Below are 55,088 nucleotides of genomic sequence, written 5' to 3'. Positions count from 1 at the left end.
TGGACCGCGTACCTCAAGGCCCACTATCCCGCCGAGTACATGGCCGCGCTGCTGACGAGCGTCGGCGACTCGAAGGACAAGATGGCGATCTACCTCAACGAGTGCCGTCGCATGGGCATCCGGGTGCTGCCGCCGGACGTCAGCGAGTCGATCCGGTACTTCGCCGCCGTCGGCGAGGACATCCGCTTCGGTCTCGGCGCGGTGCGCAACGTGGGCTCCAACGTCGTCGACGGCATCGTCGCCGCGCGTCAGGACGCGGCGTTCGCCTCGTTCCACGACTTCCTCGCGAAGGTCCCCCCGCACGTCGCGAACAAGCGCACGGTCGAGTCGCTCATCAAGGCGGGCGCCTTCGACTCGCTGGGGGACACGCGTCGGGCGCTGCTGGAGATCCACGAGGATGCGGTCGAGCAGGCCGTGCTCGACAAGCGTCGCGAGGCGAACGGCGAGGTCGGATTCGACTTCGACAGCCTGTGGGGCGACGACGAGCCGCAGCAGGCGCAGAAGGTGCCCGTCCGTCCCGAGTGGACCAAGAAGGACAAGCTCGCCTTCGAACGCGAGATGCTCGGGCTCTACGTGTCCGACCATCCGCTCGCCGGCCTCGAGATCCCGCTCGCCAAACACGCCTCGATCGGCATCCACGACCTGCTCGCCTCCGAGGACATCGCCGATGGTGAGCAGGTGACCATCGCGGGGCTGGTCACGAGCGTGCAGCACCGGGTGGCGAAGTCCAGCGGCAACCCCTACGGCATGATCACGGTCGAGGACTTCAACGGCGAGATCACGGTCATGTTCATGGGCAAGACCTACACGGAGTTCGCCTCCCTGCTGCAGGCCGACTCGATCCTCGCGGTCCGAGGGCGGGTGTCACGCCGCGACGACGGGATGAACCTGCACGCCCAGAGCGCCTTCGCGCCCGATCTCGGAGCGATGGATGCGTCCGGGCCGCTGACCCTCGTCATCCCCGAGCAGCGGGCGAGCGAGACCGTCATCGCGGATCTCGCCGCCGTCCTCGCCCGTCACCGGGGCGACACCGAGGTGACCCTGAAGCTGCACCGCGGCGGAGTGGCGAAGGTCTTCGAAGTGCCGCATGCGGTGTCGGTCTCGGCCGATCTGTACGGCGAGCTGAAGGGCCTGCTCGGTCCGTCGTGCCTCGGGTGACAAACCGGGGGACGCACACGGCCGGGATGGTTAGGATCGGTAGGTCTTCGGGGCCCCCGGCCCCCTCCCCGGAAGGATCGACATGACCGACGATGCGCGCGGCGAGTACGCCGCCGAGTTCGACCCCGACGACGTGATCGCCGAGGACGAGGTGACCGCAGCGGACGAGACGCCCGTGCCGCCGCAGTACGGCGTCGGGCCGTTCTCCGTGCGTGAGGCGGTCCTCGGCGGCATCTGGCTCGTCGCGTTCGCGCTCTCCTTCGTGCCGCTCTACATCGCGGGCGGCGGTGTCGCCGGGCCCTCGGTCTGGACCGGCGGACTCGACTGGATCCTGACCGTCGGCGTGCCGACCGCGGCGGTGTTCCTCCTCGCCCTCCGGCGGCTGTCTCCCGAAGGCATCCGCCGCGTCGGCTCCCTCGGCATCGACCAGTTCGCCTCCGTCGCGTTCTCGGTCGCCGCGGTCTTCTGGCTCGCCATGCTCTGGCGTCTGGTGGCGGGCCTCCCGCCTCACCTGGTGGCGACGACCTGGGCGGTCTGGGTCGAGCTGATCCTCATGCTCGGCGGCGTCTTCTTCACGGTCGTCGCTCCGCACATCCCCGTTCTCGGCGAGGACTTCCGCCACCGTGCCGAGGTGCTCGCGCACCCGAACGCCCGCCCACTGCGCCCGATCGCCGCGCGTCCGCCCCGGCCCGCCGAGCCGGTCACCCACCCCGGTGCCGTCCCGGGCGTTCAGCCCGCCGACGTGCCCACGCAGCCCTACGGCGCCCCGACGCAGGCCCATGGCGTTCCCGTGCCCCCCGTCGGCGAGCCGGCGCCCGTCGTCGACGCCGACCGCGCCGCGGTCGACTCCACCGCCGAGACGGCGGTCTTCGAGCCGGTCGTGATCGAGGACGCCGCCCCCGCGCAGGCGCCCCAGGCGTTCTGGGCGCTCGCCCCCGAGGAGCGCGACGTGCTCGACGAGCGCGGCGCGCCGCTGTTCCGCATCGGACCCGGCGCCTGGGCGCTCGTGATCGAGGACCGCGGCGAGGTGTTCGTCATCCGTCATGAGGACGGCCGGCTGGGATACCTGCACGAGGTCAGCGGCGTGACCCGCGGCTGAACCGCTCGCGACCGCCCGATAGCCTGGAACGATGCTGCGCACACTCGACCTCCGCGGCCGCACCTTCTCCGCGGCCGAGCTGCTGGCTGCCGTCCCCCGCGCCGAGACCGCGCGTTCAGCCGCGCTGACGGCGGCCGCCGACATCGTCCACGACGTCGCCGAGCGCGGCGAGGCGGCGCTGCGCGAGCAGGCGGAGCGCTTCGATCGCGTGAGCGGACACGACATCCGTGTGCCCGACGAGCACCTCGCCGAGGCGCTCGAGAGCCTCGACCCCCGGGTGCGCGCAGCTCTCGAGGAGGCGATCGTCCGGGTGCGGGCGGCCTCGGCCGCGCAGGTGCCCCCCGCCGTGACGACCGAGCTGGCGCCCGGGGCCCGCGTCGTGCAGCGGTGGCAGCCGGTGCGGCGCGTCGGGGTCTACGTGCCCGGCGGCAAGGCGGTCTATCCCTCGAGCGTCGTCATGAACGTCGTTCCCGCGCAGGTCGCGGGCGTCGAGGTCGTCGCGCTCGCGTCGCCGCCGCAGGCCGACAAGGGCGGTCGCGTGCACCCCGTGATCCTGGCAGCGGCTCGGCTGCTGGGGGTCACCGAGGTCTATGCCATGGGCGGCGCGGGCGCGATCGCCGCGTTCGCGCACGGCGTGACGGAGCTGGGCCTCGACCCCGTGGACGTCGTGACCGGCCCCGGAAACAACTTCGTCGCCGCCGCCAAGCGCGCCGTCGCGGGACTCGTGGGGACGGATGCCGAGGCCGGCGCGACCGAGATCCTCATCGTCGCCGACGACTCGGCCGACCCTCGCCTGGTCGCGGCCGACCTCATCAGCCAGGCCGAGCACGACGAGCAGGCCTCCGCGGTGCTCGTGACCGACTCCGAGGGGCTGGCCGCGGCCGTCGTCGCCGAGACGGTCGATCTCGCCGCGCGTACCCGGCACGCGGAGCGGGTGGCCGCGGCGCTGGCCGGACCGCAGTCCGCGGTCGTGCTCGTCGACGACCTCGCCCAGGCGACGGCGTTCAGCAACGCCTACGCGCCCGAGCACCTCGAGCTCCACCTCGCGGACCCCCGTCCCGAGGAGTTCGTCAACGCCGGCGCCGTGTTCGTCGGCGAGAACTCGCCCGTGAGCCTGGGCGACTACCTCGCCGGCAGCAATCACGTTCTTCCGACGGGGGGTCAGGCACGGTACGCCTCGGGCCTGTCTGCGGCGACGTTCCTCCGGCCGCAGCAGGTCATCGCCTACGACCGCGCCGCTCTCGCCGAGGTGCGCGAGCGCATCGTCCTGCTGGCCGACACGGAGGCGCTCCCGGCGCACGGGGAGGCCGTCGAGGCCCGGTTCGAGGAGCGCGCGGGGCGGGACGCGTAGACCATGCACTGCCCCTTCTGCCGGCATCCCGACTCGCGTGTGATCGACTCGCGCACGAGCGACGACGGCCTCAGCATCCGTCGGCGTCGCCAGTGCCCGGAGTGCGGCGGACGGTTCTCGACGATCGAGACCGCGAGCCTCAACGTCATCAAGCGTTCCGGCGTCATCGAGCCGTTCAGCCGCGAGAAGGTCATGTCGGGGGTGCGGAAGGCCTGCCAGGGCCGTCCGGTCACCGAGGCCGACCTCGCCGTCCTCGCCCAGCGCGTCGAGGAGGCGGTGCGACAGACCGGTGCCTCCCAGATCGACACGAACGAGATCGGGCTCGCGATCCTGGGGCCGCTGCGTGACCTGGACGAGGTCGCCTACCTCCGCTTCGCGAGCGTCTACCAGGCGTTCGACTCGCTCGAGGACTTCGAGGCGTCCATCGCGCAGCTGCGGCTCGACCACGCCGCGCGCGACGCGACGGCCTCGGCCTCCGACGACCGATAGCCTGTCACCGATGTATCCGCTGCTGTTCCGCACCGTTCTCACGCGCATGGACCCCGAGACCGCGCACCATGCGGCCGTGGTCGTCATCCGGGCGATCGGGGTGCCGCCGTTCTCGTGGCTCGCTCGTGCGCTCTGCCGCCCCGACCCGGCGCTGCGCACGCGAGCACTCGGGCTGACGTTCGAGTCCCCCTTCGGCGTCGCCGCCGGCTTCGACAAGGACGTCCGTGCCGCCGCCGGGCTCCATGCGCTCGGCTTCGGGCATGTGGAGGTCGGGACCGTCACCGCCATCCCGCAGGACGGCAACCCGCGTCCGCGCCTGTTCCGGCTCGTGCCGGACCGTGCGGTCGTCAACCGCATGGGCTTCAACAATCGCGGCGCCCAGGCGGCCGCCCGCCGACTCGAGCGGTTGCGGCGTCGTCGCCATCGGCCGGTCATCGGTGTCAACATCGGCAAGAGCCGCGTCGTCGACGTGGCCGATGCGACCGCAGACTACGTGCGCAGCGCCGAGCTGCTGGCACCGCTCGCGGACTATCTCGTGGTCAACGTCTCCTCGCCGAACACCCCGGGACTGCGGGGACTGCAGGCGGTCGAGACGCTCCGTCCGCTCCTGCAGGAGGTGCGCGACGCCTCGGGCGCCACCCCGCTGCTCGTGAAGTTCGCTCCCGACCTGCCCGACGACGAGATCGCCGCCGTCGCGACGCTCGCCGTGGAGCTGGGACTCGCGGGTGTCATCGCGACCAACACGACGATCTCGCGCGAGGGCCTGCGGACGGATCCTGCCGTGGTGGCCGCGGCGGGGGAGGGCGGGCTCTCCGGAGCGCCGCTGCGTGCGCGCTCGCTCGAGGCACTGCGCATCGTGCGCGAGGTCGTGCCCGAGGACTTCTGCGTGATCTCGGCCGGCGGGGTCGAGACCGGCGCGGACGTCGCGGAGCGGCTCGAGGCCGGGGCGACCCTCGTGCAGGGCTACACCGCTTTCCTCTACCGCGGCCCGCTCTGGGCGCGCCAGGTCAGCCGCGGCCTCGTGGCGCGCCGCCGGGGCTGAGACGCCGCGTCCCGCGAGACGTGACGCGTGCGAAGAGCGTCAGGCGGGGTGCTCGCCCCGGCGCACCTGGGGCTTGGGCACCCGCATGAACCTCATCTGCACGATGCGCATGGCCCCGTACAGGCCGAGAACCCCGCTCGATGCGGTCCGCGCCGAACTTCGCGCGCGCGGCCCGCTTGACGCGGAACGACGTGATCACCATGTCGACCACCGAGATGGCCACGAACACCCAGAGCGCCGCGTACGAGTAGAACTGCACGATCGGGACGTTCACGAACATCATGAGCAGCACGAGGACCATGAACGGCATCACGAGCTCGGCGAAGTGCCAGCCCGAGTCGACGACGTCGCGCACGAACCGGCGCTGCGGGCCCCGGTCGCGCGCAGTCAGGTAGCGGTCGTCGCCCGCCGCCATCCCGATCCGCGCCTTCTCGCGCTGCGCGGCCATCTCCTCACGCGCCCGCTTCTTGGCCTCTTTCGTGTCGGGGACCAGCGGGCGCTTGCGCGCGGCCTCGCGCTCGGCGCGGGTCGGCGTGGGCCGGCCCTTGCCCGTGGGCGCGCCCGCGTCGGCGTCGTGCGGGGCGGAATCGGCGGAGGTCTTGGCCACGGGGTTCCTCGGAGTCTGGAGAAGGGTGCCTCTTAAGATTACCCGCATGACATCCGAGAACACCCGGAGGGCTGCCGTCCGCGACGCCGCAGCCGCCGGCATCCCCGCCGCCCTCGCAGATCTGGGCTCCCTCGTGCGCATCCCGTCGGTCGCGTGGCCCGCGTTCGACCAGACGCAGGTGCAGCGAAGCGCCGAGGCGGTCGCCGACCTGGCGCGCGAGACCGGCGTGTTCGACCACGTCGAGGTCGCCCGGTCGCTGGTGGTCGACGGTGACGAGCTCGGCCAGCCCGCCGTCCTCGCCACCCGCGCGGCGCGGCGGGGCGCGCCGACCGTGCTGCTGTATGCGCACCACGATGTGCAGCCTGCGGGCGACGAGGCGCTCTGGGACACGCCTCCGTTCGAGCCGACCGTGCGCGACGGCCGCCTGTACGCCCGCGGAGCCGCCGACGACAAGGCCGGCGTCATGGTGCACATCGCCGCCCTGCGCGCCCTGCGCGCCGCTCTCGGCGACGACTTCGATCTCGGCGTCTCGCTCTTCGTCGAGGGGGAGGAGGAGTACGGCTCCCGCTCGTTCGGCCCGTTCCTCGCGGACCACGCCGATGCCCTGCGCAGCGACGTCATCGTCGTGGCCGACTCGGGCAACTGGGATGCGGCGACCCCGGCGCTGACGGTGTCGCTGCGCGGCAACGCCCGATTCACGATGACCGTGCGCACGCTGGAGCACGCCTCGCACTCGGGCATGTTCGGCGGAGCGGTGCCCGACGCCATGATGGCGACCGTGCGGCTGCTCGACACGCTCTGGGACGCGGACGGCGCGGTCGCGGTCTCCGGCCTGCGGGAGCGGGACGCCCCGACGCCCGCCTACGAGGAGAGCACGCTGCGGGACGAGGCGGGACTGGCCGACGGCGTCTCGACGATCGGGGCCGGCTCGATCCTCGGACGCATCTGGAACAAGCCCTCGATCACCGTGACGGGCATCGACTTCACCCCGGTCGCGGCGGCCTCCAACACGCTCTCCCCGGAGGGTGTCGGTCGTCGTGAGCGCCCGCGTCGCGCCCGGGCAGGATGCGCGCGAGGCCTATGACGCGATCGAGGCGCACCTGCGCGCGCACGCGCCCTTCGGTGCGCAGCTCGCCTTCTCCGACGTCGACTGCGGCGACGGCTTCCTCGTCGACACGGCGGGGTGGGCGGTCGGCGCGGCACGCGACAGCCTGGCCGAGGGATACGGTGTCGCGCCCGTGGACATCGGCGTCGGGGGATCCATCCCCTTCATCGCCGATCTCGTCGAGGTCTTCCCGGGGGCGCAGATCCTCGTGACCGGGATCGAGGACCCGCACACGCGGGCGCACAGCCCGAACGAGTCGCTCCATCTCGACACGTTCCGCAACGCCGTGGCGAGCGAGGCGCTCCTGCTGGAGAAAATCGACGCCTTCCGGCCGTCGGGCGACGGCGCGGCGTAGAATCGAGCCACTGGACCGCTGCATGAGGTCCCCGCGCCCGTGACGGGCCGTCCCGGAGGAGAGTCATGACCGACACCGCACTCAGCGTCGACCAGACCGCGCGCGAGCACGGCGTGCTGCTGACGGATGCCGCCGCCGACAAGGTGCGCAGCCTGCTCGACCAGGAAGGCCGCGACGATCTGCGGCTGCGCGTGGCCGTTCAGCCCGGTGGCTGCAGCGGCCTGATCTACCAGCTCTACTTCGACGAGCGCTACCTCGACGGCGACAAGGTCGCCGATTTCGAGGGCGTCGAGGTCATCGTCGACGACATGAGCGTGCCGTACCTCGACGGCGCCACGATCGACTTCAAGGACACGATCTCGGAGCAGGGCTTCACGATCGACAACCCGAACGCGCAGGGCTCCTGCGCCTGCGGCGACAGCTTCCACTGAGCCTTTCGCGCGCTCTTCTTCGGCGCGGTCGAACCCCGTGATGGCGGGGATCGACCGCGCCGACGCGTTGGTCGAAGCTGGACGCATGGCCTGAACCGGGTGTGAGCTTGCTCTAGACTGAAGGAGCTTCATTCGTGACCCGGAAAGGTGCACCGTGCCTTCGAAACGTCGACTGCGCCTCGCTGTCCTCCCCATCGGGGTCGTGACCGCGATCATCCTCGCCGGTTGCACCCCCTCGCAGTTGCACGGGTTCCTCCCGGGATTCACCGAGGACGGCCAGGCGGCGACCAACCACACCGACATGGTGTCCGGTCTGTGGGTCAACTCCTGGATCGTGCTCCTCGTGGTCGGCATCGTCACCTGGGGCCTGATGCTCTGGGCGATGGTCGTCTACCGCCGCCGCAAGGGCCAGACCGGCCTGCCGGTGCAGCTGCGCTACAACATGCCGATCGAGATCTTCTACACGGTCGTGCCGCTCATCCTCGTCCTCGGCTTCTTCGCCTTCACGGCGCGCGACCAGACGATCCTGCAGGCGGAGGACCCGAACCCGGACGTCTCGATCACCGCGATCGGCAAGCAGTGGGCCTGGGACTTCCAGTACACGGGCGACACGAACTCCGACACCGTGTGGACCATGGGCACCCAGGCGCAGACGGATGCGGCGGGCAACGTCGACCAGGCCGCCCTGCCGACCCTGTACCTGCCCGTGGACAAGTCGGTCAAGATCTCGCTGAAGTCCCGCGACGTCATCCACTCGTTCTGGATCATCGACTTCCTCTACAAGAAGGACATGTTCATCGGCAAGGACAACTCGTGGTCGTTCACCCCGACCCGCGAGGGAACCTACGCCGGAAAGTGTGCGGAGCTCTGTGGCGAGTACCACTCGATGATGCTCTTCAACGTCAAGGTCGTCAGCGACGAGGACTACAAGCTCTACCTCGACAGCCTGCGCAGCAAGGGTCAGACCGGGCCGATCGAGGACGCCTACGACCGGCTGGCCAACCTGCCCGGCACCGGGGCCACGAACAACAAGGACGGTGAGTGATCATGGCGACGACACTTCCGCTGCAGGAGCACGGTCAGGCCCGTACCCTGCCGCCGCGCCAGGCAGCTCTGCTGACCACCTCCCGGGTGGAGCAGAAGGGCAACATCATCGTCAAGTGGATCACCTCCACTGACCACAAGACCATCGGGTACATGTACCTGATCGCCTCGTTCCTGTTCTTCCTGCTCGGCGGCGTGATGGCGCTCCTGATCCGCGCGGAGCTCTTCGAGCCCGGCATGCAGATCATCCCGACGAAGGAGCAGTACAACCAGCTGTTCACGATGCACGGCACGATCATGCTGCTGATGTTCGCGACGCCGCTGTTCGCGGGCTTCGCGAACGCGATCCTGCCGCTGCAGCTGGGTGCCCCCGACGTCGCCTTCCCGCGTCTGAACGCTTTCGCCTTCTGGCTGTTCCTCTTCGGCTCGATCATCGCGGTCGCGGGCTTCCTCACCCCGGCCGGCGCGGCGTCCTTCGGATGGTTCGCGTATCAGCCGCTCGCGAGCTCCTCGTTCACGCCCGGGGTCGGCGGGAACCTCTGGATGGTCGGCCTGGGCATCAGCGGCTTCGGAACGATCTTCGGTGCCGTGAACTTCATCACGACGATCATCACGATGCGCGCTCCCGGCATGACCATGTGGCGGATGCCGATCTTCTCCTGGAACACGCTGATCACCAGCATCCTGGTGCTCATCGCGTTCCCCGTTCTGGCCGCCGCCATGCTGGCCGCCGCGGCGGACCGCATCCTCGGCGCGCACATCTACGACCCGCACAACGGCGGTGTCCTCCTCTGGCAGCACCTGTTCTGGTTCTTCGGCCACCCCGAGGTGTACATCATCGCCCTGCCCTTCTTCGGCATCGTGTCGGAGATCTTCCCGGTCTTCAGCCGCAAGCCGATCTTCGGCTACAAGACGCTCGTGTACGCGACGATCTCGATCGCGGTCCTGTCGGTGGCCGTCTGGGCGCACCACATGTACGTCACGGGATCGGTGCTGCTGCCGTTCTTCGCCTTCATGACGATGCTGATCGCGGTGCCCACGGGCGTGAAGATCTTCAACTGGATCGGAACCATGTGGCGGGGCTCGGTGACGTTCGAGACGCCGATCGTGTTCTCGCTCGGGTTCCTCGTCTCGTTCGTCTTCGGCGGCCTGACCGGTGTCATCCTGGCTTCGCCGGCGCTCGACTTCGCTCTGTCGGACTCGTACTTCGTGGTCGCGCACTTCCACTACGTGGTCTTCGGAACCGTCGTGTTCGCGATGTTCGCCGGCTTCTACTTCTGGTGGCCGAAGTGGACCGGCAAGATGCTCAACGAGCGTCTGGGCTACGTGCACTTCTGGCTGCTGTTCATCGGCTTCCACATGACGTTCCTGATCCAGCACTGGCTGGGTGTCGACGGCATGCCCCGCCGGTACGCCGACTACTCGACGTTCGACAACTGGACCTGGGAGAACCAGGTGTCCACGATCGGCTCGATGGTCCTCGCGGTCTCGATGATCCCGTTCATGCTGAACGTCTGGATCACCGCGCGCAAGGCGCCCAAGGTCACGGTCAACGACCCCTGGGGCTACGGCGGCTCGCTCGAGTGGGCGACCAGCTGCCCGCCGCCGCGTCACAACTTCACGTCCATCCCGCGCATCCGCAGCGAGCGCCCCGCGTTCGATCTGAACCACCCCGAGGCCGCCCTCACTGTGGGGGTGGGTCCGGCCAAGGACGCCCCCGATGCCCCGGTCGCCGACGTCGCCGACGGAGAGGTCAAGTAAGACATGCGGAGCAACATCGTCCTGTGGTGGATCCTGGTCGGGTTCTTCCTCTTCATCGACGTCGTCTACACGGGCTGGAACATCCTCGCCCACCCCGACGTCCCGTGGCAGCAGGCCATCGAATGGGTGGGCTCCGTCGCCTTGCTCTTCGGCGCCTTCATGTCGCTCATGATCGGGTTCTACGTCTCCCGCGTGCACAAGGCCCAGGGCGGTGAGCTGCCCGAGGACCGCCTCACGGCGGACATCGACGACGGCGACCCCGAGGTGGGCGAGTTCAGCCCGTGGTCGTGGTGGCCGCTCGTGCTCGCGTTCTCGGTCGCGATCGGTGCGATCGGGCTGGCGGTGGGCACCTGGATGATGCCGATCGGTCTCGGCGTCTTCGCGGTGGCCATCGTCGGCTGGGTGTTCGAGTACTACCGCGGGTACTTCGCGCGCTGAGCTCCATGACCCTACGGCTGACTGCGGCCGCGTCCTCTGAGACGGGCTCTTATCGAGCCTCGAACCAGGACGCGGCCTTCACCGCGGGCTGGGGAGCCGCGGTGGCGGACGGCGTCGGGGGCGGTCCCTCTGGTGACCTGGCCTCCGCGACGCTGGTGCACCGGCTGGTCGCGGGCGGTCTCCGCCTCGCGGATCGCGACGACCTGATCGAACGCATCCGCGAGGCCAACTGGGACATCGGCGCGCAGGTGCGCCGCGACCCCGCTCTGCAGGGCATGGCGACGACCTTCACGGGACTGTTCACCACGATCCGCGGCAGCATGCTGCTTGCGCACTCCGGCGACTCTCGCGCATACCGGCTGCGTCACGCCGAGCTCCAGCGCCAGACCCGCGACGACTCGTACGTGCAGGCGCTCGTGGACCGAGGGCTTCTCGCCCCCGCCGCTGCGGCGTCGCACCCTCGGCGCAACATCATCACCGCGTCCTTGGGCGGCGGGGAGAGCGATGTGGTGTCGGTCTTCGAGCCCGACGCGCAGCCGGGCGACCGCTGGATGCTCTGCAGCGACGGCGTGAGCGACTATCTGGACGACGAGGAGATCGGTCTGCAGCTGCTGCGCCACCGCAGCCCGCGCGATGCCGCCGCGGCGCTCGTGCGCGAGGCGCTCGAGGCCGGCTCTCGCGACAACGTCACCGCGATCGTGTGCGACGTGCGCGAGGGTGAGGCGGATGTCGCCGAGTCGCCCTCGTTCTGGGGCTCGGCCCGCGAGCGTTTCCAGGAGGACCTGGAGATCGGCGCCTCCTGAGGCCGCCGCTCAGACGAGGAGCCCGCCCCCGAGGTTGACCGGGCTGTCGACGATGTTGCCGACGATGCCGCGGATGACGTTCTCGCCCGTCTCGTGGCGGAGCCCCTCGTACCACTGCGCCGTGACGTCCGGGTCGAAGCCGTGCGTCTCGTGGGAGCGCTTACGGGCGCGCAGCACCAGGTCGCCGGCCCGGTCGGCGCGGGCGCGCTGGTAGCGGAGCAGGGCGTCCTCGGGACCGAGATCGTTCAGCGCGAACGTCAGTCCCAGCACGAAGCTGTCCTCCAGCGCGGAGCAGGCGCCCTGACCGATGTCGGGCGCGGTGTTGTGCGCGGCGTCGCCCAGGATGGCTACGCGGCCGCGCACCCATGTGTCGAGGGGATCGAGGTCCCAGATCTCGACGCGGTTCAGCGAGGTCTTCGGGTCGATCGCGTCGAGGAGGCGCTGCACGCCCTCCGTCCAGCCCGCGAACGCCTCGCGCAGCGGAGCGGCTCCGTCGGCGCGGTCGTAGGGGAGTCCGGCCGGCTGCGGCACGTCGAAGAAGAAGTAGAACCGACCGCCCGCGACGGGCATGACGGACACGCGCTTGCCGTCCGCGACGTAGGTCGTCCACTGGTCGGCGGGGCCGACGCGTTCGTCGATCGGCACGAGACCGTTGAAGTTGGTGTACCCCGAGTAGGTGCGCTCGACCTGCTGGCCGAGCACGTGCGCGCGCGTGAGCGACCGTGCGCCGTCGGCGCCGATCAGGACGTCGCCGGTGTCCGTCTCGCCGTTCTCGAAGGTGACACGCACGCTCTCGTCGTCCTGGTCGACGGCGACGACACGCATCCCGAGACGGATGTCGTCGAGCCCGAAGCGTTCCATCAGCAGCGCCTGGAGGTCGGCACGGGCGACGGGGTAGGGGCGCTGACCGGTCTGGGTGGTCACCGGCTCGAGGCTGAAGCGGCAGAGCGTCTCGCCCGTGTGACCGTCGGTGTAGGCCATCGTCTCCATGCGGCCGCCGAGCTCGGCGACCTCGTCGCGCAGGCCGAGCCAGTTGAGCACCTTGACGCCGTTGGGCCATAACGAGAGAGCGGCGCCGACGGGCTTGTTCTCGCGGATCTGGTCGTAGATGACGACCTCGTGTCCGAGTCGCTGGAGCGCGATGCCCGCGCTCGTGCCGCCGATGCCTGCTCCGATGATGATGAAACGCACGTGATCACGCTATCCGGCCGCTGTCACGGGAGTGTTACAGGCGGGCAGACGACGAAGCGGGGCGGCGTCCCGGAGGATGCCGCCCCGCTTCGAGGAGGGGATCAGGCCGACGGCGAGCCGTCGTCCTTGGGCTTGTTGACCTCGTCCAACGGCGCGGGCGAGGGGAAGTCGGCCGCGATGCGTCCACCCACCTCGTTGACGGGCTCGCCGTCCTCGATCGCACGCTGCTCGGCTGCGGAGATCTCGGCCGACTCCTCGGCATCCATGTGATCCAGCGTGTGGTGCTGGTGCGCCACGGCCTCGTCGATCTCGGCCTGGGTGAGCGGGGTCAGCCGGTCCTCGAAGAACCAGCGCGACAGCGAGGAACGGAAGTTCTCGTGCCACGGGATTCGCCCCTGCGCGTTCGGGCGCACGACGAGCGGCTCGTTCGTCTCGTAGTCCACGAGCTTCCAGCGCTCGTACTCGTCGACGGGCTGGTGCACCTCGATGTACTCGCCACCCGGAAGGCGGACGATGCGGCCCGACTCGTAGCCGTGCAGGGCGATCTCACGGTCCTTCTTCTGCAGGGCGATGCAGATGCGCTTCGTCACGAAGTAGGAGAGCACCGGCCCCAGGATGAGCGAGATCTGGAGGAAGTGGATGACACCCTCCATCGACAGCATGAAGTGGGTGGCGATGATGTCCGACGAGGCCGCCGCCCACAGGACCGCGTAGAACGTGACGCCCGCGGCGCCGATGGCCGTGCGGGTCGCCGCGTTGCGCGGGCGCTGGGCGATGTGGTGCTCGCGCTTGTCGCCGGTGATCCACGCCTCGATGAAGGGGTAGACGGCGACGAGCAGGATGAAGAGCACCAGCACGCCGAGGGGCAGGATGATGTTCCACGACCAGGTGTGGTCCCAGAAGACCGACTCCAGGTGCGGCGGGACGAGGCGGAGAGCACCGTCGGCGAACCCGATGTACCAGTCCGGCTGGGTGCCGGCGGACACGGGGGAGGGGTCGTACGGGCCGTAGTTCCAGATCGGGTTGATCGTCACGAGCGAGGCGATCAGGACGATCACGCCGAAGGTGATGAAGAAGAACCCGCCCATCTTGGAGGCGTACACCGGCAGCATCGGGTAGCCCACCACGTTGCTGTTCGTGCGGGCGGGCCCGGCGAACTGGGTGTGCTTGTTGATGATCATGAGCACGAGGTGCAGCGCCAGCAGGGCGACCAGGATCGCGGGCAGCAGCAGGATGTGCAGCGTGTACAGGCGGCCCACGATGGAGTGCCCGGGGAACTCCCCGCCGAACAGCAGGAACGAGGTCCACGTTCCGATCAGGGGGATGCCCTTGATCATGCCGTCGATGATGCGCAGACCGTTGCCGGAGAGAAGGTCGTCGGGCAGCGAGTATCCGGTGAAGCCCTCGCCCATCGCCAGCACGAACAGCACGAAGCCGATGACCCAGTTGAGCTCTCGCGGCTTGCGGAACGCGCCGGTGAAGAAGACGCGCAGCATGTGCACGCCGATGCCGGCGACGAACGTCAGCGCCGCCCAGTGGTGGATCTGACGGACGAGCAGGCCGCCACGCAGGTCGAACGAGATGTGCAGCGTCGAGTCGAGCGCGGCCGACATCGCGACACCGCGCATGAGCGGGTACGAGCCGTTGTAGTGGGTCTCGACCATCGACGCCTGGAAGAAGAACGTCAGGAAGGTGCCCGACAGGAGCACGACCACGAAGCTCCACAGAGCGATCTCGCCGAGCATGAACGACCAGTGGTCGGGGAAGATCTTGCGGCCGAGCTCCTTGACGAGACCGGAGACGCTCGTGCGCTCATCGATGTAGTTCGCCGCAGCGCCGACGAACCGACCGCCCAGAGGCTTTTCCTTGGCGGCAGCCCGGGGCTCGGAGGTGACGGTGGCGGTGCTCAATGACGCTCCCAGAAGCTCGGGCCGACGGGTTCGGTGAAGTCGCTCCGGGCCACGAGGTAGCCCTCGGAGTCGACCGTGATGGGCAGCTGCGGCAGCGGCCGTGCGGCCGGGCCGAAGATGACCTTGGCGCCGTCGGCCACGTCGAACTGCGACTGGTGGCAGGGGCACAGCAGGTGGTGGGTGAGCTGCTCGTACAGTGCGACGGGGCAGCCGACGTGCGTGCAGACCTTCGAGTAGGCGACGATCCCGTCGTAGGACCACGACTTGCGGTCCTCCGCCTCGATGAGCTGCTCCTCCGGGAGGCGCATCAGCAGGACGATGGCCTTGGCCTTCTGATCGAGGTAGCCCTCGTCGTGCGAGAGCTTCGAGAGCTCCTCCGGGATGACGTGGAAGGCGGATCCGAGCGTGACCTCGGACGCCTTGATCGGGCGGCCGCTCGGGTCGTGGGCGAGCCGCATCCCCTGCTTCCACATGGTGTGGCTGAGCAGCTCGACGGGGTTCTCGTCCTGCGGCGCGAGCCCGCGGAAGAGGACGACGCCGGGGACGACGGAGGCGAGGACGGCGGCGAACAGCGAGTTGCGGATCATCGTGCGCCGTCCGAAGCCGGACTCCTCGTTCGCGGCGGCGAACGCGGCGACGGCACCCTCGCGGGTCGTGTCGCGGCCGCGCGTGGCGTGACGGGGCTCGATGTGCTCCTTGTCGGCCATGATCGCCTTCGACCAGTGGATCGCGCCGATGCCGATCGCGAGGAGCGCGAAGGCGATCCCGAGCCCCACGAACATGTTGTTGTGGTGGATCGAGACCAGCTGGCCGTCCTCGATCGGGAAGACCATGTAGGCGACGACGGCCCAGATGGAGCCCGCGACCGAGAGGTAGAACAGCGTGTAGACGGTGCGCACCGCCCGCGCCATGATGGCCGGATCCTTGTCGGTCATCCGCTCACGGTGCGGGGGAAGGCCGGGGCCTTGCACCGGGTCGGGCGTCGACACGGCAAGACCGCTGGACGGCTTCCAGGAAGCCCTGTCGTGCTGCAGCGCGTCTTCCTCGTGTGCCATGGTGCTCCTCGTGCGTTCCGTTACGTGCGTCGGGTATCGGTCAGTTCGACTTCGCGGTGATCCACACCGTGATGGCGATCAGCGTTCCGATACCGAAGATCCAGATGAACAGGCCCTCCGACACGGGACCCAGGGAGCCGAGCGAGTACCCGCCGGGCGACTCGTTCTGCTGCATCCACAGCAGCGCCGAGATGATGTCGCGCTTGTCCTCCGGCGTCAGGTTCATGTTGTTGAACACCGGCATGTTCTGCGGGCCCGTGACCATGGCGGCGTACATGTTCAGCGCCGTCGTGGTGTGCAGGTTCGGGGCGTACTTGCCCTCCGTGAGCGCACCGCCCGCGCCGGCGACGTTGTGGCACATGGCGCAGTTGATGCGGAAGAGCTCGGCGCCCGCGGCCACATCGCCCTTGCCGTCGGTGATCTCGGCGTCCGGGTAGGTCGGGCCGGGGGCCACGGACTGGACGTAGGCGGCGATGGCCTGGATCTGGTCGTCCGTGAACTGGACCGGCTTCTGCGGGGCCTGCGGCGACTGGGCCTGCAGCGGCATCCGGCCGGTCGAGACCTGGAAGTGGACCGAGAGCTCGCCGACGCCATACAGCGAGGGGCCGTTCTGGGTTCCCTGGAGGTCGAGGCCGTGACAGGTGGCGCAGTTGGCCTGGAAGAGCTTCTGGCCGTCCTCGACCGTGAGGGTCGAGGCGGTCGGGGTCTCGTTGGTCGCGGCCATCGCGGCCGTGGCGCCGGCGTAGATGCCGCCCGTGATGAGCAGACCGATGCCGATGAGGGCGGCGGCGGCGAGCGGGCTGCGGCGACCGGATCGCGTACGCGAGGAATGACGTGCCATGGGGAATCCGGTCCTAACGCAGGAAGTAGATGACGAGGAACAGGGCGATCCAGACGACGTCGACGAAGTGCCAGTAGTACGACACCACGATCGAGGTCGTCATCTCCTTGCGGCCGAAGTTCTTGACCGCGAAGGCGCGCCCGATGACGAGGGTGAAGGCGACGAGTCCGCCCGTGACGTGGAGGGCGTGGAAGCCGGTGGTCAGGTAGAACGCGGAGGCGTACGAGTTCGCGCTGATGGGCATGCCCTCGGCGACGAGCGAGGCGTACTCCCAGACCTGGCCGGTGACGAAGACGGCTCCGAGAGCGAAGGTGAGGAAGAACCAGCCGGTCATGCCCCACTTCAGCGGGCTGCGCCCGGTGCGGTACGGCTGGAAGCGCTCGGCGGCGAACACACCCATCTGGCAGGTGATGCTCGAGAGCACGAGGATGATCGTGTTCACCGTCGCGAACGGCACGTTGAGCTTGGCCGACTGCTCGGCCCACAACTCCGGCGAGGTGCTGCGCAGCGTGAAGTAGATCGCGAACAGGCCGGCGAAGAACATGACTTCACTGCCGAGCCAGACGATCGTGCCGACCGCGACCGGATCCGGTCGCTTCACCGTGCGCATGGCTTGGGGATACGTCGCTGGGCTCGTCACACATTCATTATGGCTGATAGTTGCCTGTGCTTCTTGCATCCGGGAACCGTGCGAGGTCTGCGGAGCGCCCGTGAGGGCCGGATCGATAGGATCGTGCTCATGGTGGATCTGCACAGCTGGCCGTCGATTCTCACCGATCTGCTGGGCGGAGACGACCTCAGCGTGTCGGCGTCGACGTGGGCGATGCGTCAGGTCATGGCGGGCGACGCGACGCCCTCCCAGCTGGCCGGCTTCCTGGTGGCCCTGCGCGCGAAGGGGGAGACCGTCGACGAGATCGTCGGCTTCCGCGACGCGATCCTCGAGGCGGCGCTGCCGCTGCCGGTCACGGCGGACGTGCTCGACATCGTGGGAACCGGTGGCGACCGCTTCGGGACCGTCAACATCTCGTCGATGTCGGCCATCGTGGCCGCGTCCGCCGGCGTCCCGGTCGTCAAGCACGGCAACAAGGCCGCGAGCTCGTCCTCCGGGTCCTCGGACGTCCTGCGGGAGCTGGGCATCGAGCTGGCGCTGTCGCCCGACGCCGTCGCCGAGACGCTCGCCCGCACCGGCATCACCTTCGCGTTCGCATCGGCGTTCCACCCGGGGTTCCGTCACGCCGCGGCGACCCGGGCCGAGCTCGGGGTGCCGACCGTGTTCAACTTCCTCGGTCCGCTGTGCAACCCGGCGCGCGCCGAGGCCAACGCCGTCGGCGTCGCGCAGCTCGACCGCGTGCCGCTCATCACGGGCGTCTTCCGCACGCGGGGCGCGACCGCGCTCGTGTTCCGCGGCGACGACGGTCTGGACGAGATGACGACGACCGGCCACAGCCGTGTCTGGGAGGTCTCGCTCGGCGACATCCACGAGCACGACATCGACCCGCGCGATCTGGGCCTCCCGCTCGCCCGCATCGACGACCTGATCGGGGGCGAGCCCGCGCACAACGCCGGGGTCGTGCGTCGGGTCCTCGCGGGCGAGCCGGGACCGGTGCGGGACATCGTGCTGTTGAACACGGCCGCCGGGATCGTCTCCTACCGGCTGTTCCGCGATCCGGCGCAGGCCCAGCGTCCGATCCTGGAGCGCCTGGCGGAGGGGATGGATGCCGCCGCGGCCGCGATCGATTCGGGAAGCGCCGCCGCGAAGCTCGAGCAGTGGGTCACGACGACGCAGGAGCTCTCCGCCTGAGCCGTGTCCTCAGTGCTCGGTCGCGGCATCGATCGCGGCGGTCGCGCGGGCGAACGAGGTCGCGACGCCCCACCGCTCGGTGAAGGCGTGCGACGAGGCCGGGTCCACCGGGCGGAGCCCGTCGGCCGGGACGTGGACGGGCAGATCACGGGCGACGCGCACGACCCGGGGTGCGACGGCGAGGTAGTCGGCGGCCGCGAGGACCTTCGCGCGCACGCCGGCCGACATCCCCTCGCCCGCGGACGCCGCGCGCTGGACGCCGGCGAGGTCCCCGTGCGCGGCCAGCAGCGTCGCCGCGGTCTTCTCGCCGACCCCGGGCACACCGGGCAGGCCGTCGGAGGGGTCGCCGCGCAGGGCGGCGAAGTCGGCGTACTGATCGGCGCGGACGCCGTACTTCGCGAGGACGGTGCCGGCGGTGACGACCTCGAGGTTGCTCATGCCCCGGGCCGTGTAGACGACGCGGACGGCCGCCTCGTCGTCGACGAGCTGGAACAGGTCGCGGTCGCCCGTCACGACGTCCACCGGCATGCCGGCATCGGTCGCGAGCGTTCCGATCACGTCGTCCGCCTCGTGCTCCGCGACGCCCACGACGGGGATGCCGAGCAGTCCCAGCGACTCGCGGATCAGCGGCACCTGGCGTTCGAGCGGGTCGGGCACCTCCTCGACGTCGGGGCCGGAGGCGACGACCTCGACGACGCGGTGCGTCTTGTAGGAGGGGATGAGGTCCACGCGCCACTGCGGACGCCAGTCGTCGTCCCAGCAGGCGACGACATGCGTGGGCCGATAGGTCGACACCAGCTTGGCGACGAAGTCCAGCATTCCGCGCACGGCGTTGACGGGGGTGCCGTCCGGTGCCGTGACGGACTCCGGCACGCCGTAGAAGGCGCGGAAGTACAGGGACGCGGTGTCGAGCAGCATGAGGCGTTGCGTCACGCGCTCATCCTCGCACGGTGCTGCCGGCGGTCAGAGGGTCGCTGCCGCCATGAGCAGGATCGACGCGCCCATGGCCGCGTACTGGGCACGTTCCAGAGTCGCCCTGGTGCGCAGGGCGCTCACGGCCGACCACACGGCGTAGCCGGCGCATGCCGCCAGGACGGCCGCGGCCAGCGTCGCGACCGACACCCCGTGCACGTGGCCGCCCGCGCCCGGGTGGTGTCCGCCCACGAGCATGAGCGCCGCTGTCGTCACCAGCCCGGTCGTGGTGTGCAGCGTCATCGTGCGCTCTCCGGGGTGGCGCTCGAGCCCGCGGCGGTCGCGGCGCAGCGCCGCGAGCGTCATGGCAGCCAGCAGCAGCATCCCCGCCCAGTAGACGGCGGCGACGAGGCCCGTCAGCGCCGCGTCCGCCATCGCGAGCAGCATGAGGGCGGATGCGGCGAGCTCGGGTGCCCGCACCCGCCGCCGGTCGGCCGCCAGACAGCAGGCGCCGGCCGCGGCGGGCGCGAGCGCCCACGCATGGAGGATCTCGGTCATCGTCTCAGTGGTGGTGCCCGTGCGCACCGTGCCCGTGCCCGTGCCCGTGCCCGTGCCCGTGCTCGTGCTCGTGTGCAGCGTGGTCGTGCGCACCGCGCGCATGCCCCGGGGCGCAGTGGTCCGCGGCGGGCGGCGGCACGTTCAGCGTGGGATTGCGCTCGAAGAAGTTGTACGGCTTGAGCGTGAACTTCGCGTAGTCCATCGGCATGACCGGCCAGTCCTCGTTGCGCGGGAAGTGGGTGAGCCCGAAGGTGTGCCACAGCACGACGTCCTCGCCCACGAGCGGCTCGTCGCCCGCGATGAAGGCCGGGATGCCGGCTCCGCCCGGGTGCTGGTTGACGAAGTCGCCCGCGGCGTAGCGCTCGGCCGGGTCGTACTTCGTGACGAAGAGGTTCTTCGTGGCGAACGCCGCTCGGCTCGCGATCGACGAGTCGTCGTCCGCGAGGAGCACCGGGTGGCCCTCGGGGAAGAGCACGTAGGAGGTCGGCTGCCCCATCGAGGTCGTCTTCTCCGTCGATGCGATCTGCCACACGCGGTTCACGCTGCCGTCGGCGAGGCGGCCGGAGACGGCCTCGCTCTCGATGGGCGTGACCTGCTTCGTGAACGCGTTCCCATAGGGATTGCCGGCCGAGACCGGGACCCGGACGGCGTCGATCTCGTTCACGACGTTCGCCGTGCCGTCGACGGTCATGTCCAGACGCGCCGAGAACAGGTGCTGGTGATACGGCGCGCCCAGGCCCGGCGCCACCTCGGAGGCGAACGGATACGGTGCGCCGTCGGCATCCGTCCCCGGGTACGCCGAGGTGAACAGGATGCCGGTGAGCTTGGCCTCGCACTCGATCGTGCCGTCCAGGTACAGGTACCAGAAGAAGCCGTAGTCGTAGTTGCCGACCGTCGTGAAGAAGGAGATGACGAGCCGCCGCTGGCGACGCACCTCGCTCGATCCCGTGAAGATGTCGGAGTGCTTCCACAGCGAGCCGAAGTCCTCCTCGTGCATGCACACGCCGTTGCGGACCGTGCGGGGCATGCCCAGCTCGTCGGCGAGCACCACGTCGAGGTAGGTGATCTCGCCCACGCAGTCGCAGCCCAGCTCGAGCTCGTTGGTGTAGCGGCCGAAGAGGTACTCGCCCGTGTCGAAGTAGTTCTGCCAGAACCGGTTGGGCTGCGGATCGGCGTAGGGCACGACCATCTCGCTGATCGAGCCGCGGTACATGACCGGACGCCCGGCGAAGGACAGCTGGCGCAGGATCAAGCCCTCACGGGTGTCGAAGCCGATCCGCAGATCCCACTCGCCCCATCGCACGTGCTCGTCCTCGACCGTGAAGCTCGCGCCCTCCGGCTGGGTGATCACGATCGGCTTGAGCCCCTCGAGCGGCGGGCCCTGCAGCTCGGGGTCGTCGAAGTTGCCGCTCGTGGCCGGGATGTCGAACCCGGGGGTGTCGATGATCTCGATCACGCGACGGTCGGCGACGTCGATGTAGGCCGTGAGGCCGTCGATCGGGTGCGCCCACGGGTGGTCCTTCGGGTGGTCCTGACGGAAGGCGAACGTGCGGAGGATGCGACGTCCCGACTCTGCCGGGAACCCGTAGTGGCCCGCCGAGAGCGGAACCAGCACGACATCGGCGACCGTGAGCCCGCGCGCGGCGAGCGCCGCGACCCACTCCGGGCTCGCGTTGGCGATCACGGCGACCTCCTCGAACTCGGCGTCGAGGATCGGCAGCTGACCCGCTGTGCCGTCGAGCACGGCGGCCGACACGACCGCGCCGGTCGTGATCGAGACGACGAGATCGGTCGAGGCGGTGGTGCGCATGTCGAGCAGCTGCACGCGGGCCCGCCGCTCCGGGAGCGGGCCCCCGGCCTGCCAGGCGCGCACCTCGTCCTTCGTCGGCTCCTCCAGCCCGACGTAGGCGAACCGCACGGTCTCGGTCGTCTCGGGCAGGGCGAGGACGACGGCGCGCACGGCGCGGATCTCGTCGGCCGTTAGGCTCGAGAGCGGGTGGGACGGGGCGGGCGGAGCCGAGAAGGCGGCGGGAACGGTCTCGGTGATGCTCATTCGTGTCTCTCTTTCAGGGTCCTGCGGGGGAAGGGGGTCAGCCGGCGATGGCGTCGGTGAGCTTGGCGTAGGCCGCCGGACGCCGTGCGCGGATCCATGCGGCCTGGGCGTATCCGATGAGCGGGAACACCACGACGAGGCCCAGGAGGAACCAGCTCACGCCGCCGAACGCCGGGGCGCCCGTCGCATCCGTGTCGCCCACGAGCACCGGGAAGTAGCCGACGATCAGGGCCGACGAGAGCACGAGGCCGATCGCGCCCAGCAGCGGGGCGATCACGGTGTTCCACACCCGGCGGTCCTTCTTCGTCCGGGCGAAGTACAGGATCACGGCCACGGAGGTGGCGGCCATCAGCAACGCGATCGCGAGCGTCGCGACGCCGGCGAACCACGTGAACACCTGCAGCACGGGGTCCAGCTGCAGGATCGCGAAGACCACGACCAGCACGACGGAGGTCGCCGTCTGCACGAGGGAGGACACGTGGGGGGAGAGGTGACGGTGGTGCACCGCGCCGACCCGCTCCGGCAGCACACCGGCGTTGGCCATGGAGTGCTGATAGCGCGTGATCACGTTGTGGAAGGACAGCACGCAGGCGAACATCGAGGTGATCAGCAGCACGTTCACCGTGATCTCGCCCGCGATCCCGAGGTACTGCGACACCGTGCGCAGGATGAGCGTGCCGGGGTCCTCCGCGGCCGCGGCCAGGATGCCGCCCGGCCCCCAGGCCATGACCAGACCCCACGACGCCAGCGTGTAGAAGATGCCGATGCCGATGACCGCGCCGTAGGTGGCGCGGGGGATCGTGCGGTCGGGGTCGCGCGCCTCGTCGCGGAAGATCGCGGTCGCCTCGAAGCCGATGAACGCGGCGATCGCGAGCATGAGGCCGACGCCGGGGGAGCCGCTGACGACGTTGGCGGGCTCGAAGGGGGCGAGCGAGAGCCCCTCGGCTCCGCCGCGGACGGCGACGACCGCGACCAGCAGCAGCACGATGCCCACCTCCGCCACGAGCAGGACGCCCAGGACCCTGCTCGACAGGTCGATGTGCCGGTAGCCGAGCACGCCGACGAGGGCGACGACGACGAGCGAGCAGGCCCACCACGGCAGCTCCGGTCCGCCGAGCGACTGCACGGTCACCGCCAGGATGTAGCCCACGTAGCCGTAGACCGAGACCTGGATCGTGGTGTAGGTGAGCATGGCGATCCAGGCCGCGGCGAGTCCGGAGGAGCGCCCCAGGCCGTAGCCGACATACGTGAAGAACGCCCCGGGGCGCGGCACATGTCTCGTCATCGCCGCCAGCCCCACGGCGAACAGCAGCAGGATGACCGCGCTGATGAGGTAGAGCGAGGGGAAGCCGACCCCGTTGCCCAGCAGGATGCCGAGCGGAGCCGCGCCCCCGACGACGGTGAGGGGGGAGGCCGCGGCGACCACCATGAAGACGATGGCGGTCACTCCCAGCGAGCCCTTCAGGGCGCGGGGGGAGGAGGCGGCGAGGTCGGGCGAGTCGAGTCGTGTCATGCCGGTTCCTTCGGGACGGAGGGTGGGCGGTGCATTTTCTCGAGACTCCCGCCGGGTGATTGCCCCGCGGTTCCGTCGGGGTGAAGGCTTCGCCATCGCAAACGAGACGCCGCGAGGGCCCTGTCTCATTTGGGCGTCGCGAACGTGAAACACGGATGTCGTGGGGGCGCAACCGCACCGGGCTAGCGTCGAGGAAGCACCACGGAGGACCACCCGCATGTCTGCTCTCGAACGCGCCATATCCCGCCCCGCCCCCGTCCGCGACTTCGGCGCCCGATCGCCGTTGCACGGCCTCGACCGCCGGAGCGTGGGCTTCTTCGACGTCCTCGCGCAGTCGGTCTCCGCCGTGGCGCCCTCCGCCGCCGCGACCACGGTCGTGCTGCTCGTGGCGGGGGTCTCGCCGCAGGCGACCGTGTTCGCGGTGCTGATCGCGGGCGTGCTGAGCCTCCTCGTCGCCCGCACGGTCTCGCAGTTCGCCCGGCGCCTCGGCGCGGCCGGGGCGGTCTACACCTACACCGCGCACGGGCTCGGGACCGGCGGCGCGCTCGCCGCGGGAGCGGCCATCCTGGTCGGCTACGGCGCGATCGTCGTGTTCGCACTGCTCGGCGGCGCGTACTACACGACGATCCTCCTCGGCGATCTCTGGCCCGCGCTGCACGGCACCGCGTCGCTCATCGCGGTGCTCGCCGTGGAGGCTCTGCTGCTGGTGCTCGTGCTGGTGCGCGGCATCCGGCTCTCGGCCAGGGTGGCGCTCGTCGTGGAAGCGGTCTCGGTCGCGCTGATCGTGGTGCTGCTGGTGACGCTGCTCGTGCGGATGGGGCCGATCGACGTGACGGTCCTCCTGCCGCGCGACGTCTCGCCGGCGGCGCTCGCGGCGGGCTCCGTCATCGCGCTGACGGCGTTCGTGGGCTTCGAGAGCGCCGCCACGCTCGGCGTCGAGGCGCGTTCGCCGCTGCGCACGGTGCCCAAGGCGATCGCGTGGACGGTCGTGCTGTCGGTCGTGCTCTACCTGCTCGCCGCCGTCACCCAGGTGGCCGGCTTCGACGCGATCGGGCTCGACCTCGCCGCCAGCGCATCACCGATCAACGACCTCACGCGCGCCTACGGCGTCGCGGGCTGGGGGGTGCTGGCCGACGCGGGGATCGCGGCATCCTTCCTCGCCTGCGCGATCGGGTCCACGACGGCGCTCTCGCGCGTGCTGTTCACGATGTCCCGCGACGGTGTGCTGCCGCGCCGGATCGGACGGACCCACCCGCGATGGGGGACCCCGGTCGGGGCGCTCGCGGTCGCGCTGCCGGTCGTGCTGGTGGTGCCGATCGGGTTGCTCGCCGCGGGGATGGACGTCCGCGCCGTCATGCACCTCACGATCTCGGTCGGCGCCGCCGGCTACATCACGGCCTACGTGCTGGTGTGCATCGCCGCCCCCGCGTTCCTGCGTCGGATCGGAGAGCTCACCCCCGGGGCCGCGGTCGTCTCCTGGGTCTCGGCGATCGCGCTGGCCGCGGCCCTCATCGCGTTCTTCGGCGTCGACGCCGCGAGCGGCAGCGCCGCGGTGTGGGTCGCGCTCGCGCTGGCGGCTCTCGTGGCGGCCGGCATCCGGTGGTGGATGCGCCGCGGTGGCGCCCGGACCGGACGCGTGGGATCGTACGACGAGCCCGTCGCCGCACAGGTGCTCGGGGGCGTCGCGCGGGAGGTCGATCCACGGAATGCGTGATCCGTCGGCGCCCGACGGCACCGTCCCGGCGTTGACGGCCCCGGCAGCCGCGTGCCATCCACAGCGCGCTCACGGTGCTCGAGGCGGTCGCGTCCCTCGGCGCCGGCGCGACGGCGAAGGAGGTGTCGGCGACCCTCGGGCTGCCGCGGGCGACGACCTACCGGCTCCTGAACCTGCTGGTGCAGGACGAGTACCTCGTCCGCACCCCCGATCTCTCCGGGTTCGCGCTGGGGGCCAAGGTGGTGCAGCTGGCGACCGCCGCAGTGCCCGAGCGGATGCCGAGGGCGGCCCGCTCGATCGTCGACGAGACGCGGTCCGCGCTGCGCGGCGCGGTGCACGTGGTGCGTTACCTCGACGGTCGCATGACGGTGCTCGACGCCGATCCCGACTTCCCGCTCACGGACGAGGTGCGCCTGGTCCGCGAACCCGCCCGCTCGGCGCTCGGCCGGCTTCTGCTGGTCGAGCTGGGGATCGCGGGCGCGTTCGCGGCCGCGGCGGAGGAGGACCTGCGCCGTTACGGGGCAGTGCGCCGGCTCGACGGCGACGGTCCGGGATGCGTCGCGGTGCCCGTGCGCGACGCCTCGGGGGCGCTCGCGGCGGCGGTCGCGTTCGCGGGACCGCGCCACCGTGCCGAGGAGCCGGACGCCGTGCTCGCCGTCCTCGGTCCGGCCGTGGAACGACTCGGGCCGCTGCTGACCTGAGCGGCGTAACAGGGGCGACACACACGTCGGAGAGGATGAGGGGATGACCACCCTTGCCACAGACATCCACGCCTCCCTTCCCACCTGGCTGGTGCCCGAGCTCGACACCCTGCCCGCCGTGCTGCCCACGCTCGAGGATCGGATGGACCTCGTGAACCAGCTCGCGGATCGCAACTGGCGCGAGGGCAGCGGTGGCCCCTTCGCCGCGATCGTGGTCGACTCCGCCACGGGCGAGCTGGTCTCCGCCGGCGTCAACGTCGTCCTGGCCTCCGGCATCACCTCGATGCACGCCGAGGTCACGACCCTGGGGCTCGCCCAGACGGCCCTCGGCCGCTGGGACCTCGGCGCCGAGGGTGCGGACCTGCAGCTGGTCGTCAACTGGCGGCCGTGCGTCATGTGCTACGGCGCCACGATGTGGAGCGGTGTCCGCTCGCTCGTCGTCGCGGGCGAAGGGCCGCTGCTGGAGGAGCTCACGGGATTCGACGAGGGGCCCGTCGTGGACGACTGGGCCGCCCAGTTCGAGGCCCGCGGCATCCGCGTGACCACCGGCGTACGCCACGACGAGGCCGTCGAGGTCTTCCGCGCCTACGGCGACAGCGACGCGCTCGTCTACAACGCCCGCGGCGTCGCCGAGTGAGGACCGCGGACACGCGACCGTGACCCCGCGCGCCCCCCGCGCTGCGATACTGATCTCGTGAAGACCCGTGCCCCGTTCGTCGCCCTCGGCACGACGGCCGACCGGAACGGCGGCCTCCCGCCGCTGGCGGTGACGGCGGTCGTCACGGGGGCGTGAGCGCGAGGGGCGCGGGACGGCGGATGCGTCGATGATCGACACCACGGAGTTCGAGGCGATCGTGGGCGAGCGGCGTCGGATGGCGGCGGATCGCCTCGCGGGGATCGAGGCCGATCTGGCAGCCGTGCGCGCCGCGCGGTCGGACGCGGCCGGCGCCGACGACGAGCACGACCCCGAGGGGGCGACGACGAGCGGGGAGTGGTCCCGGCTGGCGGGACTGCGTCGCCAGACGGTCGCCGAGATCGAGGAGCTCGCGCTCGCCGCCGAGCGGCTCGCCGCCGGTTCGTACGGGGTGTGCGCGGTGTGCGGCGCCGAGATCCCCGAGGGTCGGCTGCGCGCGCTGCCGGCGGCGACCCGCTGCGTCGCCTGCGCCGACCGCTCGCGCTGACCCGCGGCGGCCGGCTCAGTCGGTGCGGTCGACGCCCTCCTGGAGCCCGCGGTGGATCCGGTGGAGGTCCTCCAGGAGCGAGCCGACGAGGATCCAGTGGGTCGCCGAGGGCTGTGTGATCTGCAACGGCGTCGTGAGCGCGGGCGGCTCGTCGGGGACCGAGCCCTCGTCGACGCGGTCGAGCAGCTCGACGTCGTGGGCGGCCCGCCGCAGCTGCTCGGCGATCGCTCGCACGCTCGGCTCTTCGGCGAGGTCGGGCGCGTAGCCGTCGTACACGGTCCGGGTCATGCCGATCAGCTGCGTGATCATCGGCGTGTACAGCTCCAGCAGGCGCTGCTGGGCCGCGAGGTCGGCTCGGTGCGTGCCGCCGCGCGGGTTCAGCGTGAGCGACTCCTGAGCGGTCTCCAGCGCCGCCGCGGCCTTGTCGCGCATCGGACGCAGGAGGCGCGCGTGCAGCATGAGCTCTTCCAGGTCGGCGCGGCTGCGGGGCGTCTCGAGCCCGTCGGCGAGCCGGCGGAAGGATGCCGCGAGCTCGTCGCCGAGCGCCGTCACGGCGGCGCGGGCGGGCGCGACGGCCACGGGCGGGACGAGCGCCACATTGACGACGAACCCGATGGCGGCTCCCAGCAGCGTCTCGAGCACCCGGTCGAGCGCGTAGCCGGGGGTCGCCGGTCCGAGCGCGAGCACGAGGATGCCGCTGATGGCCATCTGGTTCGCCGTGCCCGGCGTCATCCTCGCCGCCCATGCCAGAAGGAGACCGGCGGCGGCCGCGGTGAGGATCACCCAGGTCCCGTTGCCGAACGCGATCCCGAGCAGCGAGGCGACGACGACGCCCGCGATGACGCCGACGGATCGCTCGATGGCGCGTGCGAACGACTGATTGAGACTCGGCTGCACGACCAGGAGCGCCGCGATCGCTGCGAACACCGGCACCGGTCCCTGCACCACCCAGCCGGCCACGAGCCAGGCCGCGACCGTGGCGACGGCCGACTTGACCACCTGCAGCAGCGACGAGCGCTTCGGTGCGCGGAACGCCGCCGTGACCTGCACGCCGCCCAGGCTACGCATCCGGACTCAGGGGAGGAAGCGGCGCAGCGCGGCAGCCGCCTCGGACGGGGTCGTGCCGAGGTCGTGGGCGGAGAAGACGAGGTCGTACCCGCTCGTCGCCCGCGTCTCCCGGAGGGTCTCGCGGTTCGTGTCGCGCGGCGCGTCCGACAGGAGCGCGTCGCTACGGCGGAGGCGGACGCCCAGCTCGCCGCGGGCCGTCGTGCCGATCCGGTCCACGTCGCCCCACGGAGCCGTGCCCACGCGCCCGACGTGGAGGCCGTCCGCGTCGGCGCGCAGGGTCGTGGCCCGCAGCTGACGTACGAGGCTGAACCCGCCCCCGAGCCCGAAGAGCCCGATGGCCGCGGCGCCCACGAGGAGGCTCACGAGGTTGTCGAGGTTCAAGAGCACGATCACGACGCCCATCGCCCCGATCAGCAGGCACGCGATCAGCAGCACGACGATGCGGCCGCGCGGCGCGCGGAAGCGGACGCTGTCGGGGACGGACACCCCGCCAGCCTACGCGTCGCCGGGCGGCGATTCATCGCGCAGCAGGTCTTCGAGGGCCGCGTCGACCTCGTCCGGGGCGGGCGGCGCCGTGAGGGCCGGCTCCGCCGCGATCACGAGGTCGAGGGTCCGGCGCAGGAGCTCTCCGAGCGTCGTCGCGTGCAGCAGCTCGAGGCGGTCGACCGAACCGAGCGGCGCGATGCCGGCGAGCTGCCAGGCCGCGGCGACGGGCTCGTCGCTCAGCTCGATCCCGGCGTCCCACCGGGTGTCGGCGTACTCTGCGGCGCGGGCGAGCACCCGTCGCACCGTTCCGTCGACCTCGCGCAGGAGCGGACCGAGCTCGTCCTTGAACTCGAGGTCGGGAAGCGTCTCGACCATGGCGCGCGGGTAGGGGTCGTCGGCGAGCCACTCCGTGACGCGGATACGTCGTCCGCCCGTGGTGAGCAGGCCGATGTCGCTCTCTCCCGCCGTCACGCGCACGATGCGGGCGAGCGTGCCGATGTCGTGTCGCACCTCGCCGCCCCCGGCCTCGGCACCGCGGGCGATGAGCACGACGCCGAACTCGGGCTCCTCCTCTTCGAGGAGCCGCCCGAGGAGGATGCGGTAGCGCTCCTCGAAGATCCGCAGCGGCAGCGGCATCGCCGGCAGCAGCACCGTGCTCAGGGGGAACATCGCGACCGGTCCCATTGCCCCAGTCAACCATCCCGACCGGCCGCCGGGATCACCGGGAATAGTCGAGCGGGCTGCGACGGTTTGCTCCGGAGGAGGTCACCATGGTCCATTGCGTCATGTTTCGGTCGCACGTGCGATCGGGTGCGGCGAGCCGTACGGTCGTGCCATGACCAGCCCGTCGCCCGCCCCTTCCCTTCCCGAGCACGAGCGCGCCCTCGGGGCGTCGCTCTCCGCGGATGCGTTCAAGGCGCTGTTCCGCGGACACCCCGGCGGTGTCGCGGTCATCACCGCCGAGGGGCCGGACGGCCCTGTCGCGCTGACCGCGACGTCCGTGTCGTCCGTGAGCGTCGAGCCGCCGCTGCTCATCTTCTCCGTCTCCGCGCTCTCCTCCGCGACGCCGGCGATCCTCGCATCGGAGACGGTCGTCGTGCACCTGCTGGATGCCGACGACCTGCCGATCGCGCAGCTGGCCTCCACGAGCGGCGTCGACCGTTTCGCCGACCGTACGGCCTGGTCCCGGCTCGTCACCGGCGAGCCGGTGTACCACGGGGTGCGAGCCTGGGTGCGCTGCGCGATCGTGGAGCGGATGAACGCGGGCGGCTCGACCGTCATCGCCGCGCACGCGCTGCAGTCCGACATCGCGCGCGACGTCGAGCCGGGCGAGCACGGAAACGCGCTGGTGTACCACAACCGCACCTGGCACCGCCTCGGCGAGCACTCGCGCGCCGACGGCTGACCCGCGTCGCATCAGGACATCTCGCCGTCTCAGGACGATCTGTCCTGCGCGGCGCCTGCTGTGGCGAGACGTCCTGATCAGGGAGCAGGGCGAACGGATGCCGCCGACCTGGGAGACTGGAACGCGTGCCGACCGCGAACACCCCGTCCCCGTCCGACCGCTACGTCGTCGCCACCGACGGCGCCTGCAAGGGCAATCCGGGCCCGGCCGGCTGGGCGTGGGTGGGCGAGGACGGTCACTGGGCCGCGGGCTCGCTCCCGCAGGGCACCAACAACATCGGTGAGCTGCTGGGCCTGCTCCACGCGATCACCGATCATGCGGACGTGCCCGAGCTCATCGTCCAGGCCGACTCGAAGTACGCGATCGACACCTACTCGTCGTGGATGGACGGTCACCGTCGCCGCGGCTGGGTGACGAGCGCGAAGAAGCCGGTCGCGAACCGCGACATCCTCGAGCAGCTGATCGCCGCCCGTGATGCGCGCCGCGCCGCGGGGCTGCCGGACGTCGTCCTCGAGCACGTGCGAGGACACGCCGGGCATCGCCTCAACAGCTGGGCGGACGAGCGCGCCGTCCGCGCGTCGCAGCACGCGGCCAAGGGGGAGCGGATGGTGTGGACGTCGTTGCGCGGTCTCGAGCCGCTCGATGTCTCGGTCGATCCGCCGCGCGGCGCGGGCGACCGCGTGCGGGGCTGAGGCGCGTCACTCCGCGTCGTCCTCCTCGCGCAGCCGGGGCTCGGTGCGGAACTGCGGGCGCACCCCGGCCTTGTCTGCGTAGAAGGCGCGGATGCGGTCCATGTCCGCTCCGACGTCCCCGCCGAGGGTGATGGTCGGGCCGAGCCCGGCCGTCATCGTGGTGCGGTCGACGTAGCCGAGGGTCACCGGCATCCCGGTCTGCGCCGCGATGCGCGCGAACCCGGACTTCCAGTACGGCGCCCGCCCGCGTGTGCCCTCCGGCGTCACCACGAGGCCGAAGACCTCGCCGGCGTGCACGCGAGCGACGACCTCCGCCACCACGCGTCCGGGGTCCTCCCTGTCGACGGGGATCCCGCCCAGAGCCCGCATGATGGGAGCGCGCCAGCCGCGGAACAGGCTCTTCTTGCCGAGCCACCGCACCGGGATGCCTAGTCGCCACGCGATCGCGAGCATGATCACGAAGTCCCAGTTGGAGGTGTGCGGCGCGCCGATGAGCACGGTCGGGCGGTCGGGCGCGGGCTCGGTGACCAGCCGCCAGCGGCTCAGTCGCCAGTAGAGGCGTGCGATCGATCGACGAATCATCCCGTCACGCTAGCGGCTGGGGCCGTGAGCGCCCCGTGTCCGCAGCGCCGCCTAGACTCTCGGGCGTGAGCGTGACCCTGGACAGTCGGCTGGACGGCGTCGTGGGCGGCAAGACGGCGGGCGCCCTCAAGCGTGCGTTCGGGATGCGGACGGTCGCCGACGTGCTGTCGCACTACCCGCGTCGCTACGCGCGGCGCGGCGAGCTCACCCCGATCGACTCGCTCGTGGTCGGCGAGCAGGTCACGATCGTCGCCAAGGTCAAGCACGTGCGCGAACGGAAGATGCGCAGCCGCGGGGGCTCGATCCTCGAGGTCGTCATCACGGACGACCACGGCGACCTGCAGCTCACCTTCTTCAACCAGTCGTGGCGGGCCAAAGACCTCGTCCCCGGGCGTCGGGGCATCTTCTCCGGCAAGGTCGGCGAGTACCGCGGCGGTCTGCAGTTCGCGCACCCCGACTACGTCCTGTTCGGGTCCGGCGAGGCTCCCGAGCGCTCCCGCAGCCTCGGTGTCGAGCACCAGAGCTCCGCGTTCATCGACCTCGACGCGTCCGAGATCAGCGCGCAGTCCTACGCCGACAAGCCGATCCCGATCTATCCGGCGACCTCGACCGTCTCCAGCTGGGCGTTCGCCCGCGTCGTCTCGCACGTCCTCGATCTGCTCGACGATCTGCCCGAGCCGCTGCCGCGTGCGCTGCGGGAGAGTCAGGTGCTCCTGCCGTATCGTCGGGCGATCGACCGCATCCACCGGCCGAACTCCGAGTCCGACATCACGAGCGCGACGCAGACGCTGCGCTGGCACGAGGCCCTCGTGCTGCAGACGGCGCTGCTGCAGCAGCGCCAGCAGGTCCGCGCGCTGGCCGCGACGGCACGTCCGGCCGGCAGCCTGCTCGCGCGGTTCGACGAGGCGCTGCCGTTCGCGCTCACGCCCGACCAGCGCGTCGTGGGCGACAGCATCGCCGCAGACCTCGTCGGGACGTGGCCCATGAACCGGCTCGTGCAGGGCGAGGTCGGCTCGGGCAAGACGCTCGTCGCGCTGCGTGCGATGCTGCAGGTCGCGCAGAGCGGCGGGCAGAGCGCGCTGATCGCGCCGACCGAGGTGCTGGCCGGTCAGCACCTGCGCTCCATCACGCGGATGCTGGGTCCCCAGCTCGCGCCCGAGCTCATGCCGACGCTGCTCACGGGCCAGATGTCGGCGCCCGACCGGCGGCGGGCGGCGCTGCGCGTCGCCTCGGGACAGGCCTTGATCGTCGTCGGCACGCACGCGCTCCTGGGGGAGAAGACGACCTTCGCGGATCTGGGCCTCGTCGTCGTCGACGAGCAGCACCGGTTCGGGGTCGAGCAGCGCGAGGCGCTCCGCGAGAAGGGAACGAGCCCGCACGCGCTCGTGCTGACGGCGACCCCGATCCCGCGGACGGTGGCGATGACCGTGTTCGGCGACCTGGACGTGTCCGTCATCCGCACGATGCCCGCCGGTCGTGCCGGGATCGAGTCCCACGTGGTCCCGATGGCGGAGCGGCCCGAGCTCTTCGCCCGAGCCTTCGACCGCGCCGCCGAAGAGGTCGCCCGCGGGCGGCAGGTCTTCGTGGTCTGCTCCGCGATCGACGCCGAGCAGGGGGAACGGGAGGACGAGCCGGGCGCCGAGGTCGCACAGCCCGAGCACGTCGGCGCTCCGGCCGCGCCGCGCTGGGGCGTCGTGCAGGTGGCACGGCTGATCGCGAACCACCCGCGGCTGGGCTCGGCGCGCATCGAGGTGCTGCACGGCAAGATGCCGGCCGACGAGAAGGATCGCATCATGCGGTCCTTCGCCGCCGGTGAGATCGACGTGCTCGTGGCCACGACCGTGATCGAGGTCGGCGTGGACGTGCCCAACGCATCCACCATGATCGTGCTGGACGCCGACCGGTTCGGGGTCTCTCAGCTGCACCAGCTCCGGGGCCGGGTCGGGCGGGGCGGCGTCCCGGGCCTCTGCCTGCTCGTCACGGAGGCGCCGCCGGGCAGCTCCGCCCGCGCCCGGGTCGACGCCGTCGCCGCCACCCTCGACGGCTTCGCGCTGGCCGAGGTCGACCTCGAGCTGCGGGGCGAGGGAGATGTGCTGGGAGCCGCGCAGTCCGGCGCCCGTTCGTCGCTGCGTCTCCTGCGCGTGGTGACCGACGCGGATCTGATCGGCTGGGCGCGCCAGGTCGCCGAGGAGATCATCGCCGAGGACCCGACGCTCGCGGGCCACCCGGGGCTGGCCGCCGCGATCGAACGGCGTCTGGACGGGGAGACCCGTGCCGCGCTCGCGAAGAACTGACCCGGGGTGCGCCGCTAGGCTGAACGCGTGAGCAATCGGATCGCCGTCGTCCCCGGCTCCTTCGACCCGCCGACCCTCGGACACCTCGACGTCATCGGGCGTGCGGCTCGGCTGTACGACGAGGTCCACGTCGTCGTGGTCCACAACCCGGGCAAAGAGGCGATGCTCCCCATCGCGCAGCGGCTCGCGCTGCTCGAGCAGTCGATCGCGGAGAGCGGCCTGGACGGCGGGAACGTCACGGTCGCCTCGTGGAGCGTCGGGCTGCTGGTCGACTACGCGTCCGACGTCGGCGCGGGGGTGCTCGTGAAGGGCATCCGTTCGCAGGTCGATGTCGCGTACGAGACGCCGATGGCGATCGTCAACCGGAACCTGGCCGGCATCGAGACCGTGTTCCTCCTGCCCGATCCCTCGCACGCGCTGGTCTCGAGCTCGCTCGTGCGCCAGGTCGCCGCCCTCGGCGGCGACGTGTCGCCGTACGTGCCGGGGCCGGTGGCCCGATTCCTCGACACCGGCGACGCCGCGCGCTGACGCGGCTAGACTCCCTGGGTGAGAAACCGCCGTCCAGGACCCTTCAGCGTCAACGTCCGCGACATCGAACGCCGCCCGGGCGAGATGCGCGAGGTGTCGTTCGAGGTCGCGCTCGCAGAGAAGTGGGGCGAGGGACTCGTCGCGGTCGAGGCCGGTGATCCGGTCGAGGTCGATGTGCGGCTCGAGTCCGTCCACGAGGGAATCCTCGCGTCCGGTGAGGTGCATGCGGACTACACCGGGATCTGCGGTCGGTGCCTCACCGACATCCGTCAGCCGGTCGAAGTCGAGTTCCAGGAGCTTTTCGCGTATCCTGGGGAGGAAGCGAACGACTTCGAGGTTCAAGACGACCACGTGGATCTTGAAACTCTGGTCAGGGACGCGACTGTCCTCTCGCTTCCGTTCCAGCCGGTTTGCCGGCCCGACTGCCCGGGGCTCGATCCCGCCACGGGCGAGCGTCTGGCCGACAGCCCCGGAGCGACACCGTCGGAAGCCCTCGATCCACGCTGGGCTGCGCTGGCGGAGTTCGCCTCGGAGCCGGCCGAAGAGCCGGGACAGCCCGGGCAGAACTCGCAGACCTCGTAGGAAAGAGAAGACCATGGCAGGTAACCCCCCGAAGCGCAAGGTTTCGCGCTCCAACACCCGCTCGCGCCGCGCGCAGTGGAAGGCCGAAGTCCCCACGCTCGTCAAGACCGTCGAGAACGGCAAGGTCGTCTACAGCCGTCCGCACCAGGCGAAGGTCGTGACCGACTCGCAGGGCACCGAGCTGTTCCTGGAGTACAAGGGCCGCAAGGTCGCCGACGTCTGATCCGCGTCCCATGACGGACGTGGCGGACGCTTCCGCACTCACGCAGAAGCTCGGGGTCGACATCGACCCCGAGCTTCTGTCGCTCGCGCTCACACACCGTTCCTACGCGTATGAGCACGGTCAGGGACCGCACAACGAGCGCCTCGAGTTCCTCGGTGACTCGGTGCTGGGCCAGGCTGTCACCGTGCACCTGTTCCTGCAGCATCCCGAGCTCGAGGAAGGGCAGTTGGCCAAGCGCCGCGCCGGCGTCGTGTCGACCGTGGCGCTGGCCGAGGTGGCGCGCGGACTCGGGCTCGGCTCCTTCGTACGGCTCGGACGTGGCGAGCAGCTGACGGGCGGAGACGACAAGGACTCGATCCTCGCCGACACTATGGAGGCCCTCATCGGGGCGACCTTCCTCTCGGCCGGACAGGAGGCGGCGACCGCCCTCGTCCTGCGGCTCGTCGAGCCGCTGCTCGACGACCCGGACCGCTACGGCGCGGCGATCGACCCCAAGACGAGTCTCCAGGAGCTGGCGGCGTCGCTCGGCGCGCAGCCGCCGACCTACCGCCTGACCGCCGACGGACCCGATCACGCACGGACTTTCCGGGCCACGGTCACGGTCGGCGGCATCCAGACCGTCGGCGACGGCACGAGCAAGAAGCAGGCCGAGATGGCCGCCGCGCTCGACGCGTGGCACCGCCTCAGCGGCCGTGCCTGAGCTGCCCGAGGTCGAGGTCGTCCGGCACGGCCTCGAACCCGCCGTCACGGGCGCCCACGTCCTGGGCGTCGAGGTGCGCGACGCACGTGCGCTGACTCGCCATCCGGCGGGCGCCGCCGACTTCGAGGAGCGGCTCACGGGCCGGACGATCCGCGCCGCCGCCCGCCGCGGCAAGTTCCTGTGGCTTCCGCTCGACGGCGAGCCGGACGCGGTCGTCGGGCACCTCGGGATGAGCGGGCAGCTCCTGCTTCGCGAGCCCGGCGCGCCCGCTGAACGCCACGAGCGTGTGCGGATCGTCATCGCGCACCCGATTCACGGTGAGCTCGCGGTCGTGTTCGCCGATCAGCGGACCTTCGGGTCGCTCGCGATCGATCCCCTCGTGCCGACCGTGGACGGCGCAGCGGGCGGCCTCGGTGCCCCCGAGCCGCTCGTGCCGGGCCAGGTGGCCCACATCGCCCGCGACCCGCTCGATCCGGCCTTCGACGACGCGGTCTTCCGTGCCGCACTGTCCCGCAAGCACGTCCAGATCAAGCGCGTCCTCCTGGACCAGACGGTCGTCAGCGGAATCGGCAACATCTATGCCGACGAGGCACTGTGTGGCCTCCCGCATCCATCCCGAGACCCTGGCGAACGCGCTGCCGACGCGTACCGTGAACCGGCTGCTCGCCGAGGTGCGCGCGGTCCTGCACAAGGCGCTGGCGGAAGGCGGCACGAGCTTCGACGCCCAGTACGTCAATGTCAACGGCCAGGCCGGGTACTTCGCGCACTCCCTGAATGCTTATGGTCGTACCGGGAAGCCATGCGCCCGCTGCGGCACGCCGCTCGTGCGGGTGTCGTTCACGAACAGGTCATCGCACTTCTGCCCGCGCTGCCAGCGGGTCGGCGCGACCGCAGGGTGACAGTGGTGATGCGCGCCACGGGCATTCTTCATCGACCTCGGCGGACGATCGGCCTTCCCGACGTCTCACGCTGTGGGCGCAGAGGTTCTCAGCGAGCCCGATCCGCAGCTCCACAAGTTCCTTGTGCTCGTCGGCGTTGCCGGCCTTACGGCTGAAGTCGGCCGCGCCGCGTTCGTTTGGTTCAGCAGACGCGACTCACTGATTCCTAAGTCATGTGCGCTCTGGCTGACGGGATCGCCATGACCAACCTGATCGATGGCTCGAGGCCGGAGCTCGGGCGGGTGTGGTTCATTCACCCCGGCGGAGCATAGGAACGACCCTCCCGATCAGAGGGGCATTTCCACATCTCGAGCCTGCACGGCAGAAGCCCCCGCAGAGGGGAGCGGCATAGCGGTTAAGTTCTGCATCGGCCCTGAGGCTGGTGCTACCCTCCCCAGGATGTTGGCTGTGTGGTCCGCGATGAGGGGGGCTATGGGGCAGATCGAAGTAGACAGCGACGCATACGACCGCGTGCGGCAAGCGCTGACACAGGCGGCGCAGTCGCTGAGTTCCGCTGGCGGCAAGCTCGGTTCGGCCGTCCCCGGGATGGCGTTCGGCCCCATCGCGGCGTTCATCCCACCGGGGTTCAACGCGCTCGGTGGCCTGATGGAGGGCGCATCGTCCTTCGTGGGCGATCGTGCGCAGCGCACCGCAGATGGAGTTCAGTCCGCCGTGGCGGAGTTCGAGCGCGTCGATGACGCCGCGCAGGCGGACTTCCAAAAGCTCGGCGGTGACATCTGATGTCCGCGATCGCCGTCCTGCCTGAGGCGGATTCCGCCGCGGCATCCCTCGCGTCGTCGGACTGGCTGAGCGGTCTTCCCGCTCCCGGTGCCGGCGGCGACGGGTGCGGGAACGGCCTCGCCGGCTTCGCCTCGGTGATCGCCCAGTTCGTTCAGCCGCTGGAGGAGCTGCTGGAGCGGGTCACCGGTGACCCCGCGGGACTGTACCACGCGTCCCACACGTGGGAGGTCTACGCGGGCGACGTACAAGCCGTCTCGCAGATCTTCACGAACACGCTCGCTCAAATCCAGGGACACGTCCAGGGGATCACGGCTGCGGTCGTCGAAGGCTCGCTCCGGATCCTCGCGGCGGCCACGCACTCCATCGCGGACTGGTCGAAGGTCGTCAGTCAGGCCCTTCAACTGTGCGTGCGAGCCGTGAGGTCATGCGATCTCTCGTGTGCAGCGGGTTTGAGTTGTTGTCGTCCGCGGCCGGTGTGATCGGTGACGTTCTGTTCGGAAGCTGGCCGTGGGAGATCGACGAGAAGACCCGTGCCATCCGTGACTTTGCGAACAACTGCGCCCAGGTGATCGACGACGTTGTCGAGAACATCGACCGGGTCCTTCAGGCCCTGCGTGAGCTCGTGCGACTGCTGGCGGACCTGTATCGAGCGATCGTCCCCTTCCACCAGGACCTCGAGAACCTGATCGGACAGTTGTTGGCGGACCACCCGCCGGGGGACATTCCGGGCCTCGGAGGCGTGCCCGGCCTCGTGCCAGGGGGCGGGGCGATGGGGGACACCTACAACCCCGGGCCGGTGCCGTACCCCGGTTCTGACCAGCGCTTCAAAGACCCGCACCCGCTGGGGTACCAGCACGAGTACGATCTCGGCACGACCGACACGACCACCGAGCAACTGAACGAGATGCTACGACAGCAGTTCGGTCATGTCTTCCTGCCTTCGCGAGTGGGAGACAACGAGCAACTCAACATGCAGCTGCCCGCTGTGGGCGACACGATAAAGACATCGTTGTTCGGGATGGGCATCCCCGGCGTGACGGCCGGCAACATCGAGGTGCAGCAGATCACCGACGACGGGTTCGTGATCGCCGCGCGGCGTGGACACCCCGAGTACCGGGCGAGGTCGCATTCCGCCTCCGCAACGTCGACGGTCGCGCCGTATTCGAAGTGACCGGCGCCTACGATGAGACGATCCTGGACGGCCTGGGGTTTGACGGAAACACCAACGGGGCTTACGCGGGCATCTCTGATGTCAGCATCTGGGCAGACATGCAGTACCGACTTGAGGACATGATCAACTATGGCCCGTCTTAGTCGATGGATCGCGGTGGCGCTCCTCGTCAGCGGAATTGCCTCTCTGACGGCGTGCGGCCAGGCCCGCCGCGACACCATCCCCCACGACGCGACCTCGGGCGGTCAGACCCTCAGCGAGATGCGCGCAGCCGTATCGGACATCCCAGGTCTTTCCATCGACGTCGGAGGCGGTGAACCGCCCAACGTGAAGGGCAACACGGGTTACGACATCGCTGTCACCGTCTCGCCCGGGTACCGGATCACGGATGGCCCGGCCCTGATCACCTTCCTGACCGAGTCGGCGTGGTCGGTGCGAGAGGGGTATATGCCCAATGCGCAGATCTCGATCACCGTGAAGGACGACCCCGGGTCGGGGTTCGACGCCGCTGCGGCGGCTGGCGAGGCGGGATGGATCGAGCCACGCGAGCCCGTGCCGGGGTCAAACGGGTTCACCGTCGCCAACGTCAACGTCCGCGACGGCACTCCAGCGCGACAGCGACTCGGTGCCTGGCCCGGCGCCGTCCCTGCTGTTCCCGCCGACGTGACCGCCATGAAGTGACACGAGGCGTCGAGATGACTGATCACTTCATCGGCATGGATGCCGGGTTTTGAAGAGGACGTGATCGACTATGGCCCGTCTTAATCGATGGATCGCGGTGGCGGTCGTTGTCAGCGGCATCGCTTCGTTGTCGGCCTGCGCCCAGGCGCGTCGCGACGAGGTGCCTCACAACGCCCCCGCGGGGGGACAGACCCTGAGCGAGATGCAGGCCGCTGTGTCGGACATCCCCGGGATCTCTGTCGACGTCGCCGGGGGCGGCCCGCCCAACATCAAGGGCAACACCGGCTATGCCATAGCTGTCACCGTCGACTCGGGCTACCGGATCGTCGACGGCCCTACGTTGATCTCCTTCTTGATCGAGTCGGGCGTGGTCGGTGCGCGACGCCTACATGCCCAATGCGCAGATCTCGGTCACTGTGAAGGATGACCCCGGGTCGGGGTTCGATGCCGCGGCGGCGGCTGCCGATGCGGGATGGATCGAGCCACGCGAGCCCGTGCCGGACTCGCACGGGTTCACCGTCGCCAACGTCGACGTCCGGGATGGCTCTCCAGCGCGACAGCGACTCGGTGCCTGGCCCGGCGACGTTCCCGCTGTTCCCACCGATGTGACCGCTGCGAAGTGACATGAGGAGTCGAGATGACTGATCCCTTCATCGGCATGGATGCCGGTTTCGAAGACGCGCGACGCCAGCTCCAGGAGATCCGATCTCAGGCGCAGAACAACAAGCTCCGAGCGGACGCCTTGGCCGACGACGCGGACTCGATCACCGCGGAAGCGCGAAGCGCTCACGGCGAGGTGACCGTTCGTGCCGGCGTCGGCGGCCGTGTGCGGTTGATCTCCTTTGGCGTCGAAGCCGAGCGGCTCCCCTTGGACGCACTCGGACACCTCACCACTCAGACGGTCGCCGAAGCTCAGCACTCGGCAATGGTCCGTCTGGCAGACCGCGGTGCGGAACTGTTCGGAGCGGAATCGGATATCGCTCTGAGCCTGCGCCGTGACGCCGATCGGGGCTACCCTCGTTCGGGTACCTCGTTCTCGTGAGGAGGCTTCCATGTATCTCAAAGCGGACATCGAATCGATCGCCGCGTCGGCGCAGGTGCTTTCGAGCGCGGCCGACACCCTCGATGTCGACATGGACGCGTTGGCCGCCGCTTCCCGCACCATGCGAGCGCGGTGGATGGGCGACGCCCAGACCGCGTGGACTGGGCGGCACGCGCAGATCGATGGCACTCTGCGCGATAAGGCCACGACGCTCCGTCTGACGAGCCGCCGCGTATCGCAGTACGCCCAGGAACTGGCCCAGGCGGACGTCGACGGCGCTCGCGCGGTCCTCGGACTCTGAGGTCGTCACGAGGACGTTCGCGACGGAGCAGGGTGCGGGCATCACGTGCGGCTCGGGCCGTGCGGGTCACGCCTTCACGCGACGAGCGGACCGGTTCGCGAACAGCGCCACTCGCAGGGTCGCGGCGAGCTTCTTCCCTCGTCCGGCTCTTCTCACCCTTCCGAAGGAGGACGGGTCCGTGGCGTTCGCGAGATGCCTGAGTAGCCTGCGGAAGCTCTCGACCTGTCGCGAGAGCAGATCGAGATCCACGCCCGCTGCGGACGTCTCGGCGAGGAGAAACGCCGGGCCCGTGATGAGAGCGACGGCCGGGATGCCCCGTTCGTACAGCGGCTCGCCTTCGCCGAGATGTATCAGAGCACCCGGGCGGACCGGGCGAACCGGGCCTGCGCCGTTCCAGACCGACCGCGTCAGCCCGTCGAGTTCGCGCGTCGTGGCATAGATCAGCTCGGGCTCCGCGGGATTCTCTGCACCGGTGGTCACCGCGTCGTCGCGTCGACGTCTGGCGCCGAGGTGCTCGATCGCAAGACCGGCGACCGCCGTCAAGCCCGAAGACGCGGGCGACCAGAGGTCGGGGTGCGCGTCGAGCCACGCCGAGGTCGCCTGCCCGTGCGTCGAGACCGCGGGGATGCGCAGATGGCCGGCGACGACGACGAACACGATCGTCCGGTCGTGCGGGGTCGAGACGGCATCCCGGGCGAGCGCGAGCAGGCCGATGTGACCGTTCTCTTCCACGGCGTTACCGCCGTCGCTGTGTGTCACGACGATCACGCTCTCGTGCGCGTGCGGCCCGCTCCCCGGCGCGACGGCCCACACGGTGTCCATCGTCGCGTTCGGATGGCGGGTGGCATCCAGGGTCAGGGTCGCGCGTTCGCCACGTCGCGCCGCCGCGACGAGCTCATCGCCTTGCGAGGCAGGCACCCACACCGCGGGGATGTCTTGATAGGGGCGCGTGAACGGCAGGTACTGGCCGCGGGCCTCATCGTCGGGCAGATCACGCCAGATCGCCACGACTCCGAGGACTCCGGCCGCGCGGGCGCCCGACAGGTCTGTTCCGGCGAGCTCGCTCGAGATGGCGGGATTCGCGGTCCGGTCGAACGGGAGCGGTCCGCCCCATGAGTCCAGCAGGAGCGACGCCGGTGCATCGACGTTGTACACCTCTATGACCGCGATGCGTCCTCTTGCGCGCTTCCACCTCCGCCGACGGCCCGTCAACAGAATGAGCGGGGCGGACACCCCGGCCGGACCGGTCTCTCCCGAGTACGGCCATGATGACGACACCTCGACGCGGCGTCCTCCCACAGTGAGGGCGGTGCTCGAGAGCGGGGCATCCCATCGTTCGAACTCGTGGGTGTCCCGTTCCACCGCATAGCCGAGAGCGGTGAGGTCCGACGCGATATCGTCGACGAGGGCATGGTGCGCGTCGCTGCCAGGACGGCGTGGACCCAACTCGTTCAGACGGTCGATCTGCCGAGCGTACGAACGCTCGTCGTCTCCGAACGCTCGGTCGTCGGGCCGGTCTTCATATGACATACGTCCCCCTCTTCTGGCGGTCGTCGGTCGGCCTGACGCGTCATCGTCGATCGCCGACTTCTCCGTGTTATCACAAGGAAGCCGCCGACGGCGCAGTGAGCTCGAACGTGTGGAGGAGCCGCGGGAACCTCGGGCGTGCCTTCCCGGACGCCTGAGGGCGTTCGGGAAGGCACGTGCGCGCGGATCAGCGGATGCGGGTGATCTGCCACCACGCGGCGTGGGCGGCCTGGTGCTCGTAGTGCTCGCGCAGGCGCCGCAGCTCCGCGACGGCTGCGGCATCCATCGTGCGCCGCCGCCGGCGACGTCCCCACATCAGCAGGGCGAGGCCCAGCCGCATGGCGAGGCGGTCGAGGAGGGGTACCCGCGGGGGAGGGGAAGGGCTGCGGCCGGTCGTGGAAGGCCGGTCGGTGAGGGTGTTCATGGTGTTCTCCGATGCGAGGGGGTGGGGTCATGGGTCTGGTGTGAGGTCCGTCGTGCGGGGATCGTGGACGACACCCCGGCGACGGATGCGCCGGGTCGGCGTGTCGGCGACGATCTCCGCAGGAGCGGAGGGGCGGGCGCGGTCATAGCGACAGCGGACGGAGCGGGCCGGTGCGTGGTCGCACGGGAACAGCGCTCAGAAGCGGGGCGGCGGGCTCGGCACGGCCGAGCATCCGCCTCGTCGGCGGGTCGGCGTGGAGTCGCTACCCGCGGATTCGTCGATCGCCGAGGAGGCGGTTGGCCGGATCAATGACGAATTCAGTCATCTTCTCGGCTCCTCTCGACTCGGTGACCGGTGTGCCCGGGATGGACAGGTTTGTGACGCTATCGGAGAACTCTCGGATTCGTCAACCTCCTGGCGTGTCGTCCGTCGCCCGCGCCGCGCCGCTGCCGGTTCGTGGCGGCGGCCTCGGGTAGCCTGATCGGCGTACCGTCGAGCGGCCCGGAGGACCTCTTATGCACCTGAAGAGCGTCACGCTCAAAGGGTTCAAGTCGTTCGCGCAGCCCACGACGTTCGCCTTCGAGCCCGGTGTCACCGCCATCGTCGGGCCGAACGGCTCGGGCAAGTCCAACGTCGTCGACGCGCTCGCCTGGGTCATGGGGGAGCAGGGTGCCAAGACGCTCCGCGGCGGCAAGATGGAGGATGTCATCTTCGCCGGGACATCCACGCGCGGACCGCTCGGGCGTGCCGAGGTGCAGCTGACGATCGACAACTCCGACGGTGCGCTGCCGATCGAGTACGCCGAGGTCACGATCAGCCGGACCCTCTTCCGCAACGGATCCAGCGAGTACGCGATCAACGGGGAGTCCTGCCGCCTGCTCGACCTGCAGGAGCTGCTCAGCGACTCCGGCCTCGGCCGCGAGATGCACGTGATCGTGGGGCAGGGGCGGCTCGACACCGTGCTGCAGGCGAGCCCGGAGGACCGGCGCGGGTTCATCGAGGAGGCCGCCGGCATCCTCAAGCACCGCCGCCGCAAGGAGAAGACGCTCCGAAAGCTCGAGGCGATGGAGGCCAACCTCACGCGCCTCAGCGACCTGGCCGGCGAGATCCGCCGCCAGCTCAAGCCGCTCGGGCGTCAGGCCGAGGTCGCGCGGGAGGCCGCCACGATCGCCGCCGAGGTGCGCGACGCGAAGGCGCGGCTGTACGCCGACGAGCTCGTCGGCCTGCGCCGTGACCTCGCCGACCAGGCGCGGAACGAACAGGAGCGCCACGCCGAGCAGCTCGTGCTTCAGGATCAGCTCGACCAGGTCAGGGCCTCGCTCGCGCGGTTGGAGGCAGAGCAGCGCTCCGAAGCCGTCGACGACGCGCGGCGGACGGCGTTCGGCCTCGAGCAGGTGCAGGAACGGCTGCGGGGGCTCTTCACGCTCGCGCAGCAGCGGCTCGCGCTCCTCTCGGCCGACGAGGACGCCCTCATCCCGACACCGACCGTGTCGCAGTCCGACATCGACGCCGTGCGCGCGGAGCTCGACGAGATCTCGGTGGGCGAGGCTCAGGATGCCGCCGCCGCCGCAGGGCGTGAGGTCGCCCGCGCGCGGGCCGAGCTCGACGCGCTCGACAGCGACATCGCCGAGCAGAGCGCTCTCGTCTCCGAGCACGACATGCGCATCACGGCGCTGCGGGGGACCGCGGCTGCCGCGACGTCCGCGCTCGAGGCGATCGTCGCGGGCGTGGAACGGCAGCAGCGGGCGCTCGACGCCGCCCTGGCGCGTCGCGCCGACGCCGAGGAGGCGCTCGCCGGTGTGGACCCCGACCTCACCCCGGAGGAGTCCTCCGCGGAGCATGCCGCCGCCTATGAGCGGGCGCAGCGCCGTGCCGCCGACGCGGAGACGGATGTCGCCGGCATCCGCGAACGGCTCCACGCGGCCGAACGCGAGATCGACGCCCTCGCCGCCCAGGTCGCGACGCTCGGGCGAGCCCTCGACGTGCGAGGCGGGGCCGCCGAGATCGTCGCCGCCGGCGGAGACGGGGTCCGCGGGCTCGTCGGCGACGCCGTGCAGGTGCGGCCCGGTTTCGAGGCCGCCGTCGCGGCGGCGCTGGGCGGCATCGCGGAGGGCGTTCTCGTGGACACGGCCCTCGACGCGCGTCGGACCGCCGACCGCGTCCGCGACGACGAGCTCGGCGTGGTCGAGATCGCGATCGCGGACGTCGAGGCGGAACCGGCGCCGGAGGCGCCCGAGGGCACCGTGCGGGCCGTGGACGTGGTCACCGCGCCCGAGGGCGTCCGCGGTCTCCTCGCCCGCGTCGTGATCGCCGACGACCTCGACGCTGCTCAGCGTGAGGCCGCCGCATCCGCGGACCTCAGGGTCGTCAGCCGGTCCGGTGAGATCGTCACCCGGTACACCCTCCGTGCCGGCAGCGGGGCCGGCAGGTCGCGACTCGAGCTCGCGGCGGAACGCGATGCCGCCGCCGAACGCCTCGAGGAGCTGACGATCGTCGCCGAATCACTGCGGGAGGCGCTCGGCGAGCGATCGCGCGAGCTCACCGAGGCGCGGGCCGCGACAGCGCACGCGCTCCAGGCCCTGCGCGAGCACGACGCGGCGCTCGCCGCGCACGCCGAGCAGGTCAACCGCGCGACCGTGCGCCACGAGGCCGCCGTCGCCGAGTGCGAGCGTCTGACGCAGGCGCTCGCACAGGCGCAGGCCGCCGTCGCCGAGGCCGAGGACTCCGCCCGTGTCGCCGAGGAACGCCTCGCGAACGCGTTGGAGGCACCGCGTCCGATCCTCGACGCGTCCGCCCGCGAAGGCATGCTCGCCGCGCTCGACCAGGCGCGCGAGGCCGAGATGCGGGCGCGGCTCGACGTCGAGACGCTCCGGGAACGCATCCGTGCCGGAGAAGCGCGCATCGTGGCGCTGGAGAAGCAGCGCGAACGCGAGCGCGTGGCGGCCGCGGAGGCGGCGCGACGTGCCGTGATCCGGCGTCGACAGCGCGAGATCGCGGCGGAGGTCGCGGACCAGCTGCCCGCCCTGCTCGACTCGGTCGATCGCTCGGTCAGCCAGGCGCGCGTGGAGCTCGCCGCCGCGGAGTCGGCGCGCACGGCCGTCACGGCGCAGGTCGCCGAGCAGCGGCGCGTCGAGAGCACGGTCCGCGAGCGGCTGACGGCCCTGACCGAGAGCGTCCACGGCCTGCAGCTGCGCTCGCACGAGAAGCGGCTGCACGTGACGAGCCTGCTCGAACGAGTCCAGAGCGAGCTCGCACTGGACGAGGAGATCCTCGTCGCGGAGTACGGGCCGGACCAGCCGGTGCCGGTCGCCGACGGCGCCGAGGAGCCCTTCGACCGGGCGCGTCAACGCGCGCGGCTGCAGGCGGCGGAGCGCAAGCTCGCGCAGCTCGGACGGGTCAACCCGCTGGCGCTCGAGGAGTTCGCCGCGCTCGAGCAGCGTCACGCCTTCCTCACCGAGCAGCTCGCCGATCTGACCCAGACGCGCAAGGACCTGATGACGATCATCGAGGAGCTCGACGAGCGGATGCAGACGATCTTCCTCGCCGCGTTCGAGGACACGCGGGAAGCCTTCACCGAGGTCTTCCCGATGCTGTTCCCCGGCGGGACCGGATCGATCGCGCTGACGGATCCGGAGAATCCGCTGACGACCGGGATCGAGGTCTCGGTGCGTCCGGTCGGCAAGAAGGTCGAGCGTCTGTCGCTGCTCTCGGGCGGTGAGCGCTCGCTCGCGGCGGTCGCGCTGCTGGTGTCGATCTTCACCGCGCGGCCGAGCCCCTTCTACATCCTCGACGAGGTCGAGGCCGCGCTCGACGACGCGAACCTCGGACGTCTGCTCAGCGTCTTCGAGAAGCTGCGTGCGGCGAGCCAGCTCATCGTCATCACCCATCAGAAGCGCACGATGGAGATCGCCGATGCGCTGTACGGCGTCTCGATGCGGCAGGACGGGGTCTCGGCCGTCGTGGGCCAGCGTGTGCGCGAGCCGGCCACGTCCTGACCCTGTGGACAGCGGACGCAGATGCGCACGGCGGGAGCTAGCGTGAGTCGATGCGCTCCCTGCCGAGATCCCTGACCGCCCTCCTTGCCCTGCCGCTCGCGGCGACGCTGCTCAGCGGATGCGGCGTGATCGACGCGGTGCTGGGCCAGAAGGCCCCCGCGCCCGCCGCGACCCCGTCGGCGCCCGCGACGTCGCCCGACCCCACGGACACCGGGCTCACGTTCGAAGCCGGTGCGACGCTCGACCCGGGCGAGAAGCCGCAGTGGGGCGATCCGTTCCTGGCCGACAAGCGCTTCACCGTCTCCACTCCCGACACCGGCACCGGCTCGTGGTCGTACCTCGACACGACCACGCAGTGCGTCATCGGCTACTGGCAGGGCACGCTGACCGGCCTCCCCGGGGCGGACACGGACGACCTGGCGCTGACGGATGCGCTGCTCGCCACGCAGTTCTCGGCCACCGTGGCAGACATCGAGCAATATGCCAACGAGCGCATATCTTTCGCCTCGCTGGATCGCGGCCCGGTCGAGGCGCGTTCGGTCGCGGGGTCGGACTCGAGCTCGGGGAAGACCTACATCGTCGCCGCGCGGGCGTTCGGCGCGCCCGATGCCGGGCTCGTGGCGAGTCTCGACTGCCCGGCCGGCGTCGACGTGTACCAGCAGTGGCAGGCTCTGGCCGCGAGTCCCGGCGCCTTCTCGCCCGTCATCGGACTTCCGCGCTGACGACGCCCCGTAGGCTGGGTCCATGGTTGAGAGATCGTGGTCGCTGGGGCGTGCCCTGCGCGGAATGTTCGTCAAGCCCGTCATCGACGAGACCACGTGGGACGACCTCGAGACGGCGTTGCTGACCGCCGACTTCGGGCCCGACATCACCGAGCGACTCCTCGACGAGCTCCACGAGAAGGTCGACCGCTATCGCACGACCGATCCGCGCGACCTGCAGCGGATGCTGAAGGAGACCCTCGAGGAGCACTTCGCGAAGTTCGACACGACCCTGCGGCTGACCGAGCGGCCCGCCGTCGTCCTGGTCGTCGGCGTCAACGGCGTGGGAAAGACCACGACGATCGGCAAGTTCGCCCACTTCCTGCGCCGCTACGACCGCTCGGTCGTTGTGGGTGCGGCCGACACCTTCCGCGCCGCCGCGGTCGATCAGCTCGCGACGTGGGCCGAGCGCGGCGGAGCATCGATCGTGCGCCCCCAGCACGAGGGTCAGGACCCCGCATCCGTCGCGTTCCAGACCGTCGAGCACGCCAAGAGCACGGGAACCGAGATCGTCCTCATCGACACGGCGGGTCGCCTGCACACCAAGGGCGGGCTCATGGACGAGCTCGGCAAGATCACGCGGGTCGTCCAGAAGCAGGCCCCCATCAGCGAGGTGCTGCTCGTGCTCGACGCCACGACGGGCCAGAACGGGGTCATGCAGGCACAGGCGTTCCTCGAACATGCGGGCGTCACGGGTCTCGTGCTCACCAAGCTCGACGGCTCGGCGAAGGGCGGGTTCGTGCTGGCCGTGCAGGAGCGCACCGGCATCCCGGTCAAGCTCCTCGGCCAGGGCGAGGGCATCGGCGACCTGACCGGTTTCACGCCGCACGTGTTCGTCGAGGCGCTCGTCTCCTGATCCGCGTGACGCGACGCGCCGCGACGGACTACCGGCGCGGCGCCGCGCCTGGTTTCATGGGTGGATGGCGATCGAGCACGACTTCTTCGGACTCCTGGAGTCCGGGCCCGACGGGTCGATCTTCTGGTCCGAGACCGTGGAGTTCGGAGACCAGTCGGTCACGGTCGATCTGACCGCGCCCGACCAGGACGACGTGTCGGAGGCGGCGCTCGACGTCGCCGCGGCGCTCGTGTCCTCGATCGAGCGCATCGACCTGCAGGCGCGCAACGCGATGGTGACCGAGCTGGACGACCGCACGAGCGAGGTGACCGAGTACATCCTGCAGCAGCAGGAGCACCTGGGCGAGGACCTCTCGGAGTTCCTGGTCGACATCTCGGGCGACGTGCACGTCGACGTCATCCGCTCGCTCCAGCTGATGAGCATGACGATCCTCGCCGACGAGCACGGCGGCACGGACCCGTTCGCCGTGCTGGAGTACGCCTTGGACGCGGACTCCACGGACGACGTCCTGCTCGTGAACCTCGACTCCGACGGCAACGTGCAGTCGGTCACGAGCGCCGACTGAGCGCTCGGCTCAGACGGCCTGGGCGAACGTCGTCTCGGCGGCGAGGTCCCGCGCCAGGTGCGCGAGCTCCGCGGGGATGTCGCGCCCCTTCGCGAGCATCGACTGCGCCCAGAGCCGTCCCGCGCGGTACGAGGAGCGCACGAGCGGACCGGCCAGCACGCCCAGGAAGCCGATCTGCTCGGCCTCGGCCTTGAACGCGACGAACTCGTCCGGCTTGACCCAGCGGGCGACGGGCAGATGCCGTGGCGACGGGCGCAGGTACTGCGTGATCGTGATGATGTCGCAGCCGGCGTCGTGCAGGTCGTGCAGCGCCTGGACGACCTCCTCGGGTTCCTCACCCATCCCGAGGATCAGGTTGGACTTCGTGATGAGACCCGCGGTGCGGGCCTGGGTGATCACATCGAGCGAGCGGTCGTACCGGAACGCGGGACGGATGCGCTTGAAGATGCGCGGCACCGTCTCGACGTTGTGCGCGAACACCTCCGGCCGCGCCTCGAAGATCTCGCCGAGCAGCGCGGGGTCGCCGTTGAAGTCGGTTGCGAGGATCTCGACGCCGGTGCCGGGGTTGTCGGCGTGGATGCGGCGCACGGTCTCGGCGTGCAGCCACGCACCCCCGTCGGGCAGGTCGTCGCGGGCGACCCCGGTGACGGTCGCGTAGCGCAGCTGCATCCGGCTCACGCTCTCGGCGACGCGCCGCGGCTCGTCCGTGTCGTAGTCGGCGGGCTTGCCGGTGTCGATCTGGCAGAAGTCGCAGCGGCGCGTGCACTGCGAGCCGCCGATGAGGAACGTGGCCTCCCGGTCTTCCCAGCACTCGAAGATGTTGGGGCAGCCCGCCTCCTGGCAGACCGTGTGCAGCTCCTCGGTCTTCACGAGCTGGTGCAGTTCGCGGTACTCCGGACCGAGCTTGGCCTTGGTCTTGATCCACTCCGGCTTGCGCTCGATCGGGGTCTGGGCGTTGCGGACCTCGAGGCGCAGCATCCTGCGCCCCTCGGGGGCGGCGCTCATGCGAGCACCCCCGCATACTCGTTCTCGAAGACCGCGATCACGGTGGGCAGGACGTCGCGCGGCGACACCTCGGCGCCGACGACCTCGCTCACGGTCGTCACACCGGCATCGGTGATCCCGCAGGGGATGATGTCCCGGAAGCCCGCGAGCGAGTTGTCGCAGTTGATCGCGAAGCCGTGCATCGTGACGCCCCGCTCGACCCGCACTCCGATCGCCGCGATCTTGTCCTCCGACAGCGGCCGGCGCACCCACACGCCGCTGCGGCCCTCGACCTGGTGGCCGTCGACGCCGTGGACGCGCAGGGCCTCGATCAGCAGCCGCTCCAGCCGCCGCACGTGCGCGACGACGTCCATCGGCTCGGCAAGCCGCACGATGGGGTAGCCGACGAGCTGCCCCGGCCCGTGCCAGGTGATCTTGCCACCCCGGTCGACGTCGATGACGGGCGTGCCGTCGGCCGGGCGCTCCTGTGGCTCGGTCCGTTTGCCGGCGGTGTAGACGGCCTCGTGCTCGAGCAGCAGCAGCGTGTCGGGCCGGTTCCCCGCGACGACATCCGCGTGCACGCGGCGCTGCAGCGCCCAGGCGTCGAGGTAGGGCACGTAGTCGGGGGCGAGGCCCAACGTCTCGGTCTGGAGCAACGACATCCCTCTCGTTTATGGATCGCGTCCAACAATACGCCGATCCGACGGCGCCGTACGCTGCTGTCATGTCCCGCATCGGCCGTCCCCGCGTGTCGTCGCGCGAGGTCATCGCGGAGGCCGCCTGCGAGCTGTTCCTCGAACAGGGGTACGCGGCGACCTCGATCTCCGACATCACGCGCCGCGCCGGCGTCGCGCGGTCCAGCTTCTTCAACTACTTCTCCGCCAAGGGAGCCGTGCTCTGGGCGAGCTTCGACGAACGGGCGGATGCCGCGCTGACGCGCCTCCGCGCCGGTGCGTCCGTCGCCGACGCGCTGGCGACGATCGGCGACGGACTCGACCCGGACGCGCTCGCGCTCGCGATCACGAACGCGGACGCCATGGGGATCGCGGACGAGCTCGAGCGCGACCGGGCCGTACGCCAGTTCCGCCTCCAGCGCGAGCTCACCGCCCGCTTCCTGCGCGACGGGCTGCCGCCGCTCCACGCCGCGGTGCGCGCGGGCGCCTTCGCCGCGGCGGTGCTCGCCGCCGTCTGGGCGTGGGCCGACCGCACGGGCTCCGGCCGCCCGCTCGCCGAGCTGCTCGCCGAGGCGCTCGCCGCCGTCTGAGGCCGGCTGCGGCGCAGCCTCGGTGAAGACACGTGAGGTCGTGCGGACGCTTCCGCGCGTGCCGGACAGGCATCGGGTGAGCGTGAGGAGAACGACATGACATCCGAGACCGATCCCGTGAACGTGGACACCGAACCCATCGACATCCTGCTGGAGCGCGCCGCACCGCCCCAGCCCGACCTCGGGGCGGCGCTGGCCCGCATGGCGGTCGAGGCGCGGCGCGAGGTGCGGCGTCGCCCCTCGCGAGCGGCGAAGGTCGCGCTCGGAGCCGGGCTCGCGGTGATCCTCACCGGCACGGCAGGAGTCGCCGCCGCGAGCGGGCTCCTCCCATGGCAGGCCTGGGCCGAAAGCACCCGACATCGCGTTCTCGTTCACGCTCCCCAGCGGTCGCACGTGCGAGACGCGCATCCTCGTGAACCCCGCGACCGACGGTGGCGACGGACGGCAGACGCCCGCACCGGACTCGCCGCACATGCGCGAGTGGCTGCAGCACACCGACCTGCTCGCGGGGTTCGACCTCGCTGCGGTCCTGCCCGCGGTGCCGCTGAACACGCGCGACTCCTTCTCGGTCCGAAGGCTCCCCGACGGCGGATACGAGCGCCTGCCGTGGCCGGATCCGGTCACGGTCGGCCCCGAGGCGGAGTCGCTGCGCGACTACACGGCGGACGAACGGTACCAGCGTGGCGTGGAGCTCTTCGTGTCCGAGAAGATCCGGCAGGAGTCGGAGCGCATCGGAGCGCGCGACTGGAGCACGAACGAGCAGACCGAATGCGAGCCCGTGCGGTGAGCGGCGGCTCCCGACGCGACGCGCACCTGACGTCGGTCATCGCGAGCGCCGCCCCCGCGCTCCTCGCGTATCTCCGCCGACGGGTCGGCCCCGACGATGCGCCGGACCTGGTGGGAGAGACCATGGTCGTGGCGTGGCGGCGGGTGTCCGAGCTGCCGGCGGACGCCGAAGGCGCACGGATGTGGCTCTTCGGCATCGCGCGGGTAAGCGTTCTCAACCACGCTCGCGGCGAACGCCGTCGCTGGGCGCTCGCTGACCGCATCCGCGAGCACACGGCCATGACGGCACCGCCCGCGGACGACGGCGCCGAGGTGCGCGATGCGATCGCCCGGCTCGATGCGGACCTCGCGGAGCTGGTGCGGCTCGTGCACTGGGACCGCCTCTCCCTCGCGGAGGCCGCCGAACTGCTCGGCATCCCCGCCTCGACGGCACGCGGCCGGTACGCGCGGGCGAAGGAGCAGCTGCGCAAGGCGCTCGCGGCCGCGGCTCCCGCGTAAACTCGTCACATCATGGCGACTTTCGGCACCCTCTCCGACCGGCTCACAGAGACCTTCCGCAACCTCCGCACCAAGGGCAAGCTCACGCCGGCGGACGTCGACGGCACGGTCCGCGAGATCCGCCGCGCGCTCCTCGACGCCGACGTGGCGCTCACGGTCGTGAAGGACTTCACGGCCAGGGTGCGCGAGCGTGCGCTCGGCGATGAGGTCAACCGTGCGCTGAACCCGGCACAGCAGGTCGTCCAGATCGTCAACGAGGAGCTCATCGAGATCCTGGGCGGTCAGCAGCGCCGCCTGCAGTTCGCGAAGACCCCGCCGACGGTGATCATGCTCGCGGGCCTGCAGGGCTCGGGCAAGACCACGTTCGCGGGCAAGCTCGCCCGCCAGCTCGAGAAAGAGGGGCACACCCCGCTCCTGGTCGCCGCCGACCTGCAGCGCCCGAACGCCGTGAACCAGCTCCAGGTCGTCGCCGAGCGCGCCGGTGCCGCGATCTACGCACCCGAGCCCGGCAACGGCGTCGGCGACCCCGTCCGCGTCTCCCGCGACGGCGTCGCGTATGCCACGCAGAAGCAGCACGACGTCGTCATCATCGACACGGCCGGCCGCCTCGGCGTCGATGCCGAGCTCATGCAGCAGGCCGCCGACATCCGCCGGGCGACCGAGCCCGACGAGGTCCTGTTCGTCATCGACGCGATGATCGGACAGGATGCGGTGAACACGGCGACCGCGTTCCAGGAGGGCGTCGACTTCACCGGTGTCGTGCTCTCCAAGCTCGACGGCGACGCGCACGGCGGTGCGGCGCTGAGCGTCGCGAGCGTCACCGGGCGTCCCATCATCTACGCCTCCACGGGGGAGGGTCTCGACGACCTCGAGGCGTTCCACCCCGACCGCATGGCCAGCCGCATCCTCGACCTCGGCGACGTCCTGACCCTCATCGAGCAGGCACAGCAGGCGTTCGACGAGGCCGAGGCCATGAAGGTCGCCGAGAAGCTCGCGACCGAGCAGTTCACGCTCGAGGACTTCCTCGAGCAGCTGCAGCAGATGAAGAAGATGGGCTCGATGAAGAAGATGCTCGGGATGCTCCCGGGCATGGGCCAGATGAAGCAGCAGCTCGACAACTTCGACGAGCGAGAGATCGACCGCACCGAGGCCATCATCCGCTCGATGACGCCGGGGGAGCGCCGCAACCCCAAGGTGCTCAACGGATCCCGTCGCCTGCGCATCGCGCGAGGCTCCGGCATGACGGTGACCGACGTGAACCAGCTCGTCCAGCGGTTCGAGCAGGCGGCGAAGATGATGAAGACGGTCGCGCGGGGCGGCGTTCCGCAGGTGCCCGGCATGGGGTCCATGGGCCGGCCCGGCGCGTCGAGCAAGCGCGGCAAGCAGCAGAAGGCGAAGGGATCGCGCTCGGGCAACCCGGCCAAGCGCGCCGCGGAGAACGCGGGGGCGGCGGCGGAGGCCTCCGCTCCCACCGGCTCGGGCTTCGGCCTGGGGGCGGGTCAGAAGGCGCCGAGCGCAGCCGACCTGGCCGAGCTCCAGCGCATGCTCGGCAAGGGCTGACCTCAGGGGAGGACGCCCGCGTCCTCCAGCTTGGCGTGCACGGCCTCCTCGATGGCCTGCTGCCCGCGGTAGGTGGGGTGGACGTCGTCCTCCTGCATCCAGTTCGGGTGCCCCGCGAGCGGCTGGCCGACGTCGAGGAACTCGCCGCCGACGAGGGCGATGGCGTCCCGCAGATCCGTGGAGGTCGTGCCCACCTCGTCCGGTGTCTCCTCCTCGTCGTTCCAGATCGTGCTCAGCCCGATGATCATCGCGTCGGGAGCGGCCTCGTGGATCTCCTGCACGGTCGACACGGTGGCGGCGTGGAGCGTCGCGGGGTCCTCGTCGAAGTCGTTGCTGGAGGACTGCACGATCGCGACGTCGGGCTGCAGCGCCGCAAGCGCCGGCACGAAGCCCGAGTAGGGCGTCCCGCAGTCCCCGACGGCGATGAAACCCATACCGCCGCAGGCGAGGTTGGTCAGGGACACGTGGGCCTTGTTCGCGAGCAGCACGGGCCAGGCCTCGCCGACGTCGAGCCCGTATCCCGACATGATCGAATCGCCGATCGTGACGATCCGCATCCGGTTCGCGTAGGTCGAGGTCGGGTTCGGGTTCGGCGTGACGACCGAGAACGTCGGAGGCGGGGATGCGCAGCCGGCCGCCGCCAGCACCGTGAGGCAAGCCCCGGCCACGAGGGGACCGCGGAGGAGTCGCCGGCGCGTCATAGCCGAAGCGTACGGGGAGAAACCTAGGACTGCGCCGTGTGCTCAGCCGCCCAGGAGCTCCCGGCGGGCCGGCCCCGCGCGGAACTCGCGGATCAGATGATCCACGACCGCCCGCAGGTCTCCGCCCGATGCCTCGGCGACCGCGATCTGGCGCTCGTAGCTCGCGCCCTGCGACAGGATCGTCTCCAAGCCCGCGAACTCGGGCTCGCACCGGAGCTCCTGCGCCGTCGTGCCCAGCCGGGCGATCGTCTCGGCGAGATGATCGCGGACGGGCTCCTGGCGGCCGTCGGCGTCGACGATCACCCGCGCGTCGAGACCGTACCGGGCGGCGCGCCACTTGTTCTCGCGCACGAACCACGGCTGCAGCACGGGCAGATCCTCGCCCGCGTCGAGCCGGCGGGAGAAGTCCTCCACGAGTGCCTGCGTGAGAGCGGCCACCGCCGCGAGCTCGGGCAGGCTCGACATCCCGTCGCACGCCCGTACCTCGACGGTGCCCCAGCGCGGCGCCGGGCGCACGTCCCACCGCACCTCGGTCGCATCCGCCATCACGCCCGTGCGCACCATGTCGTCCAGATACGACTCGTAGGCGCGCCAGTCGGCCAGCGGCCACGGCAGGCCCG

The 55,088-nt window shown here is 70.7% G+C and carries 57 protein-coding genes and 3 pseudogenes (2 of these 60 running past the window's edge); 40 read left to right on the top strand and 20 right to left on the bottom strand.

All coding sequences use genetic code 11. The features are described 5' to 3' along the window. From dnaE to QE381_RS05040, 5 genes are all read left to right on the top strand, one after another. Nucleotides 1–1,158 carry the 3' portion of a DNA polymerase III subunit alpha gene (gene dnaE, locus QE381_RS05060; RefSeq protein WP_373426984.1) on the top strand. The gene continues 2,313 nt to the left of window position 1, outside the view, so the window shows 1,158 of its 3,471 coding nt (coding positions 2,314–3,471); its start codon lies off the left edge, out of view; it ends in the stop codon at nt 1,156–1,158. Nucleotides 1,159–1,240: 82 nt separating this feature from the next. Then, nucleotides 1,241–2,257, top strand: coding sequence for a hypothetical protein (locus QE381_RS05055; protein ID WP_307216028.1), 1,017 nt, complete (start codon nt 1,241–1,243; stop codon nt 2,255–2,257). A 31-nt stretch (nt 2,258–2,288) separates the two neighbouring features. After that, the gene (gene hisD / locus QE381_RS05050) at nt 2,289–3,608 is read left to right on the top strand and encodes a histidinol dehydrogenase (protein ID WP_307216027.1); all 1,320 of its coding nucleotides are present in this window, start codon (nt 2,289–2,291) and stop codon (nt 3,606–3,608) included. Between the two features lie 3 nt (nt 3,609–3,611). After that, nucleotides 3,612–4,097 carry a transcriptional regulator NrdR gene (gene nrdR, locus QE381_RS05045; protein WP_307216026.1) on the top strand — a complete coding sequence of 162 codons (486 nt, stop codon included), beginning with the start codon at nt 3,612–3,614 and terminating at the stop codon, nt 4,095–4,097. Between the two features lie 10 nt (nt 4,098–4,107). After that, entirely contained in the window at nt 4,108–5,139 is a 1,032-nt protein-coding gene (locus QE381_RS05040; RefSeq protein WP_307216024.1) for a quinone-dependent dihydroorotate dehydrogenase, read from the top strand. A gap of 39 nt (nt 5,140–5,178) precedes the next feature. Here QE381_RS05040 and QE381_RS05030 read toward each other — a convergent pair. Next, nucleotides 5,179–5,746: pseudogene (locus QE381_RS05030) on the bottom strand (DUF3043 domain-containing protein). A 46-nt stretch (nt 5,747–5,792) separates the two neighbouring features. On the opposite strand from QE381_RS05030, the pseudogene QE381_RS05025 reads away from it, so the two are divergent. From QE381_RS05025 to QE381_RS05000, 6 genes and pseudogenes are all read left to right on the top strand, one after another. Then, a pseudogene (locus QE381_RS05025) lies at nt 5,793–7,206 on the top strand (dipeptidase). 65 nt (nt 7,207–7,271) lie between these two features. Further along, nucleotides 7,272–7,637 carry an iron-sulfur cluster insertion protein ErpA gene (gene erpA, locus QE381_RS05020; RefSeq protein WP_307216023.1) on the top strand — a complete coding sequence of 122 codons (366 nt, stop codon included), beginning with the start codon at nt 7,272–7,274 and terminating at the stop codon, nt 7,635–7,637. A 154-nt stretch (nt 7,638–7,791) separates the two neighbouring features. Beyond that, nucleotides 7,792–8,682 carry a cytochrome c oxidase subunit II gene (gene coxB, locus QE381_RS05015; RefSeq protein ID WP_307216020.1) on the top strand — a complete coding sequence of 297 codons (891 nt, stop codon included), beginning with the start codon at nt 7,792–7,794 and terminating at the stop codon, nt 8,680–8,682. Between the two features lie 2 nt (nt 8,683–8,684). Beyond that, entirely contained in the window at nt 8,685–10,442 is a 1,758-nt protein-coding gene (gene ctaD, locus QE381_RS05010; RefSeq protein ID WP_307216018.1) for a cytochrome c oxidase subunit I, read from the top strand. A 3-nt stretch (nt 10,443–10,445) separates the two neighbouring features. Continuing rightward, complete coding sequence (locus tag QE381_RS05005) at nt 10,446–10,880, top strand: cytochrome c oxidase subunit 4 (RefSeq protein WP_307216016.1); 435 nt, start codon at nt 10,446–10,448, stop codon at nt 10,878–10,880. Between the two features lie 5 nt (nt 10,881–10,885). After that, nucleotides 10,886–11,683: a PP2C family serine/threonine-protein phosphatase gene (locus QE381_RS05000; RefSeq protein ID WP_307216014.1), complete on the top strand. Its 798-nt coding sequence runs from the start codon at nt 10,886–10,888 to the stop codon at nt 11,681–11,683. Nucleotides 11,684–11,692: 9 nt separating this feature from the next. Here QE381_RS05000 and hpxO read toward each other — a convergent pair whose 3' ends face one another. The 5 genes from hpxO to QE381_RS04975 all read right to left on the bottom strand — a co-directional run bounded on the left by hpxO (nt 11,693) and on the right by QE381_RS04975 (nt 17,290). Further along, on the bottom strand, nt 11,693–12,874 hold the full coding sequence (gene hpxO / locus QE381_RS04995) for an FAD-dependent urate hydroxylase HpxO (RefSeq protein ID WP_307216013.1): 1,182 nt from the start codon (nt 12,872–12,874) through the stop codon (nt 11,693–11,695). Nucleotides 12,875–12,975: 101 nt separating this feature from the next. Continuing rightward, nucleotides 12,976–14,784, bottom strand: coding sequence for a cytochrome bc complex cytochrome b subunit (locus QE381_RS04990; RefSeq protein ID WP_307216011.1), 1,809 nt, complete (start codon nt 14,782–14,784; stop codon nt 12,976–12,978). After that, nucleotides 14,781–15,839, bottom strand: coding sequence for a ubiquinol-cytochrome c reductase iron-sulfur subunit (locus tag QE381_RS04985; RefSeq protein ID WP_307216009.1), 1,059 nt, complete (start codon nt 15,837–15,839; stop codon nt 14,781–14,783). Before QE381_RS04985 ends, QE381_RS04990 begins: the two co-directional genes overlap by 4 nt. Before the next feature lie 40 nt (nt 15,840–15,879). Further along, nucleotides 15,880–16,680, bottom strand: a complete 801-nt coding sequence (locus tag QE381_RS04980) for a c-type cytochrome (RefSeq protein WP_307216007.1) — start codon at nt 16,678–16,680, stop codon at nt 15,880–15,882. 13 nt (nt 16,681–16,693) lie between these two features. Continuing rightward, on the bottom strand, nt 16,694–17,290 hold the full coding sequence (locus tag QE381_RS04975) for a heme-copper oxidase subunit III (RefSeq protein ID WP_307216005.1): 597 nt from the start codon (nt 17,288–17,290) through the stop codon (nt 16,694–16,696). A gap of 129 nt (nt 17,291–17,419) precedes the next feature. Here QE381_RS04975 and trpD point away from each other — a divergent pair, with 129 nt between their 5' ends. Beyond that, on the top strand, nt 17,420–18,481 hold the full coding sequence (trpD, locus tag QE381_RS04970; RefSeq protein ID WP_307216003.1) for an anthranilate phosphoribosyltransferase: 1,062 nt from the start codon (nt 17,420–17,422) through the stop codon (nt 18,479–18,481). 9 nt (nt 18,482–18,490) lie between these two features. On the opposite strand, the gene QE381_RS04965 is transcribed toward trpD, so the two are convergent. The 4 genes from QE381_RS04965 to QE381_RS04950 are packed head-to-tail and all read right to left on the bottom strand — an operon-like array spanning nt 18,491 to nt 23,517. Then, nucleotides 18,491–19,414 (bottom strand): 5'-3' exonuclease, encoded by a 924-nt coding sequence (locus QE381_RS04965; RefSeq protein ID WP_307216001.1) that lies wholly within the window; start codon nt 19,412–19,414, stop codon nt 18,491–18,493. Nucleotides 19,415–19,444: 30 nt separating this feature from the next. Further along, nucleotides 19,445–19,951: a hypothetical protein gene (locus QE381_RS04960; RefSeq protein ID WP_307215999.1), complete on the bottom strand. Its 507-nt coding sequence runs from the start codon at nt 19,949–19,951 to the stop codon at nt 19,445–19,447. Between the two features lie 4 nt (nt 19,952–19,955). Continuing rightward, nucleotides 19,956–22,004: a primary-amine oxidase gene (locus QE381_RS04955; RefSeq protein ID WP_307215998.1), complete on the bottom strand. Its 2,049-nt coding sequence runs from the start codon at nt 22,002–22,004 to the stop codon at nt 19,956–19,958. Nucleotides 22,005–22,041: 37 nt separating this feature from the next. Continuing rightward, complete coding sequence (locus QE381_RS04950) at nt 22,042–23,517, bottom strand: APC family permease (RefSeq protein ID WP_307215997.1); 1,476 nt, start codon at nt 23,515–23,517, stop codon at nt 22,042–22,044. Nucleotides 23,518–23,734: 217 nt separating this feature from the next. Here QE381_RS04950 and QE381_RS04945 point away from each other — a divergent pair, with 217 nt between their 5' ends. The 4 genes from QE381_RS04945 to QE381_RS04930 all read left to right on the top strand — a co-directional run bounded on the left by QE381_RS04945 (nt 23,735) and on the right by QE381_RS04930 (nt 27,113). After that, the gene (locus tag QE381_RS04945; protein WP_307215996.1) at nt 23,735–25,231 is read left to right on the top strand and encodes an APC family permease; all 1,497 of its coding nucleotides are present in this window, start codon (nt 23,735–23,737) and stop codon (nt 25,229–25,231) included. A gap of 74 nt (nt 25,232–25,305) precedes the next feature. Continuing rightward, entirely contained in the window at nt 25,306–25,932 is a 627-nt protein-coding gene (locus QE381_RS04940) for a helix-turn-helix domain-containing protein (protein ID WP_307215994.1), read from the top strand. A gap of 43 nt (nt 25,933–25,975) precedes the next feature. Beyond that, a complete protein-coding gene (locus QE381_RS04935; RefSeq protein ID WP_307215993.1) occupies nt 25,976–26,569 on the top strand; it encodes a nucleoside deaminase in 594 nt (197 codons plus the stop codon). A gap of 187 nt (nt 26,570–26,756) precedes the next feature. Further along, a complete protein-coding gene (locus QE381_RS04930; protein ID WP_307215992.1) occupies nt 26,757–27,113 on the top strand; it encodes a TraR/DksA C4-type zinc finger protein in 357 nt (118 codons plus the stop codon). Nucleotides 27,114–27,128: 15 nt separating this feature from the next. Here QE381_RS04930 and QE381_RS04925 read toward each other — a convergent pair whose 3' ends face one another. The 3 genes from QE381_RS04925 to QE381_RS04915 are packed head-to-tail and all read right to left on the bottom strand — an operon-like array spanning nt 27,129 to nt 29,351. Beyond that, nucleotides 27,129–28,181 (bottom strand): aromatic acid exporter family protein, encoded by a 1,053-nt coding sequence (locus QE381_RS04925; protein ID WP_307215990.1) that lies wholly within the window; start codon nt 28,179–28,181, stop codon nt 27,129–27,131. Nucleotides 28,182–28,187: 6 nt separating this feature from the next. Further along, nucleotides 28,188–28,667 (bottom strand): hypothetical protein, encoded by a 480-nt coding sequence (locus QE381_RS04920; RefSeq protein WP_307215988.1) that lies wholly within the window; start codon nt 28,665–28,667, stop codon nt 28,188–28,190. A 9-nt stretch (nt 28,668–28,676) separates the two neighbouring features. Next, nucleotides 28,677–29,351 carry an LON peptidase substrate-binding domain-containing protein gene (locus tag QE381_RS04915; RefSeq protein WP_307215986.1) on the bottom strand — a complete coding sequence of 225 codons (675 nt, stop codon included), beginning with the start codon at nt 29,349–29,351 and terminating at the stop codon, nt 28,677–28,679. Nucleotides 29,352–29,502: 151 nt separating this feature from the next. Between QE381_RS04915 and QE381_RS04910 the strand changes: the two genes are divergently transcribed. Continuing rightward, nucleotides 29,503–30,072, top strand: coding sequence for a flavin reductase family protein (locus tag QE381_RS04910; protein WP_307215984.1), 570 nt, complete (start codon nt 29,503–29,505; stop codon nt 30,070–30,072). A gap of 125 nt (nt 30,073–30,197) precedes the next feature. Next, a complete protein-coding gene (locus tag QE381_RS04905) occupies nt 30,198–30,764 on the top strand; it encodes a ribonuclease H (RefSeq protein WP_307215983.1) in 567 nt (188 codons plus the stop codon). Nucleotides 30,765–30,770: 6 nt separating this feature from the next. On the opposite strand, the gene QE381_RS04900 is transcribed toward QE381_RS04905, so the two are convergent. Beyond that, complete coding sequence (locus QE381_RS04900; protein WP_307215981.1) at nt 30,771–31,346, bottom strand: 1-acyl-sn-glycerol-3-phosphate acyltransferase; 576 nt, start codon at nt 31,344–31,346, stop codon at nt 30,771–30,773. Nucleotides 31,347–31,411: 65 nt separating this feature from the next. Here QE381_RS04900 and QE381_RS04895 point away from each other — a divergent pair, with 65 nt between their 5' ends. The 13 genes and pseudogenes from QE381_RS04895 to QE381_RS04835 all read left to right on the top strand — a co-directional run bounded on the left by QE381_RS04895 (nt 31,412) and on the right by QE381_RS04835 (nt 40,547). Continuing rightward, nucleotides 31,412–33,640, top strand: coding sequence for an ATP-dependent DNA helicase RecG (locus QE381_RS04895; RefSeq protein WP_307215979.1), 2,229 nt, complete (start codon nt 31,412–31,414; stop codon nt 33,638–33,640). Nucleotides 33,641–33,667: 27 nt separating this feature from the next. Beyond that, nucleotides 33,668–34,168 carry a pantetheine-phosphate adenylyltransferase gene (gene coaD / locus QE381_RS04890; RefSeq protein WP_307215977.1) on the top strand — a complete coding sequence of 167 codons (501 nt, stop codon included), beginning with the start codon at nt 33,668–33,670 and terminating at the stop codon, nt 34,166–34,168. An 84-nt stretch (nt 34,169–34,252) separates the two neighbouring features. Continuing rightward, nucleotides 34,253–34,750: a DUF177 domain-containing protein gene (locus QE381_RS04885; protein WP_307215975.1), complete on the top strand. Its 498-nt coding sequence runs from the start codon at nt 34,253–34,255 to the stop codon at nt 34,748–34,750. A 13-nt stretch (nt 34,751–34,763) separates the two neighbouring features. Next, on the top strand, nt 34,764–34,973 hold the full coding sequence (gene rpmF / locus QE381_RS04880; RefSeq protein WP_307215974.1) for a 50S ribosomal protein L32: 210 nt from the start codon (nt 34,764–34,766) through the stop codon (nt 34,971–34,973). A gap of 10 nt (nt 34,974–34,983) precedes the next feature. Continuing rightward, complete coding sequence (gene rnc, locus QE381_RS04875) at nt 34,984–35,673, top strand: ribonuclease III (protein WP_307215973.1); 690 nt, start codon at nt 34,984–34,986, stop codon at nt 35,671–35,673. Then, nucleotides 35,666–36,572 (top strand): annotated as a pseudogene (gene mutM, locus QE381_RS04870) (bifunctional DNA-formamidopyrimidine glycosylase/DNA-(apurinic or apyrimidinic site) lyase). The gene rnc and the pseudogene mutM overlap by 8 nt, the downstream one beginning before the upstream one ends. A 471-nt stretch (nt 36,573–37,043) precedes the next feature. Further along, nucleotides 37,044–37,352 carry a hypothetical protein gene (locus QE381_RS04865; protein ID WP_307215972.1) on the top strand — a complete coding sequence of 103 codons (309 nt, stop codon included), beginning with the start codon at nt 37,044–37,046 and terminating at the stop codon, nt 37,350–37,352. Continuing rightward, on the top strand, nt 37,352–37,831 hold the full coding sequence (locus QE381_RS04860) for a hypothetical protein (RefSeq protein WP_307215971.1): 480 nt from the start codon (nt 37,352–37,354) through the stop codon (nt 37,829–37,831). The genes QE381_RS04865 and QE381_RS04860 overlap by 1 nt, the downstream gene beginning before the upstream one ends. Beyond that, entirely contained in the window at nt 37,777–38,523 is a 747-nt protein-coding gene (locus tag QE381_RS04855; protein ID WP_307215970.1) for a hypothetical protein, read from the top strand. Before QE381_RS04860 ends, QE381_RS04855 begins: the two co-directional genes overlap by 55 nt. Nucleotides 38,524–38,652: 129 nt before the next feature. Beyond that, nucleotides 38,653–39,204: a hypothetical protein gene (locus QE381_RS04850; protein ID WP_307215968.1), complete on the top strand. Its 552-nt coding sequence runs from the start codon at nt 38,653–38,655 to the stop codon at nt 39,202–39,204. 70 nt (nt 39,205–39,274) lie between these two features. Then, nucleotides 39,275–39,631 (top strand): hypothetical protein, encoded by a 357-nt coding sequence (locus QE381_RS04845; RefSeq protein WP_307215967.1) that lies wholly within the window; start codon nt 39,275–39,277, stop codon nt 39,629–39,631. A gap of 210 nt (nt 39,632–39,841) precedes the next feature. Then, nucleotides 39,842–40,246 (top strand): hypothetical protein, encoded by a 405-nt coding sequence (locus QE381_RS04840; RefSeq protein WP_307215966.1) that lies wholly within the window; start codon nt 39,842–39,844, stop codon nt 40,244–40,246. Between the two features lie 10 nt (nt 40,247–40,256). Beyond that, a complete protein-coding gene (locus tag QE381_RS04835) occupies nt 40,257–40,547 on the top strand; it encodes a WXG100 family type VII secretion target (protein ID WP_307215965.1) in 291 nt (96 codons plus the stop codon). A gap of 66 nt (nt 40,548–40,613) precedes the next feature. Here QE381_RS04835 and QE381_RS04830 read toward each other — a convergent pair whose 3' ends face one another. Continuing rightward, nucleotides 40,614–41,702 carry a hypothetical protein gene (locus tag QE381_RS04830; RefSeq protein ID WP_307215964.1) on the bottom strand — a complete coding sequence of 363 codons (1,089 nt, stop codon included), beginning with the start codon at nt 41,700–41,702 and terminating at the stop codon, nt 40,614–40,616. 189 nt (nt 41,703–41,891) lie between these two features. Here QE381_RS04830 and QE381_RS04825 point away from each other — a divergent pair, with 189 nt between their 5' ends. Next, a complete protein-coding gene (locus tag QE381_RS04825) occupies nt 41,892–42,074 on the top strand; it encodes a hypothetical protein (protein ID WP_307215963.1) in 183 nt (60 codons plus the stop codon). Nucleotides 42,075–42,261: 187 nt separating this feature from the next. Here QE381_RS04825 and QE381_RS04820 read toward each other — a convergent pair whose 3' ends face one another. Then, nucleotides 42,262–42,498 carry a hypothetical protein gene (locus tag QE381_RS04820; RefSeq protein WP_307215962.1) on the bottom strand — a complete coding sequence of 79 codons (237 nt, stop codon included), beginning with the start codon at nt 42,496–42,498 and terminating at the stop codon, nt 42,262–42,264. Nucleotides 42,499–43,013: 515 nt separating this feature from the next. Between QE381_RS04820 and smc the strand changes: the two genes are divergently transcribed. The 4 genes from smc (at nt 43,014) to QE381_RS04800 (ending at nt 48,675) form a co-directional block, all read left to right on the top strand. Next, nucleotides 43,014–46,493 carry a chromosome segregation protein SMC gene (gene smc, locus QE381_RS04815; RefSeq protein WP_307215961.1) on the top strand — a complete coding sequence of 1,160 codons (3,480 nt, stop codon included), beginning with the start codon at nt 43,014–43,016 and terminating at the stop codon, nt 46,491–46,493. A gap of 50 nt (nt 46,494–46,543) precedes the next feature. Next, nucleotides 46,544–47,215, top strand: coding sequence for a hypothetical protein (locus QE381_RS04810; RefSeq protein ID WP_307215960.1), 672 nt, complete (start codon nt 46,544–46,546; stop codon nt 47,213–47,215). Nucleotides 47,216–47,237: 22 nt separating this feature from the next. Then, a complete protein-coding gene (gene ftsY, locus QE381_RS04805; RefSeq protein WP_307215958.1) occupies nt 47,238–48,110 on the top strand; it encodes a signal recognition particle-docking protein FtsY in 873 nt (290 codons plus the stop codon). A gap of 64 nt (nt 48,111–48,174) precedes the next feature. Continuing rightward, nucleotides 48,175–48,675, top strand: a complete 501-nt coding sequence (locus tag QE381_RS04800) for a DUF2004 domain-containing protein (protein WP_307215957.1) — start codon at nt 48,175–48,177, stop codon at nt 48,673–48,675. Between the two features lie 9 nt (nt 48,676–48,684). Here QE381_RS04800 and lipA read toward each other — a convergent pair whose 3' ends face one another. Together lipA and lipB are read right to left on the bottom strand one after the other, a co-directional pair. After that, nucleotides 48,685–49,680 carry a lipoyl synthase gene (gene lipA / locus QE381_RS04795; protein WP_307215956.1) on the bottom strand — a complete coding sequence of 332 codons (996 nt, stop codon included), beginning with the start codon at nt 49,678–49,680 and terminating at the stop codon, nt 48,685–48,687. Then, on the bottom strand, nt 49,677–50,321 hold the full coding sequence (gene lipB / locus QE381_RS04790) for a lipoyl(octanoyl) transferase LipB (RefSeq protein WP_373426913.1): 645 nt from the start codon (nt 50,319–50,321) through the stop codon (nt 49,677–49,679). Before lipB ends, lipA begins: the two co-directional genes overlap by 4 nt. Before the next feature lie 62 nt (nt 50,322–50,383). On the opposite strand from lipB, the gene QE381_RS04785 reads away from it, so the two are divergent. The 4 genes from QE381_RS04785 to ffh all read left to right on the top strand — a co-directional run bounded on the left by QE381_RS04785 (nt 50,384) and on the right by ffh (nt 53,767). After that, nucleotides 50,384–50,923 (top strand): TetR/AcrR family transcriptional regulator, encoded by a 540-nt coding sequence (locus QE381_RS04785; protein ID WP_307215954.1) that lies wholly within the window; start codon nt 50,384–50,386, stop codon nt 50,921–50,923. Nucleotides 50,924–51,335: 412 nt separating this feature from the next. Further along, entirely contained in the window at nt 51,336–51,710 is a 375-nt protein-coding gene (locus QE381_RS04780) for a hypothetical protein (RefSeq protein ID WP_307215952.1), read from the top strand. Beyond that, entirely contained in the window at nt 51,692–52,207 is a 516-nt protein-coding gene (locus QE381_RS04775; RefSeq protein WP_307215951.1) for an RNA polymerase sigma factor, read from the top strand. The genes QE381_RS04780 and QE381_RS04775 overlap by 19 nt, the downstream gene beginning before the upstream one ends. A 12-nt stretch (nt 52,208–52,219) precedes the next feature. After that, a complete protein-coding gene (gene ffh, locus QE381_RS04770) occupies nt 52,220–53,767 on the top strand; it encodes a signal recognition particle protein (RefSeq protein ID WP_307215949.1) in 1,548 nt (515 codons plus the stop codon). Between the two features lie 2 nt (nt 53,768–53,769). Here ffh and QE381_RS04765 read toward each other — a convergent pair whose 3' ends face one another. Together QE381_RS04765 and QE381_RS04760 are read right to left on the bottom strand one after the other, a co-directional pair. Continuing rightward, nucleotides 53,770–54,468, bottom strand: coding sequence for an SGNH/GDSL hydrolase family protein (locus tag QE381_RS04765; protein WP_307215947.1), 699 nt, complete (start codon nt 54,466–54,468; stop codon nt 53,770–53,772). 42 nt (nt 54,469–54,510) lie between these two features. Continuing rightward, nucleotides 54,511–55,088: the 3' portion of a glutamate--cysteine ligase gene (locus QE381_RS04760; RefSeq protein ID WP_307215946.1), read on the bottom strand. The gene runs 577 nt beyond the window's last position; only the last 578 of its 1,155 coding nucleotides appear in the window; its start codon lies off the right edge, out of view; its stop codon occupies nt 54,511–54,513.

The sequence above is a fragment of the Microbacterium sp. SORGH_AS_0888 genome (assembly GCF_030818905.1).
GTDB lineage: Bacteria > Actinomycetota > Actinomycetes > Actinomycetales > Microbacteriaceae > Microbacterium.
Note: the sequence above shows the minus strand (reverse complement) of the source record. Positions and strands in the feature narration are given on the sequence as shown.

What these genes read in the sequence shown, in the direction of transcription:
- QE381_RS05055 (WP_307216028.1), top strand. Translation starts at nt 1,241, where the DNA reads ATGACCGACGATGCGCGCGGCGAGTACGCCGCCGAGTTCGACCCCGAC.
- hisD (WP_307216027.1), top strand. Translation starts at nt 2,289, where the DNA reads ATGCTGCGCACACTCGACCTCCGCGGCCGCACCTTCTCCGCGGCCGAG.
- nrdR (WP_307216026.1), top strand. Translation starts at nt 3,612, where the DNA reads ATGCACTGCCCCTTCTGCCGGCATCCCGACTCGCGTGTGATCGACTCG.
- QE381_RS05040 (WP_307216024.1), top strand. Translation starts at nt 4,108, where the DNA reads ATGTATCCGCTGCTGTTCCGCACCGTTCTCACGCGCATGGACCCCGAG.
- erpA (WP_307216023.1), top strand. Translation starts at nt 7,272, where the DNA reads ATGACCGACACCGCACTCAGCGTCGACCAGACCGCGCGCGAGCACGGC.
- ctaD (WP_307216018.1), top strand. Translation starts at nt 8,685, where the DNA reads ATGGCGACGACACTTCCGCTGCAGGAGCACGGTCAGGCCCGTACCCTG.
- QE381_RS05005 (WP_307216016.1), top strand. Translation starts at nt 10,446, where the DNA reads ATGCGGAGCAACATCGTCCTGTGGTGGATCCTGGTCGGGTTCTTCCTC.
- QE381_RS05000 (WP_307216014.1), top strand. Translation starts at nt 10,886, where the DNA reads ATGACCCTACGGCTGACTGCGGCCGCGTCCTCTGAGACGGGCTCTTAT.
- QE381_RS04985 (WP_307216009.1), bottom strand. Translation starts at nt 15,839, where the DNA reads ATGGCACACGAGGAAGACGCGCTGCAGCACGACAGGGCTTCCTGGAAG.
- QE381_RS04980 (WP_307216007.1), bottom strand. Translation starts at nt 16,680, where the DNA reads ATGGCACGTCATTCCTCGCGTACGCGATCCGGTCGCCGCAGCCCGCTC.
- QE381_RS04975 (WP_307216005.1), bottom strand. Translation starts at nt 17,290, where the DNA reads ATGCGCACGGTGAAGCGACCGGATCCGGTCGCGGTCGGCACGATCGTC.
- trpD (WP_307216003.1), top strand. Translation starts at nt 17,420, where the DNA reads ATGGTGGATCTGCACAGCTGGCCGTCGATTCTCACCGATCTGCTGGGC.
- QE381_RS04960 (WP_307215999.1), bottom strand. Translation starts at nt 19,951, where the DNA reads ATGACCGAGATCCTCCATGCGTGGGCGCTCGCGCCCGCCGCGGCCGGC.
- QE381_RS04955 (WP_307215998.1), bottom strand. Translation starts at nt 22,004, where the DNA reads ATGAGCATCACCGAGACCGTTCCCGCCGCCTTCTCGGCTCCGCCCGCC.
- QE381_RS04950 (WP_307215997.1), bottom strand. Translation starts at nt 23,517, where the DNA reads ATGACACGACTCGACTCGCCCGACCTCGCCGCCTCCTCCCCCCGCGCC.
- QE381_RS04945 (WP_307215996.1), top strand. Translation starts at nt 23,735, where the DNA reads ATGTCTGCTCTCGAACGCGCCATATCCCGCCCCGCCCCCGTCCGCGAC.
- QE381_RS04935 (WP_307215993.1), top strand. Translation starts at nt 25,976, where the DNA reads ATGACCACCCTTGCCACAGACATCCACGCCTCCCTTCCCACCTGGCTG.
- QE381_RS04930 (WP_307215992.1), top strand. Translation starts at nt 26,757, where the DNA reads ATGATCGACACCACGGAGTTCGAGGCGATCGTGGGCGAGCGGCGTCGG.
- QE381_RS04925 (WP_307215990.1), bottom strand. Translation starts at nt 28,181, where the DNA reads ATGCGTAGCCTGGGCGGCGTGCAGGTCACGGCGGCGTTCCGCGCACCG.
- QE381_RS04915 (WP_307215986.1), bottom strand. Translation starts at nt 29,351, where the DNA reads ATGGGACCGGTCGCGATGTTCCCCCTGAGCACGGTGCTGCTGCCGGCG.
- QE381_RS04910 (WP_307215984.1), top strand. Translation starts at nt 29,503, where the DNA reads ATGACCAGCCCGTCGCCCGCCCCTTCCCTTCCCGAGCACGAGCGCGCC.
- QE381_RS04900 (WP_307215981.1), bottom strand. Translation starts at nt 31,346, where the DNA reads ATGATTCGTCGATCGATCGCACGCCTCTACTGGCGACTGAGCCGCTGG.
- QE381_RS04885 (WP_307215975.1), top strand. Translation starts at nt 34,253, where the DNA reads ATGCGCGAGGTGTCGTTCGAGGTCGCGCTCGCAGAGAAGTGGGGCGAG.
- rpmF (WP_307215974.1), top strand. Translation starts at nt 34,764, where the DNA reads ATGGCAGGTAACCCCCCGAAGCGCAAGGTTTCGCGCTCCAACACCCGC.
- rnc (WP_307215973.1), top strand. Translation starts at nt 34,984, where the DNA reads ATGACGGACGTGGCGGACGCTTCCGCACTCACGCAGAAGCTCGGGGTC.
- QE381_RS04865 (WP_307215972.1), top strand. Translation starts at nt 37,044, where the DNA reads ATGGGGCAGATCGAAGTAGACAGCGACGCATACGACCGCGTGCGGCAA.
- QE381_RS04860 (WP_307215971.1), top strand. Translation starts at nt 37,352, where the DNA reads ATGTCCGCGATCGCCGTCCTGCCTGAGGCGGATTCCGCCGCGGCATCC.
- QE381_RS04855 (WP_307215970.1), top strand. Translation starts at nt 37,777, where the DNA reads ATGCGATCTCTCGTGTGCAGCGGGTTTGAGTTGTTGTCGTCCGCGGCC.
- QE381_RS04850 (WP_307215968.1), top strand. Translation starts at nt 38,653, where the DNA reads ATGGCCCGTCTTAGTCGATGGATCGCGGTGGCGCTCCTCGTCAGCGGA.
- QE381_RS04845 (WP_307215967.1), top strand. Translation starts at nt 39,275, where the DNA reads ATGGCCCGTCTTAATCGATGGATCGCGGTGGCGGTCGTTGTCAGCGGC.
- QE381_RS04840 (WP_307215966.1), top strand. Translation starts at nt 39,842, where the DNA reads ATGACTGATCCCTTCATCGGCATGGATGCCGGTTTCGAAGACGCGCGA.
- QE381_RS04835 (WP_307215965.1), top strand. Translation starts at nt 40,257, where the DNA reads ATGTATCTCAAAGCGGACATCGAATCGATCGCCGCGTCGGCGCAGGTG.
- QE381_RS04820 (WP_307215962.1), bottom strand. Translation starts at nt 42,498, where the DNA reads ATGAACACCCTCACCGACCGGCCTTCCACGACCGGCCGCAGCCCTTCC.
- smc (WP_307215961.1), top strand. Translation starts at nt 43,014, where the DNA reads ATGCACCTGAAGAGCGTCACGCTCAAAGGGTTCAAGTCGTTCGCGCAG.
- QE381_RS04810 (WP_307215960.1), top strand. Translation starts at nt 46,544, where the DNA reads ATGCGCTCCCTGCCGAGATCCCTGACCGCCCTCCTTGCCCTGCCGCTC.
- ftsY (WP_307215958.1), top strand. Translation starts at nt 47,238, where the DNA reads ATGGTTGAGAGATCGTGGTCGCTGGGGCGTGCCCTGCGCGGAATGTTC.
- QE381_RS04800 (WP_307215957.1), top strand. Translation starts at nt 48,175, where the DNA reads ATGGCGATCGAGCACGACTTCTTCGGACTCCTGGAGTCCGGGCCCGAC.
- lipA (WP_307215956.1), bottom strand. Translation starts at nt 49,680, where the DNA reads ATGAGCGCCGCCCCCGAGGGGCGCAGGATGCTGCGCCTCGAGGTCCGC.
- lipB (WP_373426913.1), bottom strand. Translation starts at nt 50,321, where the DNA reads ATGTCGTTGCTCCAGACCGAGACGTTGGGCCTCGCCCCCGACTACGTG.
- QE381_RS04785 (WP_307215954.1), top strand. Translation starts at nt 50,384, where the DNA reads ATGTCCCGCATCGGCCGTCCCCGCGTGTCGTCGCGCGAGGTCATCGCG.
- QE381_RS04775 (WP_307215951.1), top strand. Translation starts at nt 51,692, where the DNA reads ATGCGAGCCCGTGCGGTGAGCGGCGGCTCCCGACGCGACGCGCACCTG.
- ffh (WP_307215949.1), top strand. Translation starts at nt 52,220, where the DNA reads ATGGCGACTTTCGGCACCCTCTCCGACCGGCTCACAGAGACCTTCCGC.
- QE381_RS04765 (WP_307215947.1), bottom strand. Translation starts at nt 54,468, where the DNA reads ATGACGCGCCGGCGACTCCTCCGCGGTCCCCTCGTGGCCGGGGCTTGC.